The organism is Streptomyces sp. NPDC002018, assembly GCF_042890865.1.
Taxonomy (GTDB): domain Bacteria; phylum Actinomycetota; class Actinomycetes; order Streptomycetales; family Streptomycetaceae; genus Streptomyces.
The window spans coordinates 112,346-170,016 of record NZ_JBIASO010000008.1; the positions used below are offsets into that span (position 1 = coordinate 112,346).

The 57,671-nt window shown below is 71.0% G+C and carries 49 protein-coding genes and 3 pseudogenes (2 of these 52 running past the window's edge); 30 read left to right on the forward strand and 22 right to left on the reverse strand.

The window, feature by feature from the left end; genetic code table 11:
• Positions 1-104, reverse strand: partial view of a glycoside hydrolase family 71/99-like protein gene (locus ACFYYH_RS15360; RefSeq protein WP_388550726.1) — the 5' end (the start) only. 1,171 nt of this gene lie to the left of the window's left edge; only the first 104 of its 1,275 coding nucleotides appear in the window; its start codon is at positions 102-104; its stop codon lies off the left edge, out of view.
• 368 nt (positions 105-472) lie between these two features.
• Here ACFYYH_RS15360 and ACFYYH_RS15365 point away from each other — a divergent pair, with 368 nt between their 5' ends.
• The 5 genes from ACFYYH_RS15365 to ACFYYH_RS15385 all read left to right on the forward strand — a co-directional run bounded on the left by ACFYYH_RS15365 (position 473) and on the right by ACFYYH_RS15385 (position 4,644).
• Positions 473-1,129 carry a DUF5134 domain-containing protein gene (locus ACFYYH_RS15365; protein WP_388550728.1) on the forward strand — a complete coding sequence of 219 codons (657 nt, stop codon included), beginning with the start codon at positions 473-475 and terminating at the stop codon, positions 1,127-1,129.
• Between the two features lie 80 nt (positions 1,130-1,209).
• On the forward strand, positions 1,210-2,145 hold the full coding sequence (locus ACFYYH_RS15370) for a M56 family metallopeptidase (protein ID WP_388550729.1): 936 nt from the start codon (positions 1,210-1,212) through the stop codon (positions 2,143-2,145).
• A 58-nt stretch (positions 2,146-2,203) separates the two neighbouring features.
• Positions 2,204-2,917, forward strand: coding sequence for a phosphatase PAP2 family protein (locus ACFYYH_RS15375; RefSeq protein WP_388550732.1), 714 nt, complete (start codon positions 2,204-2,206; stop codon positions 2,915-2,917).
• 69 nt (positions 2,918-2,986) lie between these two features.
• Positions 2,987-3,697 (forward strand): HAD family hydrolase, encoded by a 711-nt coding sequence (locus ACFYYH_RS15380; protein ID WP_388550734.1) that lies wholly within the window; start codon positions 2,987-2,989, stop codon positions 3,695-3,697.
• Positions 3,698-3,990: 293 nt separating this feature from the next.
• Entirely contained in the window at positions 3,991-4,644 is a 654-nt protein-coding gene (locus ACFYYH_RS15385; protein ID WP_388550736.1) for a TetR/AcrR family transcriptional regulator, read from the forward strand.
• Here the strand turns inward: ACFYYH_RS15385 and ACFYYH_RS15390 are convergent.
• Entirely contained in the window at positions 4,620-6,116 is a 1,497-nt protein-coding gene (locus ACFYYH_RS15390; protein ID WP_388550739.1) for an LVIVD repeat-containing protein, read from the reverse strand. The genes ACFYYH_RS15385 and ACFYYH_RS15390 overlap by 25 nt on opposite strands.
• Positions 6,117-6,273: 157 nt before the next feature.
• Here ACFYYH_RS15390 and ACFYYH_RS15395 point away from each other — a divergent pair, with 157 nt between their 5' ends.
• The gene (locus ACFYYH_RS15395) at positions 6,274-6,951 is read left to right on the forward strand and encodes a DUF305 domain-containing protein (protein WP_388550741.1); all 678 of its coding nucleotides are present in this window, start codon (positions 6,274-6,276) and stop codon (positions 6,949-6,951) included.
• A 374-nt stretch (positions 6,952-7,325) separates the two neighbouring features.
• Here ACFYYH_RS15395 and ACFYYH_RS15400 read toward each other — a convergent pair whose 3' ends face one another.
• Both ACFYYH_RS15400 and ACFYYH_RS15405 read right to left on the reverse strand, forming a co-directional pair.
• Entirely contained in the window at positions 7,326-8,348 is a 1,023-nt protein-coding gene (locus tag ACFYYH_RS15400; protein WP_388550743.1) for a DUF6214 family protein, read from the reverse strand.
• Positions 8,349-8,466: 118 nt separating this feature from the next.
• The gene (locus ACFYYH_RS15405) at positions 8,467-8,817 is read right to left on the reverse strand and encodes an ArsR/SmtB family transcription factor (protein ID WP_388550746.1); all 351 of its coding nucleotides are present in this window, start codon (positions 8,815-8,817) and stop codon (positions 8,467-8,469) included.
• Positions 8,818-8,960: 143 nt separating this feature from the next.
• Here ACFYYH_RS15405 and ACFYYH_RS15410 point away from each other — a divergent pair, with 143 nt between their 5' ends.
• The 5 genes from ACFYYH_RS15410 to ACFYYH_RS15430 all read left to right on the forward strand — a co-directional run bounded on the left by ACFYYH_RS15410 (position 8,961) and on the right by ACFYYH_RS15430 (position 14,059).
• Complete coding sequence (locus tag ACFYYH_RS15410) at positions 8,961-10,040, forward strand: NADH:flavin oxidoreductase/NADH oxidase (protein ID WP_388550747.1); 1,080 nt, start codon at positions 8,961-8,963, stop codon at positions 10,038-10,040.
• Between the two features lie 91 nt (positions 10,041-10,131).
• Entirely contained in the window at positions 10,132-11,220 is a 1,089-nt protein-coding gene (locus ACFYYH_RS15415) for a WD40/YVTN/BNR-like repeat-containing protein (protein WP_388550750.1), read from the forward strand.
• Positions 11,221-11,331: 111 nt separating this feature from the next.
• Complete coding sequence (locus ACFYYH_RS15420) at positions 11,332-12,009, forward strand: uracil-DNA glycosylase (protein ID WP_388550752.1); 678 nt, start codon at positions 11,332-11,334, stop codon at positions 12,007-12,009.
• A 47-nt stretch (positions 12,010-12,056) separates the two neighbouring features.
• Complete coding sequence (locus tag ACFYYH_RS15425; RefSeq protein WP_388550755.1) at positions 12,057-13,043, forward strand: N-acetylglucosamine kinase; 987 nt, start codon at positions 12,057-12,059, stop codon at positions 13,041-13,043.
• Between the two features lie 95 nt (positions 13,044-13,138).
• Complete coding sequence (locus tag ACFYYH_RS15430) at positions 13,139-14,059, forward strand: sirohydrochlorin chelatase (protein ID WP_388550758.1); 921 nt, start codon at positions 13,139-13,141, stop codon at positions 14,057-14,059.
• Positions 14,060-14,298: 239 nt separating this feature from the next.
• Here the strand turns inward: ACFYYH_RS15430 and ACFYYH_RS15435 are convergent, their stop codons facing one another.
• On the reverse strand, positions 14,299-15,360 hold the full coding sequence (locus ACFYYH_RS15435; RefSeq protein WP_388550761.1) for a lactonase family protein: 1,062 nt from the start codon (positions 15,358-15,360) through the stop codon (positions 14,299-14,301).
• 194 nt (positions 15,361-15,554) lie between these two features.
• On the opposite strand from ACFYYH_RS15435, the gene ACFYYH_RS15440 reads away from it, so the two are divergent.
• Positions 15,555-16,277 carry an HAD family hydrolase gene (locus ACFYYH_RS15440; protein ID WP_388550763.1) on the forward strand — a complete coding sequence of 241 codons (723 nt, stop codon included), beginning with the start codon at positions 15,555-15,557 and terminating at the stop codon, positions 16,275-16,277.
• A gap of 39 nt (positions 16,278-16,316) precedes the next feature.
• On the opposite strand, the gene ACFYYH_RS15445 is transcribed toward ACFYYH_RS15440, so the two are convergent.
• The 3 genes from ACFYYH_RS15445 to ACFYYH_RS15455 are packed head-to-tail and all read right to left on the reverse strand — an operon-like array spanning position 16,317 to position 19,652.
• On the reverse strand, positions 16,317-17,792 hold the full coding sequence (locus tag ACFYYH_RS15445) for a hypothetical protein (protein ID WP_388550765.1): 1,476 nt from the start codon (positions 17,790-17,792) through the stop codon (positions 16,317-16,319).
• The gene (locus ACFYYH_RS15450; RefSeq protein WP_388550767.1) at positions 17,789-18,778 is read right to left on the reverse strand and encodes a hypothetical protein; all 990 of its coding nucleotides are present in this window, start codon (positions 18,776-18,778) and stop codon (positions 17,789-17,791) included. Before ACFYYH_RS15450 ends, ACFYYH_RS15445 begins: the two co-directional genes overlap by 4 nt.
• Entirely contained in the window at positions 18,762-19,652 is an 891-nt protein-coding gene (locus ACFYYH_RS15455) for a hypothetical protein (RefSeq protein WP_388550769.1), read from the reverse strand. The genes ACFYYH_RS15450 and ACFYYH_RS15455 overlap by 17 nt, the downstream gene beginning before the upstream one ends.
• A gap of 361 nt (positions 19,653-20,013) precedes the next feature.
• Here ACFYYH_RS15455 and ACFYYH_RS15460 point away from each other — a divergent pair, with 361 nt between their 5' ends.
• The 3 genes from ACFYYH_RS15460 (at position 20,014) to ACFYYH_RS15470 (ending at position 24,712) form a co-directional block, all read left to right on the forward strand.
• The gene (locus ACFYYH_RS15460) at positions 20,014-21,252 is read left to right on the forward strand and encodes a helix-turn-helix transcriptional regulator (RefSeq protein ID WP_388550771.1); all 1,239 of its coding nucleotides are present in this window, start codon (positions 20,014-20,016) and stop codon (positions 21,250-21,252) included.
• A gap of 189 nt (positions 21,253-21,441) precedes the next feature.
• The gene (locus ACFYYH_RS15465) at positions 21,442-22,365 is read left to right on the forward strand and encodes a helix-turn-helix domain-containing protein (protein ID WP_388550773.1); all 924 of its coding nucleotides are present in this window, start codon (positions 21,442-21,444) and stop codon (positions 22,363-22,365) included.
• Positions 22,366-22,492: 127 nt separating this feature from the next.
• Entirely contained in the window at positions 22,493-24,712 is a 2,220-nt protein-coding gene (locus ACFYYH_RS15470) for an NADP-dependent isocitrate dehydrogenase (RefSeq protein WP_388550776.1), read from the forward strand.
• A gap of 179 nt (positions 24,713-24,891) precedes the next feature.
• Here the strand turns inward: ACFYYH_RS15470 and ACFYYH_RS15475 are convergent, their stop codons facing one another.
• Complete coding sequence (locus ACFYYH_RS15475) at positions 24,892-27,987, reverse strand: discoidin domain-containing protein (protein ID WP_388550779.1); 3,096 nt, start codon at positions 27,985-27,987, stop codon at positions 24,892-24,894.
• A gap of 360 nt (positions 27,988-28,347) precedes the next feature.
• Positions 28,348-29,784: an aldehyde dehydrogenase gene (locus ACFYYH_RS15480; RefSeq protein ID WP_388550782.1), complete on the reverse strand. Its 1,437-nt coding sequence runs from the start codon at positions 29,782-29,784 to the stop codon at positions 28,348-28,350.
• 182 nt (positions 29,785-29,966) lie between these two features.
• Between ACFYYH_RS15480 and ACFYYH_RS15485 the strand changes: the two genes are divergently transcribed.
• Both ACFYYH_RS15485 and ACFYYH_RS15490 read left to right on the forward strand, forming a co-directional pair.
• A complete protein-coding gene (locus ACFYYH_RS15485) occupies positions 29,967-30,521 on the forward strand; it encodes a TetR family transcriptional regulator (protein ID WP_388550785.1) in 555 nt (184 codons plus the stop codon).
• Between the two features lie 306 nt (positions 30,522-30,827).
• Positions 30,828-31,520, forward strand: a complete 693-nt coding sequence (locus ACFYYH_RS15490) for an NAD-dependent epimerase/dehydratase family protein (RefSeq protein ID WP_388550788.1) — start codon at positions 30,828-30,830, stop codon at positions 31,518-31,520.
• 35 nt (positions 31,521-31,555) lie between these two features.
• On the opposite strand, the gene ACFYYH_RS15495 is transcribed toward ACFYYH_RS15490, so the two are convergent.
• Together ACFYYH_RS15495 and ACFYYH_RS15500 are read right to left on the reverse strand one after the other, a co-directional pair.
• Positions 31,556-33,358, reverse strand: a complete 1,803-nt coding sequence (locus ACFYYH_RS15495) for a protein kinase (RefSeq protein WP_388550791.1) — start codon at positions 33,356-33,358, stop codon at positions 31,556-31,558.
• 273 nt (positions 33,359-33,631) lie between these two features.
• Positions 33,632-34,603 carry an acetylxylan esterase gene (locus tag ACFYYH_RS15500; protein ID WP_388551186.1) on the reverse strand — a complete coding sequence of 324 codons (972 nt, stop codon included), beginning with the start codon at positions 34,601-34,603 and terminating at the stop codon, positions 33,632-33,634.
• A 204-nt stretch (positions 34,604-34,807) separates the two neighbouring features.
• Here ACFYYH_RS15500 and ACFYYH_RS15505 point away from each other — a divergent pair, with 204 nt between their 5' ends.
• The 6 genes from ACFYYH_RS15505 to ACFYYH_RS15530 all read left to right on the forward strand — a co-directional run bounded on the left by ACFYYH_RS15505 (position 34,808) and on the right by ACFYYH_RS15530 (position 43,235).
• Entirely contained in the window at positions 34,808-35,917 is a 1,110-nt protein-coding gene (locus tag ACFYYH_RS15505) for a LacI family DNA-binding transcriptional regulator (protein ID WP_388550794.1), read from the forward strand.
• A 261-nt stretch (positions 35,918-36,178) separates the two neighbouring features.
• Positions 36,179-37,789 (forward strand): FAD-dependent oxidoreductase, encoded by a 1,611-nt coding sequence (locus tag ACFYYH_RS15510; protein ID WP_388550797.1) that lies wholly within the window; start codon positions 36,179-36,181, stop codon positions 37,787-37,789.
• Between the two features lie 111 nt (positions 37,790-37,900).
• A complete protein-coding gene (locus tag ACFYYH_RS15515; protein ID WP_388550800.1) occupies positions 37,901-40,030 on the forward strand; it encodes a hydantoinase/oxoprolinase family protein in 2,130 nt (709 codons plus the stop codon).
• A 122-nt stretch (positions 40,031-40,152) separates the two neighbouring features.
• Positions 40,153-40,791 (forward strand): hypothetical protein, encoded by a 639-nt coding sequence (locus tag ACFYYH_RS15520; protein WP_388551188.1) that lies wholly within the window; start codon positions 40,153-40,155, stop codon positions 40,789-40,791.
• A gap of 4 nt (positions 40,792-40,795) precedes the next feature.
• Entirely contained in the window at positions 40,796-42,082 is a 1,287-nt protein-coding gene (locus tag ACFYYH_RS15525) for a transporter (RefSeq protein ID WP_388550803.1), read from the forward strand.
• A 97-nt stretch (positions 42,083-42,179) separates the two neighbouring features.
• A complete protein-coding gene (locus ACFYYH_RS15530) occupies positions 42,180-43,235 on the forward strand; it encodes a hypothetical protein (RefSeq protein WP_388550806.1) in 1,056 nt (351 codons plus the stop codon).
• Positions 43,236-43,357: 122 nt separating this feature from the next.
• On the opposite strand, the gene ACFYYH_RS15535 is transcribed toward ACFYYH_RS15530, so the two are convergent.
• The gene (locus ACFYYH_RS15535; RefSeq protein ID WP_388550809.1) at positions 43,358-44,335 is read right to left on the reverse strand and encodes an aldo/keto reductase; all 978 of its coding nucleotides are present in this window, start codon (positions 44,333-44,335) and stop codon (positions 43,358-43,360) included.
• A gap of 315 nt (positions 44,336-44,650) precedes the next feature.
• Between ACFYYH_RS15535 and ACFYYH_RS15540 the strand changes: the two genes are divergently transcribed.
• The gene (locus ACFYYH_RS15540) at positions 44,651-45,073 is read left to right on the forward strand and encodes a MerR family transcriptional regulator (RefSeq protein WP_388550811.1); all 423 of its coding nucleotides are present in this window, start codon (positions 44,651-44,653) and stop codon (positions 45,071-45,073) included.
• A gap of 95 nt (positions 45,074-45,168) precedes the next feature.
• On the forward strand, positions 45,169-45,924 hold the full coding sequence (locus ACFYYH_RS15545) for an SDR family oxidoreductase (protein ID WP_388550814.1): 756 nt from the start codon (positions 45,169-45,171) through the stop codon (positions 45,922-45,924).
• A gap of 90 nt (positions 45,925-46,014) precedes the next feature.
• Here the strand turns inward: ACFYYH_RS15545 and ACFYYH_RS15550 are convergent, their stop codons facing one another.
• Positions 46,015-46,401: a MerR family transcriptional regulator gene (locus ACFYYH_RS15550; protein WP_388550817.1), complete on the reverse strand. Its 387-nt coding sequence runs from the start codon at positions 46,399-46,401 to the stop codon at positions 46,015-46,017.
• Between the two features lie 224 nt (positions 46,402-46,625).
• On the opposite strand from ACFYYH_RS15550, the gene ACFYYH_RS15555 reads away from it, so the two are divergent.
• Positions 46,626-47,780, forward strand: coding sequence for a serine hydrolase domain-containing protein (locus ACFYYH_RS15555; RefSeq protein ID WP_388550820.1), 1,155 nt, complete (start codon positions 46,626-46,628; stop codon positions 47,778-47,780).
• Positions 47,781-47,832: 52 nt separating this feature from the next.
• Positions 47,833-48,480, forward strand: a pseudogene (locus tag ACFYYH_RS15560) (IS5/IS1182 family transposase).
• Positions 48,481-48,752: 272 nt separating this feature from the next.
• Here ACFYYH_RS15560 and ACFYYH_RS15565 read toward each other — a convergent pair.
• From ACFYYH_RS15565 to ACFYYH_RS15585, 5 genes and pseudogenes are all read right to left on the reverse strand, one after another.
• Complete coding sequence (locus tag ACFYYH_RS15565; protein WP_388550822.1) at positions 48,753-49,199, reverse strand: SgcJ/EcaC family oxidoreductase; 447 nt, start codon at positions 49,197-49,199, stop codon at positions 48,753-48,755.
• Positions 49,200-49,570: 371 nt separating this feature from the next.
• Entirely contained in the window at positions 49,571-50,329 is a 759-nt protein-coding gene (locus ACFYYH_RS15570; RefSeq protein ID WP_388550825.1) for an SDR family NAD(P)-dependent oxidoreductase, read from the reverse strand.
• 430 nt (positions 50,330-50,759) lie between these two features.
• A complete protein-coding gene (locus ACFYYH_RS15575) occupies positions 50,760-51,203 on the reverse strand; it encodes an SgcJ/EcaC family oxidoreductase (protein WP_388550827.1) in 444 nt (147 codons plus the stop codon).
• A 110-nt stretch (positions 51,204-51,313) separates the two neighbouring features.
• Entirely contained in the window at positions 51,314-52,216 is a 903-nt protein-coding gene (locus tag ACFYYH_RS15580) for a helix-turn-helix domain-containing protein (RefSeq protein ID WP_388550830.1), read from the reverse strand.
• A 436-nt stretch (positions 52,217-52,652) separates the two neighbouring features.
• Positions 52,653-53,910: pseudogene (locus ACFYYH_RS15585) on the reverse strand (IS701 family transposase).
• A gap of 284 nt (positions 53,911-54,194) precedes the next feature.
• On the opposite strand from ACFYYH_RS15585, the gene ACFYYH_RS15590 reads away from it, so the two are divergent.
• Positions 54,195-54,599: a type II toxin-antitoxin system PemK/MazF family toxin gene (locus tag ACFYYH_RS15590; protein ID WP_388550833.1), complete on the forward strand. Its 405-nt coding sequence runs from the start codon at positions 54,195-54,197 to the stop codon at positions 54,597-54,599.
• Between the two features lie 158 nt (positions 54,600-54,757).
• On the forward strand, positions 54,758-55,171 hold the full coding sequence (locus ACFYYH_RS15595) for a transposase (RefSeq protein WP_388550836.1): 414 nt from the start codon (positions 54,758-54,760) through the stop codon (positions 55,169-55,171).
• A 25-nt stretch (positions 55,172-55,196) separates the two neighbouring features.
• On the opposite strand, the gene ACFYYH_RS15600 is transcribed toward ACFYYH_RS15595, so the two are convergent.
• Positions 55,197-55,421 (reverse strand): hypothetical protein, encoded by a 225-nt coding sequence (locus ACFYYH_RS15600; protein WP_388550839.1) that lies wholly within the window; start codon positions 55,419-55,421, stop codon positions 55,197-55,199.
• A gap of 224 nt (positions 55,422-55,645) precedes the next feature.
• Between ACFYYH_RS15600 and ACFYYH_RS15605 the strand changes: the two genes are divergently transcribed.
• On the forward strand, positions 55,646-55,921 hold the full coding sequence (locus ACFYYH_RS15605) for a hypothetical protein (protein ID WP_388550842.1): 276 nt from the start codon (positions 55,646-55,648) through the stop codon (positions 55,919-55,921).
• Here ACFYYH_RS15605 and ACFYYH_RS15610 read toward each other — a convergent pair.
• Positions 55,920-56,454 (reverse strand): annotated as a pseudogene (locus ACFYYH_RS15610) (transposase); the annotation flags it as partial. The gene ACFYYH_RS15605 and the pseudogene ACFYYH_RS15610 overlap by 2 nt on opposite strands.
• 145 nt (positions 56,455-56,599) lie before the next feature.
• Positions 56,600-57,671, reverse strand: partial view of a phosphodiester glycosidase family protein gene (locus ACFYYH_RS15615; RefSeq protein ID WP_388550845.1) — the 3' portion only. Its footprint extends 671 nt past the window's final position; 1,072 of the gene's 1,743 nt are visible here — the last part of the coding sequence; the start codon falls outside the window, past its right edge; the stop codon is at positions 56,600-56,602.

A 57,671-nucleotide genomic window follows, 5' to 3' on the forward strand; every position in this document is an offset into this window, starting at 1 on the left:
CTCGGTTCGGATGCCGCGGCACCCTGCTGGGCAGCGCCGACACCACCGATCGCGGCGGAGGCGGCCAGCGCGGACGCGAGGACCGACCGTCGTGACACATGCATGGAGGATTTCCTCCCACTAGATATCTGCCAGAAATGCGTAAAGTCCCCGGGGGTGGGGGGATTTACAGGCGGCGGCAGTCCGCCCGGCCCCCAGGGGCACGCATGTGCAAAGTAGCCGGGGAGCCACGGCGGCCACAAGGCCGTGGAGCCTGTGAATTCTGTTGAGAATTCCGTCCCCGTGTCAGCCGATTTTCTTTACGCTTTCCGTTTCCAGCGAAATGCGAATGACGGAGCCGCAGCCCGAACCGCGGCCCGTACCAGGGCTCGTGTACCCCCGATGCGCTCCCCCAGTGTCCCTCTGCGCTCGTATGCGCCTCGGCGGCGCCGGGCATCACCACCCCGACACCGTTCAACGGGGGAGGTGCGCGGTGCACGGACCGGCGGCGGCCGGCTGGCTGCTCGTCGCGCTCTGCGTGGCGACCGGGAGTTACTGCTTGCTCAGGATGCGCAGCGGCGTGGACGAACAGCGCAGGGGGGCGGGGAGCGAAGCGCTGATGGGGTTCGGGATGGCCGTCATGGCCGTGCCCGCGGCCGTGCTGCCGCCGCCCCGGTGGGTGTGGACGGTGTACGTGGCGGTGTTCGGCGCGGCGGCGCTGTACGCGGTCGTACGGTCCCGCGGCCCGGCGTACCGCTCGCACGGGACACACCATCTGCTGGGGACGCTGGCGATGGTCTATATGGCCGGGGCCATGGCCGCCGCGCCCGTCGGGGCGCACGGCCCGCACACGGCGGGCGGGGCGCCGCTGGTCACGGGAGCGCTGCTGATCTACTACGCCGCGTACGTCCTGTGGACGGGCGGGCGCCTGCTGCCGCTGCCCGCCGGAGCGGGCTCCGAGACCGGCGGGCCGGTCATGGCCGGGGCGGCGGGCCCGAGCGGCACCGCCACGGGTGCTGCCGGGACCGGGGTGGTCACGGCCGGGACCGGCACGGGAGCCGGGGTCCCCTGGGGCGACAGGACGGAGCTGGCGCTGGCCTGCCGGCTGTCCATGGGCATCGCCATGCTGGCGATGCTGCTCACGGTCTGACCGGCGGCCGAAACGTGTCCTAGGTCACTTGACCGGCGAGGACATGTCGCGGAGTAGTGCCGCCTCCTACTCTGGTGGCCATGATGGTCTCCCTGGCGCTGCTGCTGCTCGGCGCACTGGCCGCCGTCGCCGCACCGCGCCTGCTCGCGCGTGCCGACTGGCCGGAGCGCGAGCCCGTGGTGGCGCTGTGGGTGTGGCAGTGCGTCGTGGCGGCCGTCCTGCTGAGCTTCGCGCTCTCCATGACCTTCAGCGCGGCGGCGGCCTGGCTGGCCGTACGGGGGCATGTCTTCGCCCCCGCCCCGAGGAGCGTGGTGGAGGCCTACGCCCTCGGCTCGCACCGGCCGTGGTCGGCCCTGCTCGCGGTGACCCTCGCGGGCGGCGGGGTCTGGACGGCGGCCATGCTCACCCGGGAGATCCACCGGGCCCGGCGCCGACGCCGTCAGCGCCGTACGGAACTGCTCGTACGCGCCCCCGTGCTGCCGGGCGAGGAGCCCGGCGGTGAGCCGCTGGTCGTCCTGGAGGGCGAGCGGCCGGACGCCTGGTGGCTGTCGGGCGCCGAGCCCCAACTGGTCATCACCACGGCGGCGCTGCGCCGGCTGAAGGGCAGCCAGCTCGATGCCGTGCTCGCGCACGAGCAGGGCCACGCACGGGCCAGGCACCACTGGTTGCTGCACTGCTCGGGGGCGCTCGCGAACGGCTTTCCGCAGGTGCCGGTGTTCGCGGCGTTCCGCGACGAGATGCACCGGCTGATCGAGCTGGCCGCCGACGATGTGGCCTCGCGCCGTTTCGGCCGGCTGGCCATCGCGCTCGCCCTGGTCGAACTGAACGAGGACCGCGGGGTGTTCGGGCCCGGCACGGCGCCGGACGCCCAGCTCCCGCAGCGGGTGAACCGGCTCCTGTCCCCCGTTCCGCGGCTCACCGCGGGCCGCAGACTGCGGCTGACCGCCGCCGCTGCCGCCGTGCCCGTGGTGCCGCTCCTGGTCGCCTTCGTACCGGCGCTGCGCGCGCTGGGCTGACCCGGACGCCGAAGTCGTCCCCTGGCCCCTCGTACCCGTCGTCGGGGAGGATCTTCCCATGCGCTCGTCCTCGATCCCCGAAGCCGACCCGACACCCCCGCCGGCCGGTCCCCGGCCCCCGGCCACTCCCCCGCTGGTCACACCGGCCCGTACGGGCGGCCTGCTGGCCCTCCTCGCGGGCCTGCTCGTGACGCTCGTCGTGGCGGAGTGGGGGCCACTGCTCTCCTTCGACCGCATGACCGCGGAGGCGCTGCACCGCCGGGCGGTGGCCGAGCCGGAGCTCACCTGGCTCAACCGGGTGCTCACGGACTGGGCCTGGGACCCCTGGACCATGCGGCTGCTGATCGCCGCGGCCGTGATCACGCTGTGGCTGCGGGGCACACGGCTGCTCGCCTGCTGGGTCGCGGCGACGAGCGTGGTGGGCGCGGCCCTCTCGCAGGGGCTGAAGTACGCCGTGGGCCGCGAACGCCCGCGGTGGCCCGACCCGGTCGACTCCGCCCACTTCGCCGCGTTCCCCTCCGGCCACGCGATGACGGCCGCGGTGAGCTGCGGACTTCTGCTGTGGGTGGCGCACCGCCACGGGGTGGGCCGGCTGGCGTGGCGCACGGCACTGGCCGTCGCCGTCGTCTCGGTGGCCGGAGCGGGCCTCACCCGCCTCTGGCTCGGCGTCCACTGGAGCGCGGACGTCCTCGCGGGCTGGCTGCTCGGCGGCTGTCTGGTGGCCTTCTCCATCGCGTCCTACACCCGCCTGGACTCCCCCCGCGAATCCTGACCCCGCCGGGTCGAGGCGCCCCGCGGTCGGCCTTGTCCCGGGAGCGGTGCCCCCGCGAGGATCGGACACATGACCTTCAAGGGCGTGCTCTTCGATTTCTCCGGAACCCTTTTTCGTATCGAATCCGCGGGATCCTGGCTGCGAGCCGTGCTCAACGAGGCGGATGTGGCCGTGCCGCCCGACGAGGTGCGGCGGTACGCGATGAAGCTGGCCGTGGCGGGCGCGCTGCCCGGCGGGTCCTCGCCGGAGCGGGTGCCCCGTGAGCTGGCCGCGGTGTGGGCCACCCGGGACGAGAGCGCCGAGCGGCACCGCGCCGCGTACACCGGGCTCGCGCGCCAGGTGGAGCTGCCCACCCCCGCCCTGTACGACGCGCTCTACGAGCGCCATATGACTCCGGACGCCTGGCGTCCGTACGCCGACGCGGCCGAGGTGCTCGGCACCCTGCGGCGCTGGGGCATCGGGATCGGGGTCGTGAGCAATATCGGCTGGGATCTGCGGCCGGTCTTCCGCGCGCACGGCCTGGACGCCTTCGTCGACGCCTATGTGCTCTCGTACGAGCACGGTGTCCAGAAGCCCGACACCCGGCTCTTCCGGGCGGCCTGTGAGGAGCTGGGACAGGATCCGCACGATGTGCTGATGGTCGGCGACGACCGCAACGCCGACGGCGGAGCGACGGAGCTGGGCTGCTCGGTCCACTTCGTCGACCATCTGCCGGTGGAGGAGCGCCCGGCGGGGCTGCGTCCCGTCCTCACCCTGGCCGGCCGGGGGCCGCTCCCGTAGGCCCCGGGAACCCGGTCACGGAGGCGCCCGGGCCCCCGGGAGGCCGGGCACCTCCGTGCTCCCGAAACGGGCACGCGCAGGCCGGGAAACGGGCACCCGTGGACGGTGAAACGGGTCCACGAGAGGCCCGGAACGGGCGTTCCGGCGGCTCCGGGCATGCCGAAGCCGTCTGCCTTGGACGATCCCCCGCGTCGCCCAAGGCAGACGGCAGCCCCGCTGACCAGGCCCGATGGGACCCGGTACGGGACGCACTGAGTATATTGGCTGAGAGCCAGTCAACGCAGGAGTCAAGCATGTCCCCGCGGAGCCCATCGGTCAATGAAGAGTTGCGTCGGCGTTCCCGGGAACGGCTGCTGCAAGCCACGGTGGAGCTGGTCGCCGAGCGCGGTTACGAGGCCACGACGCTGGCCGACATCGCCGACCGGGCCGGTTCGGCACGCGGTCTCGTCTCGTACTACTTTCCGGGAAAGCGGCAGCTTCTCCAGTCCGCCGTGCACCGGCTGATGCATCAGACCCTGGCGGCGGCCCTGCGGCGGGAGCCGGTCACCGACGACGGGCGGGAGCTGCTGGCACGGGCGATCGACGCCATCCTCGGGCTCGCGGCCGACAGTCCCGTACTGATGCGGACGCACATGGCCGGCATCCTCCAGGCCGAGGGATTCGTGCAGTGCCCGGAGCAGCAGCGGCTGGCGGCACTGCTGCGCGAGGCCGTGACCCGGTACGGGTCGGCCGATCCCGACAGCGAGTATCCGATGCTGCGTGCCCTGCTGATGGGAGCGGTCTTCGCGGTTCTCCTGCCGGGCGCTCCGATGCCGCTGCCCCGGCTGCGCGCCGAACTGTTCAGCCGCTACGGACTGGAGTGGGAACTCGGCGTTCCGCCGGGCGGGGAGCCGCCCGGCGGAACGGATCAGGGCACAGCCGCTCAGTGGCGGGAGTCCTCGAAGTAGTCAGGCTGGGTCTGGACGTTCAGCTCGTCCAGCCGCACCTTCTTCGCGGCGTCCGTCCTGCGGTCGTTGAGCTGCAGTACGTCGAAGCCCTTGGCGATGTCGTTCGAGTAGATGTAGCCGTTGTAGTAGTAGGCCGACCAGGGGCCGGCGGTGGTGACCCGGTCCGTGGTGACCGGACCGCGCTCGAAGTACGCGATCTCCTTCGGCCGGGACGAGTTGGTGAAGTCCCAGACGGAGATGCCGCCCTGGTACCAGGCCTGGACCATGATGTCGCGGCCCTTGACCGGGATCAGCGAGCCGTTGTGCGCGACACAGACCTCGGTCTCGGCCTGGGGACGGTCGATCTTGAAGTAGCTCCTGAAGACCAGCTTGCGCCGGTCGCCCTTGCCGACGATGTCGTAGATGCCGTCGGCGCCCTTGTCGGGGCCGATGGTGTCGTTGCAGGTGGCGGCGCCACCGCCGCCCAGCTCATCGGTGAAGACGACCTTGTTCGCCTTCTGGTTGAACGTGGCCGAGTGCCAGAAGGCGAAGTTGACATTGTCCTGGACCCGGTCGATCACCCTGGGGCGCTCCGGGTTCTTGATGTCGAAGATGATGCCGTCACCCATGCACGCACCGGCGGCCAGGTCCTTGGAGGGCAGCACCGTGATGTCGTGGCAGCCGGTGGTCGCCGAGACGCCCGGGTTGGTGGGCGCTCCCGGGTTTCCGCCGTCCGGGAAGAGGTTGGGGAATTCCACCAGCGCGGCACGCTCCGGAGCCTTGCGGGGCACCTTGATGATCGAGATGCCGTCGTGCGGCGGCTGGCAGTCCGGGAACGTCGTGCTCGGCGAGTACGACGACACGTAGACGTAGACGTCCTTGCGCTCCGGCACCAGGGTGTTGGTGTGCGAGCCGCACGCGGTCTCGACAGCGGCGACGTACTTCGGGTTCCGGATGTCGCTGATGTCGAAGACCTTGATGCCCTCCCACGACTCCTTGATCGTCGCCGGCTGGGCGGCGCTCGTGCAGGAGTTGTCGCTCCGCGAGGAGTCGGTGGAGAGGAAGAGCAGGTCCCCGGAGACCGAGATGTCGTTCTGCGAGCCGGGGCAGAGGACCTGGGCGACGGTCTTCGGGGACTTCGGCTTGCTGATGTCGAAGATCCGGAATCCGTCGTAGTTGCCCGAGAAGGCGTACTTGCCCTGGAACGCGAGGTCCGAGTTGGTCCCCGTGATGAGGTCCTTGGGGACGTTGGCGAGGTGCTTGATGTTGTCGCTGTGGACGATTTCGTCCACACCGGGTATCTCGCCCTGCTGAATGGCCGCCTTCACCTCGGCGGCCCGGCCCGAGGAGATCTTCTCCGAGGCGGGGCTGTCACCGGGGTCGGGTGTCGCGACCGCCGGTCCAGCGGTCAACAGCGTCGCGAAGAGTCCGGCCGCGGCTGCCGCCACGCCCAGACGTCTCCGCCGCACGCGGGTGGTGTGCAACGAGATCACTGCGGTCCTCCCTTGTATCCGTTCAGAGTTGAACGGGTCACGGACCTGGGCAGTATCGTCCCTCGCATGTACATCTCAACAGATGGCAACAGAGACGTAATGAAAGTTTTTGATCACTCGCCTGTTGAAGCGTGCTAGGAAAGTTTCACCACATCATGTGCCGCAGGAGGTCGTCGTGTTGATCCACCACAGGAGTCCGCGTGTCCGCAGGACCGCGCTCGCGGCGGTGGCCGCTCTCGCCGTAGTCGCCCTGGGAGCCTGCGACTCGGGGAACGACGGCGAGACCGGGGCCAAGGGCGGCGGTGGATCGGTCGTGGTGGCGCCCGGCAAGCCCGGAGAGCCCGCGAAGACGCTCTCCGCGGAGGAGGCGGTGAAGGCCGCCCCGGACAACACCCCCAACTCGGCGGACTACATGTACGCGCAGATGATGATCGTGCATCACGGCCAGGCGCTGAAGATGACCGAACTCGCGGGCGCCCGCGCCGGATCGAGGCCGGTGAAGCTGCTCGCGGAGCGGATCGCCGCCGCGCAGAAGCCGGAGATCGCGGCGATGGAGGGCTGGCTGAAGAACAACGGCGGGGAGAGGCACCTCAACGGCCATGACCACGGCACGATGCCCGGGATGGCCACGGAGGCCCAGCTGACCCAGTTGCGGGCGGCGAAGGGCGCGGCCTTCGACGAACTCTTCCTGAAGCTGATGACGACCCACCATCAGGGCGCGATCACCATGGCCACCGAGGTGCTCACGGACGGCAAGAACGTCCAGGTCGAGGAGATGGCGAACGAGGTCATCGCCCAGCAGACCGTCGAGATGAGCCGTATGCGCTCGATGTGAGCGCGGCGCGGCAGGGGCGTCCGTACGCGGCCCGGCGTCGGGCGCGGGGTCCGGAGGCGCCCACTCCGGTACGGGGCCCGGAGAAGGGCCCTACGGGGCGCCCTGAGCGTCCGACAGAAGGCCGGAGACTCCGGGGGCCCGGTGGACGGCCTGAGAGGCCGTACGGGGCCCAGGGCGCCCGCACGGACCGGAAGCACGCACTCCGGTGCGCGGGCCGGGGACGGTGCGCGGGCCGGGGACGGTGCGCGGCCGGGAAGAGTGCGCGGCCGGAGACGGTGCCGGGCCGCCGCCGGAGACGGGTGCGCCGCGGTCCCGTACCGGCCCCGTGGCGGACGATGCCCGGATCTGCTCGCGATGGCGTCAGCGGCGTGGCGTCAGCGGCGGTGGTGGCGCGGCGTCAGATGCCCCTCGTCCCGGGCCCCGGCGATCAGCTTCAGCGACTTGCGGCGGCTGAACCCCGTCGCCGACATCACCGCGAGCACCGGGTCCAGGCCGGCCTGCTGGGCCGCGCGGTAGATCTCCGCGACGCTGCGCCGGGCGGCGCTCCCGCGCGGCGGGGACGGACGGGCACGGTGCCGGCCCGATGTCTCGCGGCCGTGCTCGGGCCCGGACTCCGCCGCCGGCTCCCGCTCGGGCCCGGACGCCGGCTCTTCGCGGGACTCGTCGGAGGACGCGTCGGCCGGGGGCGCCTCATGGCCGGCGGCGCCCTGGGCCGGGTCGAGGTCGGACACGGGAGTGCCGGAAGCCGGGGTGTCGTGCGCGGGAACGCCGGAGGCGGGAGCCGTGCACAGGGGAGCGCCGGAGGCGGGGGTGGCGTGGGCCGAGGTGTCGTAACCGGGAGTGTCGTACGCAGGGGTGTCGTAACCGGGAATGTCGTACGCGGTCGTGGCGGCGGGCGTCCCGTGCGCGGCCGGCTCACCCGTAGCGGCTCCGCCGGTGGTCTGCTCGGCGTCCGCGGGGACCTCGCCGGCGACGGGGACCTGGCCGAGCACCTCACCGGCCACGGACCCGGAGCCCGCGGCGGGCGGCTCGGCGACGGCGGTCCCGGGCACCGGCGGCCGGTGCCGGCCCGATACCACCTGACAGGCGTTCTGGAGGGGAGCCTCGATCGCGCCGGCGAGCGCGGCGAAGCCCTCGAGGGCCAGCGGCGGGTCGGCCTGCGCGTCCTCGATGGCGATACGGCCGTCCTGGACGACCGCGAGCACATCGATCCGGGCGCCGTCCGCGAAGGTCAGCCGGATATCGACCCAGGGCGGCAGGATCTCGCGCCGTGTGGCGCCGTCCCGGGGGTCGCCGGCGCCGGTGACGGTGCCATGCCCCTGCACCTCCCACACGGGCCACTCGTACGTATCGCGCTCATGGGGTTCCTGGGCGGAAATCCATTTATGTTCCGACACATTCACAACTTAATCAGGCAATCCACCCCTATTGTCAGGCGCGCACGGACCGGTCGCGTACGGCACCCTGTCGGCTCATCGCACCGATCGGCGTGCCAGGGGCGCGCGCGGGCCGGGATCAGGGCTCGCCGAGCCGCTTCGCCTGCGCGTCGGCGGCCCTCAGGACGCTGTCGAGCAGGCCCGGGAAGAGGGCGTCCAGATCCTCCCCGCGCAGCCCGCTCATCTTGGCCGTGCCCCGGTAGGCCTGCCGGATGACCCCGCTCTCGCGCAGCACCCGGAAGTGGTGGGTGGTGGTCGACTTGGTGACCGGCAGAGCGAAGTGCGAACAGGCCAGCTCATGGTCCGCGCCGGCCAGCTCACGCACGATACGCAGCCGCAGGGGGTCGGAGAGCGCGTGGAGCACGCCCTCCAGACGGATCTCCGTGCGCTCGGGGTGAGCGAGTTCGCGGGTACGGGTCGCGGCGGTCACAGCGGCTCCACTCCTTCAGGGAGTCTCATTGTACGAGAAGCTTCGTAGTTTGACATTCGCCTTACTACGATGGGTACCGTAGTAGGCGTCGGCGGGTCCGTCCCCCGCCCTCCGTATGCGGCAGTCCTGTGATTGGAGCCCACGTGAGCACCCTGTTCGAGCCCTACACCCTGCGGTCGCTGACCATCCCCAACCGGGTCTGGATGGCACCCATGTGCCAGTACTCGGCGGACGAGACGGGCCCGGACGCGGGTGTCCCCAACGACTGGCACTTCGCCCATCTCGCGGCGCGCGCCGTGGGCGGCACCGGGCTGATCCTCACCGAGGCCACCGCTGTCAGCCCGGAGGGCAGGATCAGCCCCGCGGACCTCGGACTCTGGAACGACACCCAGGTCGAGGCGTTCCGCCGCATCACGCGGTTCCTCGGTTCGCAGGGCACGGTCGCCGGAGTCCAGCTCGCCCACGCCGGGCGGAAGGCCTCCACGGACCGGCCCTGGCAGGGCGGCGGCCCGGTCGGCCCCGAGGCAGGCGGGTGGCAGCCGCTGGCGCCGAGCGCGGTGCCCTACGCGGAGGGCCATCTCCTGCCCGCCGAGCTGACCGTGGAGCAGATCCAGGAGATCGTCGGGCAGTTCGCCGCGGCCACCCGCCGGGCCAGGGAGGCGGGCTTCCAGGTGGTCGAGGTGCACGGCGCGCACGGCTATCTGATCGGCGAGTTCCTCTCCCCGTACAGCAACCGGCGCACGGACGCCTACGGCGGCTCCTTCGAGAACCGCGCGCGCTTCGCCCTGGAGGTCGTCGACGCCGTGCGCGCCGAGTGGCCCGAGGAGCTGCCGGTCTTCTTCCGGATCTCCGCCACCGACTGGCTGGACGAGGGCGGCTGGACCGCCGACGACACGGTGCGCCTCGCGGACGATCTGGTCGCGCACGGCGTGGACCTGCTCGACGTCTCCAGCGGGGGCAACGCGCCGGGGGTACACATTCCCGTCGGCCCTGGTTACCAGGTGCCGTTCGCGGCCCGGGTCAGGGCGGAGACCCGGCTGCCCGTGGCGGCCGTCGGGCTGATCACCGACCCCGAGCAGGCGGAGAAGATCGTCACCAACGGTGAGGCCGACGCGGTGCTGCTCGGCCGGGAACTGCTGCGCGACCCGTCCTGGGCCCGCCGCGCGGCCGCTGAGCTGGGGGTCTCCGTACCCACCCCGAAGCAGTATCACCGGGCCTTCTGACCTGCGCGGACGCTTGCTTCGGACGCCATTGTCAGTGGTGGGGTGCAGACTGACCCGTATCCGTGACAGCGACGTCCTGGAGGTATCGGCGATGACCGACGTGCTACTCACCGTGGGCACCCGGAAGGGGCTCTTCGTCGGCCGCAGACGCGGCGGCCGATGGGAGTTCGAGGGGCCGCGCTTCAACGCGCAGGCGGTCTATTCGATCGGTATCGACACGCGGGGCCCGGCGCCGCGGCTGCTCGTCGGCGGCGACAGCGCGCACTGGGGCCCGTCCGTGTTCCACTCGGACGACCTGGGGGCGAGCTGGACCGAGCCGAGCCGGCCCGCGGTGAGGTTCCCCAAAGACACGGGGGCGTCCCTGGAGCGGGTGTGGCAGCTCCATCCGGCCGGTCCCCAGGCCCCGGATGTGGTGTACGCGGGCACGGAACCCGCCGCGCTGTTCCGCTCCGACGACCGCGGCGAGACCTTCGAGCTGGTCCGGCCTCTCTGGGAGCACCCCACCCGCGACCGGTGGGTGCCCGGCGGCGGCGGTGAGGCGGTGCACACGGTGGTGACCGACCGCCGGGACCCGGCCGCGGTGACCGTCGCGGTCTCCTCGGCGGGGGTGTTCCGCAGCCAGGACGCCGGCGCGAGCTGGACGCCCTCCAACCAGGGGGTGTCGGCGGTCTTCCTGCCCGATCCGCATCCGGAGTTCGGTCAGTGCGTCCACAAGATCGCACAGGACGCGGGCGACCTGGACCGGCTCTATCTCCAGAACCACTGGGGGGTGTTCCGCAGCGACGACGCGGGCGGGAGGTGGAGCGACATCGGGTCGGGACTGCCCTCCGACTTCGGCTTCACGGTCGCCGCACACCCGCGCCGCGCGGATGTGGCCTATGTCTTCCCGATCAACGCGGACGGGGACCGGGTGCCCGCCGGGCGCAGGTGCCGGGTCTTCCGTACGGAGGACGCCGGAGGGAGCTGGGAGCCGCTGTCGGCGGGACTGCCCGAGGGCGACCATTTCGGCACGGTCCTGCGTGACGCGATGTGCACGGACGACGCCGATCCCGCCGGAGTCTACTTCGGCAATCGCAATGGCGAGGTGTACGCGAGCGCGGACGACGGGGACAGCTGGCAGCAGCTCGCCTCGCATCTGCCGGATGTGCTCTGTGTCCGCGCGATCGCCCTCTCCGGATAGCCGGGCCACCGGATGACCGGGTTGTGGAGCGGTCGGCAAACGCCGCGTGGCGAGGGCCTGTTGACGGGTGCGTGCGAAGGCGGGCCGTTCGCGGCAGTAGAGTGGCGCCCCGTGGCAGCAAGACCGTTGAATGAGATTGTCGAGCCCGGCTGGGCGGACGCACTGGGCCCCGTGGCAGGACGCATCACCGAGATGGGTGATTTCCTGCGTGCGGAGATCGCCGCCGGGCGCACCTATCTGCCGGCCGGACCGAATGTGCTGCGGGCCTTCCAGCAGCCCTTCGACGAGGTACGGGTCCTGATCGTGGGCCAGGATCCGTATCCGACGCCGGGACACGCGGTGGGACTGAGCTTCTCGGTCGCACCCGAGGTCCGGCCCCTGCCGGGCAGTCTGGAGAACATCTTCCGGGAGCTGCACACGGATCTGGCGCTGCCCCGGCCGTCCAACGGCGATCTGACGCCCTGGACGCGTCAGGGGATCCTGCTGCTCAACAGAGCGCTGACCACCGCGCCCCGCAAGCCGGCCGCCCATCGCGGGAAGGGCTGGGAAGAGGTGACGGAGCAGGCCATCCGCGCCCTGGTCGCCCGGGGCAAGCCCCTCGTGTCGATCCTGTGGGGGCGTGACGCGCGCAATCTGCGGCCGCTCCTCGGTGACTTCCCCGCGATCGAATCGGCCCACCCCTCCCCCATGTCGGCGGACCGCGGCTTCTTCGGGTCGCGTCCGTTCAGCCAGGCCAACGACCTGCTGGTCCGCCAGGGCGCGCAACCGGTGGACTGGCGGCTGCCATGAACCGGGTGCCGCGGTGAAGCGGGCGCCCCGATGACCGGGGAGCGGCGATGAGCTGGGTGCTGGGTGTGGACTCGGGCGGCTCGGGGCTGCGGATCGCGCTCGGTTCGACGGCCGGAGGCCGGTCGACCGGAGTCAGGACGGTCGGCACCACCGCCGCCGGGGAGCCGGTGCGTACCGGGCCCACCGGTATCGACCCCGGGCATCTGCTCGCCCAACTGCTGCCCGCCGTGGAGGCACTGCTCACCCGGGCCGGTACGGACACCCTGTCCGCCGTCGCGATCGGCGCGGCCGGGATGGCGACGCTCGGCGACGGGCTCCGGGCCGAACTGCCCGCCGCGCTGGAGCGTTCGCTCGGGGTGCGGCGGCTGGCGCTGGCCGCGGACGCGGTCACCGCCTACGCGGGAGCGCTCGGGCAGAGCCCCGGGGCCACCGTCGCCGCGGGTACGGGCATGATCGCGCTCGGCACGGATCTGACGGGCTGGCACCGCGCGGACGGCTGGGGACATCTCCTCGGCGACAGCGGCGGCGGTGCCTGGATCGGGCGCGCGGGGCTGGAGGCGGGCATGCGCGCGCACGACGGCCGACGGGGCGGTTCACCCGCACTGCTGTCCAGAATGGAAGCGGTTTTCGGGCCCGCGGCCGAGCTGCCGGGGCTGCTCTATCCACGGACGGACCGGCCCGCCGTACTCGCCTCGTTCGCCCCGGAAGTGGCCCGCTGCGCGGCCGGTGATCCCGTCGCCGCGGAGATCCTCGCGCGCGCCGCGCGGCATATCGCGGAGGCGGCCACCGCGGTCTGTCCCGCTTCCGGCACACCCGAAGTCGCCCTCACCGGAGGGCTGTTCAAGCTGGGCGACCCTCTGCTCGTACCCCTCAGGGCGGAGCTGGCCGAGCAGCTTCCGCATGCCACCACGGTCTCCGCCGCGGCCGATCCCCTGACGGGGGCGCTGCTCATCGCGGCGGAACTCGCCACGGACTCACTGCGGCTGCCGCACGATCCACGGCTGCTCTACGTCCCGACACATCAGGACAGATGAGCGGAAAAATACCTAACGGATAAACAGGGACAGATGGTTCACGAGCGACCCCTCCCCGAACAGCCGCGCCCACAAAACCAGTAGCATTCGACGGCATGAGCACCCCCACTGGGCCCGCATCCGGCCTGCCTGTACGAATGCCGCGACCCCGTCAGTCGGGGCGCCACCGCCGTCCCGAGCCGGTGGCGGCCCCTGAAGGTGCGCCCGCGCTTGTTCTCGCCGTACCCGGCACCCCCTCGGCCGCCGTGCGCGGTCTGGCCGAGGAGATCATCAGCATCGCCCGTTCCGAGCTGCCCGGCCTCGATGCCGTGATCGGTTTCCTGGACGGTGACGACAGCGAGTACGCGACGCTGACGAGCGCCCTGTCGGGGACCGTCGCGCTGCGCACCGACCGCTATGAACTGGCGAAGGCCGCGGGCCGCGAGGTCGCCGAGCCCGAAGGACCCGCCGCCGTCGTCGTGCCGCTGCTCGCCGGTCCCGACAGCGGACTGGTCACGCGGATACGTGAGGCCGTCGCGGAGAGCGGCGCCGTCGCGGAGCTGACGGATGTCCTCGGTCCGCATCCGCTGCTCGCCGAGGCGCTGCATGTGCGTCTGTCGGAGGCCGGTCTCGCCCGCGCCGACCGCGCCCGGCTGTTCACGGTCGCGACGGCGGCCGACGGCATCATCCTGGCCACGGTGGGCGGCCAGGAAGCGGTCCAGACGGCCGGAATCACCGGAATGCTGCTGGCCGCGCGCCTCGCCGTACCGGTGATGGCCGCCGCGCTGGACGAGGAGGGTTCGGTCACCGCGATCGCGGCGCAACTGCGCGAATCCGGTTCGACGCAGCTCGCGCTCGCGCCGTATCTGGTCGGCCCCGAGCTGCCCGAGGGGCTGCTCGACACGGCCCTCAAGGAGGCCGACTGCGCCGCCGCGGAGCCGCTGGGCGCCTACCCGGCGATCGGCAAGCTGGTGCTGTCGAAGTACACGACGGTGCTGGGTATCCCCACGCAGCCGCAGGGGACACCGGCACACTGACGCCAGGCCGACGGATGCCCCTGCGTACGGGACGACGATGTCCCCCGTACGCATGGAAAGGGCCCGCACCGGATCTTCCGGGGCGGGCCCTTCCGTACGCGGTCCGACGGCACGACGATCCGACGGCACGAGGGTCCGACGGTCCGCCCGGCCGGAGCGACGCAGTGGCCCGTAGGGCGGTCGGAGCGGCTGCCCGCGGCTCGGTCAGCGGTCAGCGGTCAGCGGTCAGCGGTCAGCGGTCAGCCGAAGATCACGCAGGAGGCGGCGGGGGCCTCGATGGAGCCCGCGCGGGCCGGGATGCCGGTCGTCGGGTCGAGGTCGAACCAGGTCACGTCGCCGGAGTGCTCGTTCGCCGCGTACAGTCGACGGCCCGTCGGGTCGAGCACCAGATCCCGAGGCCAGGTGCCCCCGCACGGCACGGTGGTGACCAGTTCCGCCTTCTCGTGGGTGGCGTCGAGCGCCAGGACGGCGATGCTGTCGTGTCCGCGGTTGGCCGCCCAGACGAAGCGTCCGTCCTGGGAGACGACCACCTCGGAGGCATAGCTCGCGACGTCGGCGCTGTCGGGCAGAACGGGGGCCTCACCGACCGGTTCGAGCACACCGCCCGCCGCGTCCCAGCGGCAGAGGGTGAGGGTGGGTTCCAGCTCGTTCAGCACATAGGCATGGCCGCCGGCCGGGTGGAACGCGAGATGGCGGGGTCCCGTGCCGGGGCGCAGCGCCGTCTCGCCGTGCGCCGTCAGCTCCCCGGAGGCGGGGTCCAGGGAGGAGATCCGTACGGAGTCGGTTCCGAGGTCGGTGACCAGGATCCAGCGCCCGCTCGGATCGGCCAGCACCTGGTGCGCGTGCGGACCTCGCTGCCGCTCCGGGTGCGGTCCCCCGCCTTCGTGCCGGAGCACCCCGGTGGCACTCAGCAGCCCGCCGTCACCGCCGACCGACAGGGCCGTGACACTGCCGGAGCCGTAGTTGGCGGTCAGCAGATGGCCGGCCGTCAGCGTGAGGTGGGTGGGGCTGGACCCGCGTACGGGTACGGGATCGCCGATCAGCCTCGGCACTCCGTCCCCGGCACCGGTTCCTGCGGGGGCCGTGAAGGCCGCCGCCGCGCCCTCGTCCGTCTCGGAGACCGCGTAGAGCACGGACCCGTCCGGCGCGAGGGTGAGGAAGGAGGGATCGGCGACCGCGTCGGTCGCTCCCCGCTCCGTCAGGGCCCCGGTGTCCGGGTCCACGGCCACGTGGATGATGCCCCGGCCGCCCGCCGAGGTGAACGATCCGATGAAGGCCCGCCCGTCGTTCCTGCCGCTCACGTGTGTGTCCCCTCTTCGGCTGAACCTCAACGACCGATCCGCTGATGTCCGGCCGACGGTAGCAGGCGGTCTGGACCAATCCCCGGGGCCGGAACGGGATCGGCCGGAACGGGATCGCGGCGGGGGCGGGCGGGGCCGGGGGCGGCCGGGGCTTCCTCGCTTGGCGCGCCGGACGCCTTGGCATGCTGGACCGCATGAGCACTTCGCGTATTCCGGCGGTCATCTTCGATCTTGACGGAACACTCGTGGACAGCGAGCCGAACTATTACGAAGCCGGGCGGCAACTCCTGGCCCAGCACGGCGTCACGGACTTCACCTGGGAGCACCACACCCGCTTCATCGGGATCAGCACCCGGGAGACCCTGGAGGTCCTGCGCCGGGAGTACGCCATCGACGCGCCGGTCGACGAACTGCTCGCCGAGAAGAACCGGCTCTATCTGGAGCGGGTGCGCACCTCGACGGAGGTGTTCCCGCAGATGCGGACGTTCGTGGAGCGGCTGCACACCGAGGGCGTGCCGCTGGCCGTGGCGTCCGGCTCGTCCCGCGCCGCCATCGATCTGGCCCTGCGCGTCACCGGTCTGGACGGGTACTTCACCGCGACGGTCTCCGCCGAGGAGGTCGCCCACGGCAAACCGAGGCCGGACGTCTTCCTCGAAGCGGCGCGTCGGCTGGGCACGGCGCCCGCCGGATGTGTGGTGGTGGAGGACGCCGGCCCCGGTGTGGTCGCGGCACACGCCGCTGGAATGCGCTGTATTGCGATCCCCTACGTTCTGACCACCGTGCCCGACCCGGAGTTCGCCACGGCCGGGCTGTTCTTCCCCGGCGGACGGAGCGAGTTCACGGCGGGGGCCGCGTACACCTGGCTCGTCGGAGCCGACGGCACCGGGCCGGACGGCGCCGTGAACGGTGCCCGGTAGGGGCCGGGCCCCAGGCCGGGACCGTCGCGCCCGCGCGGCTCAGTCCTCCGCCCCTGTCGTGGTCGCGGCGGGCCGCAACACGGGATCGCGGTCCACGGCCCCGGTACGCGGCAGGAACGCGACGGCGAGGACGAGCGCCGGCAGCAGAGCGGCGGCCAGATGCGTCCTGCGGCGGTACGGGACGAGGAGGAGCCGGGCCCGGTCCGGGGAGACCGGCCGGCCCGCCGCGCCCGGTTCGATCACCACGCCCCGTTCAGCCGGGCCCCGTTCAGCCGCGCCCCGTCCGGCCGCGCCCCGTCCGGCCGCGCCCGGTTCTGCCGCGCCCCGTTCGGAGCGGCTCTGTACGGGGGCCGGCGCGCCCCACAGCCGGAGCCATGACCCGACCAGCAGCGGCCAGAGAAGGACCACGGCCAGGACCACGGTCCACCGTGGCCAGGAGAGAAGGTGCAGGTGCGCCAGGTCGAGAGCGATGGCGACCGCGGTGCGCGGGGCGAACCCGTTCAGGATCAGACTGGGAACGGCGAAGACCGTCACGACCACCGCGTGCAGCAGCAGGGCGATCGGTCCCGCGAGCAGCAGGAGCACCGGTGCCACCGGCCGGTGCGCGTGCTCGACGAACCACCGGCGCAGCGCCCTCGGCGGGTGGTACAGCTTGCCGGTCATCGGGCGCGGCCCGGACGCCCTGGTCGCGTCGAGCGCCTCCAGCACCGTGCGCCGTCCGGCGCCGGCCACCGCGTACCGGTCCGCGGCCAGCTCGGCGCACCACAGGGCCACGACCGGGACGATCAGGACCTCTGGCAGCCGTGCCACGGTCGTGAGCACCTGCGCGAGGAAGAACGGCGCGCTCGGCGCGTAGATCAGGAACAGCCAGACCAGCGGGCCCACCGCGCACACCAGGAACACCACGGGCCAGGCGCCGACCATGCCGGTGAACGGGCTGCCCAGACCGGTGATGAGGTGTTCGCCGCCGGTGAGATGGCCCGCCTCGTGGAGCAGCAGGGCGCGGGCCCGGTCCCGGTCGCTCTCCCACAGCGCGAGAAAACCGAGGGACACGGCGATCCGCCGGCCGCGCCAGCCCCGTGCGTACACCCGGATCGACGGGCCTCGGGCGCGCATCGAGACCATGAGGACCGTCCCCGGCGCATGCTCGTCCAGCAGGCGCCGCAGGGAATCCATGGCGGGATCCGGGCCGCCGGCCGCGCTGTCACGGGGGTCGACGAGGTGGTGGCGCCACTCCGTGTACCGGCCGCGCAGATGCGGCAGCAGTACGGCGGCCACCCCGGCCGCCACGAAGAGGACGGGGATCGCCTGGCTCACGAGCATGACGCGCAGCGCGGTGAACGCGGCGCCGGAGACGGTGGCGGAGTCGTACGTCCCCTCGCTCCAGACGTCCTTGAGCTGCTCCCGCCACCAGACGAAGGCGGCGGGCGTGTCGTAGAGATAGCTCGCCATGGCGAGCCACAGCCAGGGCGGCGGGGGCAGGGCGAGCCCGCCGGAGGCGGGCGGCCGCTTCACTCCTCGCCCGCGGGAAGACCGGGGCCGCGTCCCGACAGCCGGGTGGCCAGCCGGCGCCTCAGCCCGCGGACCGCGGACATGGGCGAGCGCGCGGGCGCGGGTGGCGGCGCGGGGGCCGACGTGGAGGCCGACGTGGAGGCCGACGCGGGAGTGTCCGGTGGCAGATGGCCCGCCAGGATGCCGAGGAAGGCGGCGGCGCCCGCGTCGCGGCCCTCGTACAGGGCCGCGACCGCTTGCGCGGCGGCCCGGTCGGCCGGTCGGCGTGCCATACCGCCGGCCTGGAGACACCGGGACACATGCACCACCGCACCGGCGAGAACGGCGAGATCCGTGGCCCCGGCCCCACCGGCCACACCGACCCCGCCCGCCTCGCCGACCCCGCCGACCGTCGGCCTCACCGGAGCGTGGTCCGTTTCGCCGCCGCCCGAGCCGACCGCCGGGGCCGCCCCCGAGCCCTCGGTACGCGCCGCGCCCGAGCCCTCCGCAGGGGCCGCCCCCGAGCCCTCCGCAGGGGCCGCCCCCGAGGCCTCCGTACGGGCCGCGTCCGGTCCCCCGTCCGCGCCGGGTGTGCCGCTCGCGTCACGCGCCGGGGCCGGGTCCGCGCCCCGTGTCCGGGACGCCTGCCGTTCCTCCAGAGCGAGCAGCAGCGCCGCTCCCGACACCGCGTTGCTGACGGCGGCCGAGCCCAGGGCCGCCACCACCAGGTCGTACGACACCGCGAGCGCGTGCCAGAGGGTGGGGAGGAGCGTGGCCAGTTCGCCTCCGGCACCGCCCGGTGCCGCAGGCGCGGAACGCAGCAGTCCACGGCGGCCCCGGCCGCCCCCGGCGTAGACCCGTGCCGTGAGCCCGGCGAAGGAGATCTCGTTCGGCGCGACCGCCGTGGCGATCCGCCCGGCCCAGGAGTCCAGCAGTTCGGCCCGGTCCGCGTCCGCGTCCGCGTCCGTGACAGCCGCGGACCGGCGACCGTTCTCACGACCATTCGACACGGAAGCTCCTGGTCCCGTCGAGCGAGGTACCGCTGAGGGTCAGTGAGGCCGATTCGTCGGTCACGGTCCCCTCCAGCGTGGTGCCTGTCGCCATGCCGTACGGGAAGACCATGTACTCGCTGCACGGGAGGATCGGCTTCGGTACGAAGAGCTGGTTGAGCGCGGCTCCCTCGGCGGCGCCGGAATCGGTGAGGCTTCCCGAGATGTCGCCCGAACCGTCGTCGGAGAGGGACCAGTAGCCGATGGTCACCGCCTCGCCGTCCACCGTGTCCGTCCCGTCGAGGGCGGAGGTCACCCCGAACGCCCCCGCCGGTGTCTGGCTGTCACTCGCCCAGGAGAGATGGAAGCCGTTGTCCTCCCCGCCGACCGGATCATCGATGATCAGCGTCGCCGGCAGCTCGTAGGACTGGGACGACTCCGCGCAGCCCGGGTCCGCGAAGTCGACGCTGATGGTCGCGGTGCCCGTCCACTGGCCACGCGGGACTCCCGATGCCGTGTCCTGCTCCTGCGAGGTGTCCGAGAAGGAGTCGTCCGCGTCGTCGTCCTCCCCGGAAGTGGTGTCGTCCGTGACCGTGCCGGTGGTCTCCTCGACCGGTTCGGAGGTCTCCGCCACGGGCGGCGCGACCTCCGCCGTCGCGGTCGCCGTCGGCTCCGCCGTCGTCGTGTAGCCGCTGTCCGACGGTTCGTCGGACGCGCCCCCGCCGCCGCCACCGCAGGCGGTCAGGGCCAGCAGGCCGCCCGCACAGACCGCGGCGAGCAGCGTCCCGCGCGCGTTCCGCCGTCCGTACCGTGTGACCCGCTCCTGTCGTCGGACCGTCCCCTGCCGTGGGGCCTTCGTCCGCTGTCCGGCCGTCGTCCGTCGTCGCGTCGTCATCGGAACCCCCCTGTCACCGCGCATCCCCCGTCTCCTTCGCACTCGTCCCCGCTTGTCGTCGCACGTCCTCGCTCGTCCTCGCTCATCGGTTCGCCGCACCGGCACCCCGCCTCGCGGAGCGCCGGTACGACGGGTCCCCCCGTACCCCGCGCCCTCTCCTCGCCCGGCGGGCCTGCGCGTTCCCCGCTTCCGCTTCCCGCCCGGAGAGGACCCTGTCCGCGCACGCCCCCCGGCGCGCACGCCCGCGCGGAAGGCGCTACGTCAACTGCCCCCGTACGCCGCCCGGTTGGGGGTACCAAACTAGACGGGCTTTTATGCCATTCCCATCCCAGATGTCTGGGGGTCGTCCTAGCCTGCTCGCGTGACGTCCGCTTCCCGCCCAGACCACGAGAACCACGCCGCCGGACCCGGCCGTACGGGCCGCTCCGGCCGTTCCGGTGCCCGAGGAGCCGCGGTCGCCCCCGCTGCCCGCGACGCGCTGGTCAACGCCCTCGCCCGCCGGCTGCGCGGCACCGAACCGCTCGGCGCGCTCGATGTCCTCCAGGCCGCCGCCGACGCCCTGCTCACCGCCGTGCCGTCCGACATCTGGTGTGCCGTGATGCTCGATCCCGCGACGCTCCTGGACACCGGAGGCCTGCACGAATACGGATTTCCGCGCGAGGTGATGCCGCGCCTGTTCGAGATCGAGCACGCCGATCAGGCCGGTGTCGACAACATCCGCGCCCTCGCCCGCCGTACCACGCCCGTCAGTCTGCTCAGCGATTCCATGGCCGGCCGCGTGGGCGAGAGCGTCTACTACCGCGATGTGCTCCGGCCCTCGGGGCTGGCGGACGAGTTACGGATACTCCTGCGCGACGGCTCCCGTACCTGGGGGCTGTTCGTGCTCTGCCGCGCCGAGGGCTCACGGCCCTTCAGCCCCGCCGAGGTCGCCCTCGCCTCCTCGGTCAGCGCCCCGGCGACGACCGCCCTGCGCCGCTCGCTCCTCCTCGGGGGCATCGACCGCGACGACGTGCCGGACGCCGCGGGCCTGCTCATCATCGACGACGACCAGCGGGTGCGGCTGTGCACCTCCACCGCCGAGCGCTGGCTGAGCCTGGTCCAGGAGGCCCACCCCGCTCCCGGGCACCGGTATCCCTTCACCCTCGCCGCGCTCACGCACAAGGTCCGTTCCGTCGGCCTCGGGGTCCAGGTGCAGTCCCGCGCGATCAGCCGCACCGGACACTGGGTCACCCTCAGCGCCTGGCGCGAGAAGGCGGAGGGCGAGGACTCCGAAGCGCTCACCTATGTCTCGCTGGCCCCGAGCCGCCCCGGCGAACTGACCGCCATCGTGCTCGACGCGTACGGCCTCACTCCGCGCGAGCGCCAGGTCGCCCAGCATGTCCTGCTCGGCCGGTCGACGGCCGAGGTCGCCGACTCGCTCCGCATCGGGGAGTACACCGTGCAGGACCATCTGCGGAAGGTCTTCGACAAGGCGGGGGTACGGAGCCGGCGCGAGTTCACCGGCGAGCTGTTCCAGCGCTGCTATCTCCCCCGGCTCGACGACCCGCCGCTCACGAAGGACGGCCGGATGCGCAACGACTCCCCGGACCGGCCCGAATGAACCGACGTCCGGACGAACCGACGTCCGGACGAACCGGCTCCCGCTCCCGGAGGAACCGGCTCCGGGAGGAACCGACGTCGGCGCCCCGGCGCACCCGCGTGCGGGGATCGTCACGGACAGTAAGTCCCCCCGGACGCTGGTACTCGCGGGGACAGGATGCGCCGCTCGGCTGCCCCTACGCTGGTCACCATGGCCACGGGAACGACACGGACGACGGGAAGCGGACTCGGTGAGTATCTGCGGGTCCGCCGCGAGCGGGTGCGCCCCGGAGATGTCGGTCTGCCCGAAGGGGCCCGCCGCCGGGTGCCCGGTCTGCGGCGTGAGGAGGTCGCGCTGCTCGCGGGCATCAGTGTGGAGTACTACCTGCGGCTGGAACAGGGACGCGACCAGCGCCCCTCCGACCAGGTCCTCGACAGCATCGCCCGTGCCCTGCGGCTCGACACCGACGCCGAGAACTATCTGCGGGAGCTGGCCAGGCCGTCACGGGCCGCGCGCGCCGGGCCGTCCGGGCCGGAGCGGGTCGGCGCGGGGGTGCGGAGCCTGATCGACAACTGGACGACCACCCCCGCCCATGTGCACGGCCGCTATATGACCACCCTGGCGGCCAACCCGACGGCCGTCGCGCTCTCCCGGTTCTTCTCGCCCGGTGTGAACACCCTGCACGCGGCGTTCCTGGAACCCGAGATGCGTGCGCTGTACCGGGACTGGGACGGGATGACCGCCAAGGCCGTGGCGTATCTGCGGTCGGCCGTGGGGAGCGCGGTGGACGATCCCCGGCTGGCCGAGCTGATCGGCGAGCTGAGCCTGCGCAGCGAACGCTTCCGCACCCTCTGGGCCCGGCAGGACGTACGCCAGAAGACCAGCGGGGTCACTCTCCTGCTCCATCCGCGGGTCGGCCCCCTCGATCTCCGCTACGAGAAGCTGGCGCTGCCCGGGGCGCCGGGCCAGGTACTGGTCACGTACCACGCCGAGCACGGCTCCCCGTCCTACGAGCGGCTCCGGCTTCTCGCCCATCTGGCCACCCGCCCCTCCCCCGGTACGACAGTCCCCGGTACGACAGCTCCCGGTACGGCCGCCGCGCGGGGGACGCGGGACGCGCCCGGCCGGGCCTGACGCCACCGGTCGCCGCCTGACGTGTTCGCGTCCCTGTGGGGCAGGGCCCCGTCGAGCGGGGGTGGGTCACGAGATATCTTGATGTCGAGCAATGTTGCAGACGTGCAGACGTGGAGCGGAGCGACCGGTGACTGACTCGACCATCATCTATACGCACACCGACGAGGCCCCGGCCCTGGCGACGTATTCGTTCTTGCCTGTGATCGAGGCGTACGCCTCGACGGCCGGGGTCACCGTGGAGAGCCGTGACATCTCGCTGGCGGGGCGGATCATCGCCAGTTTCCCCGAGCGTCTCGATGAGGACCGGCGCATCGATGACGCCCTCGCCGAGCTGGGCGAGCTGGCCAGGACGCCCGGGGCCAACATCATCAAGCTGCCGAACATCTCGGCCTCGATCCCCCAGCTGAAGGCCGCGATCGCGGAGCTTCAGGAGCAGGGCTACGCGCTGCCGGACTACCCGGACGACCCGAAGACCGACGAGGAGAAGGACGTCCGCGCGCGGTACGACAAGGTCAAGGGCAGCGCCGTCAACCCGGTGCTGCGCGAGGGCAACTCCGACCGCCGCGCCCCCGCGTCCGTCAAGAACTACGCCAAGGCGCACCCGCACCGGATGGGCGCGTGGACGGCCGACTCGAAGACGAACGTCGCGCACATGGACGCCGACGACTTCCGCTCCACCGAGAAGTCCGCGGTCGTCGCCGAGGCCGGCTCGCTCCGCATCGAGCTGGCGGGGGACGACGGGACCACCACCGTTCTGCGCGAGTCGGTGCCCGTGCTGGCGGGCGAGGTCGTGGACGCGTCGGTGCTGCGGGTGGCGGTGCTGCGGGAGTTCCTCGCGGCGCAGCTCGCGCGTGCCAAGGCCGAGGGCGTGCTGTTCTCCGTGCACCTGAAGGCCACCATGATGAAGGTCTCCGACCCGATCATCTTCGGCCATGTGGTCCGGGCCTTCTTCCCCAGGACGTTCGCCGCGTACGGCGAGAAGCTGGCCGCGGCGGGACTGAGCCCGAACGACGGACTCGGCGGCATCCTGAAGGGCCTGGAGTCGCTGCCCGAGGGCGCGGAGATCAAGGCGTCCTTCGAGGCCGAGCTGGCCGAGGGCCCCGCGCTGGCGATGGTCGACTCCGACCGGGGCATCACCAATCTGCACGTGCCGAGCGATGTCATCGTCGACGCCTCCATGCCGGCCATGATCCGCACCTCCGGTCATATGTGGGGTCCGGACGGCAAGGAGGCCGACACCCTCGCCGTCATCCCGGACAGCAGCTACGCGGGCATCTACCAGGTCGTCATCGACGACTGCCGCGCCAACGGCGCCTTCGACCCGGCGACCATGGGCTCGGTGCCGAACGTCGGTCTGATGGCGCAGAAGGCCGAGGAGTACGGCAGCCACGACAAGACCTTCGAGATCCCCGCGACGGGCACGGTGCGGGTCGTCGACGACCGGGGCGAGGTCGTACTGGAGCACGTGGTGAGCGCGGGTGACATCTGGCGCATGTGCCAGACCAAGGACCTGCCCATCAGGGACTGGGTCAAGCTGGCCGTCACCCGCGCCCGTGCCACCGGTGACCCGGCGGTGTTCTGGCTGGACGAGGAGCGCGCGCACGACGCGAGCCTGATCGCGAAGGTCAGGACCTACCTCGCCGAGCACGACACCGAGGGCCTGCGGATCGAGATCAAGGCGCCGGTCGACGCGATCGCGTTCTCCCTGGAGCGCATCCGCCGGGGCGAGGACACGATCTCGGTCACCGGCAATGTGCTGCGCGACTACCTGACCGACCTGTTCCCCATCCTCGAACTCGGCACGAGCGCGAAGATGCTGTCGGTCGTCCCGCTGATGAACGGCGGCGGACTGTTCGAGACCGGGGCCGGCGGCTCCGCGCCCAAGCATGTCCAGCAGCTCGTCAAGGAGAACTACCTGCGGTGGGACAGCCTGGGTGAGTTCCTCGCCCTCGCGGTCAGCTTCGAGCACCTCGCCCAGACCACGGGCAACGCGCGGGCCCAGATCCTCGCCGACACGCTCGACCGCGCGACCGCCACCTTCCTCAACGAGGACAAGTCCCCGAGCCGCCGCCTCGGCGGTATCGACAACCGTGGCAGCCACTTCTACCTGGCGCTGTACTGGGCCCAGGAGCTGGCGAGGCAGACGGACGACACGCGGCTCGCGGAGGCGTTCTCGGCTCTCGCGAAGACGCTGGCCGAGCAGGAGGGAAGCATCGTCGACGAGCTGATCGCGGTGCAGGGCTCGCCGGCCGACATCGGCGGCTACTACCGTCCCGACGCGGTGAAGGCCGCGGCCGTCATGCGCCCGTCGGCCACCTTCAACCAGGCGCTCGCGACCCTCGCCTGAGCCGCCTCCCCTCGGGCAGGCGACCGCCCCGGCTGACCTCCGTCAGCCGGGGCGGTCCCGTTTCCCGGGTGGTCCCGTTTCTCGGGCGGGCGCGCGCGTCACGGGCGGGCCCTGGCGGAACACGCGCCGGCCGGATGCTGTCCGGCCGGACAGCATCCGGGGCGTGTTTCGAGAACTGCTCAGTTCCAGCCGGTGAGTCCCGCGCCGTAGGGATAGAGCGGGTTGCCGTAGGTGGTGGGTACCGGCTGGCCCGCGTCGATCTTCGCCCTGATGTCCGCGCGTTCGGCGTCGGTGGCCCCGAGGTCGTAGGGAAGGTCCCACTTCTCGTTGGCGTCCGCCAGTACGTCACCGCCGCCCGGCTTCAGGATCTGGTCGAGGGAGCGTGGCATCTGCCAGGGCAGCTTCCCCTTCGGTGTGTAGTCACCGAAGAGCAGCGAGGCCGTGGCCGGTCCCACCTCCTCACCGCCCCGGTAGGTGACCACGACGGCGTCGGCCAGACCGTTCCACTCACTGATCACGATCGGCCGGGGCAGTGTGAGGACCACGACCACCGGAATCCCCTGGTTCTTGAAGTTCCGGATCAGCGCGAGCTGGTCGGCGGGGAGGTACGGCTCGGTGTTCACCCAGGAGGTGGCGTGGGTGTACGACGGCTCCCCCACGGCCACGACCGCGAGTTTCGGCGCGGGTCCGGTGTCCTGGTAGACATTGACACCAGCGGTGGAGGCCCTGGCCCTGATGGCCTCCAGGGTGGTCAGCGACCCGTAGTTGGGGTGGAAGTAGCTGGACCAGATGCAGCACGCCGCGCCGTCGGTGGCCCGGGGTCCCGCGACCACGATGTTGTCGCCGCGGTTGAGCCTGACCGGGAGTACACCGTTGTTCTTGAGGAGCGTGTGGGTTTCGCGCGCGGCCTGGTTGGCGAGCGCGGCGTAGCTGGGCTGGTGGAAGCGGTAGGGGCCGTTCACCGGGTCGCCGTACGGTCGCTCGAAGACGCCGAGCTGGAACTTCAGCCGGAGGATCCGGGTCACCGCGTCATTGATCCGGGCGAGCGGTACCTGGGCCTGGAAGCCCGCCATGGTGAAGCCCGCTGCGCCGGGGTCGGCGCCGCCCATCACATCGGAACCGGCGTTGGCCGCGTTCACCCAGGCGCCGGAGGGCAGCCAGTCCGTGGTGATCAGTCCGGTGTAGCCGAGGTTCTGCCGCAGATACGCGAGGATCTTGGCACTGTCACCGGCTCCCGGCCCGCCCGGGTCGAGATAGGAACTGCCCGCGTAGCCCGGCATGATGTTGACGGCCCCGGCCTCCATGGCCGCCCGGAACGGGATCATGTGGTACTTGATGGTCACCCCGTCGTAGACGATGCCGGCCTCGCCTCCGGCGCCTTCGCCCGGCCAGTGCTTGACGGTCGCCAGCACGGAGGCGGGATTGAGTTCGGGACCTCCCTGAAGACCGGACACCAGGGCCCTGAGCTGGGCCGCCACGGCGTCGGCGTTCTCCCCGCCGCCTTCCTGGATACGGGGGTAGAGGACCTTGGTGCCGACCTCCGCGAGCGGTGAGAGCGTGCCGCGCGCGCCGACCTCCAGTTGCTCCTTGCGCTGCATGTCGCCGAGCTGGTGCTCCAGCGTGTGGTTCCTGCTCGCGGCCAGCGTGCTCTGCAACGGATAGGTGGTCTGGTAGCCGGCGGTGGTGTCGCCCGCGGAGACCGGCGGGATTCCCAGCCTGGTGGCCGCCGTGGAGAGCAGGATGTCGTGCAGATCGGCCGGCTGGGCCGGTCCGAAGTGCCAGCCGGACCGGGGGTACGACTGGACGTTGTAGAACATCTGGAAGGCCTTCTCCTCCAGGGTCATCCTGCCGAGGAGATCGCTGACCCTGGTCTCGACCGGCTGACGCCAGTCCTCGTACGGTTCGACGGTCCCGTTCCTGTTCAGGTCCCGGGCGCCGTTGACGATGCCGACGCCGTCGTTCACGGTCTCGACGGCGGGCAGATAGACGCTGAACGTACGGATGTTGGAGGTGGTCTTCGCGCCGGAGCCGCTCACCGCGACGACGAACCACTTGTAGGTCCACCGGTCGGTGATGTCCCACGTCGGTGTGTAGCCGGTGCCGGTGGGTTCGGCGACCTTGGTGTAGAGATCGAGCAGATTGCCCTGGGCGGTGAAGTCGTAGTCGCTACGGGTGACGTTGAGCCACAGCTCGTACCGGACCGCGCCCTGGACGGCGGCCCAGGAGAACGCGGGCCTGCGGGTGTTGGTGATCATGGCCCGGTCCGCCGGTGCGGAGAGCGCGAACTGGTTCACCGCCGCGGGCGCCTTGGTGGGCGGGGAGAGCAGGGGCGCGGTGTCCGAGGTGCTGTCGACGGATCCGAAGACCTGGAACTCCCAGAGCGAGAAGCCGTAGCCGGTGGCCCGGACCGTGCCGTACATCCGTACGTAGCGGGCCTCACCGGTGACGGCGAGCTTCTCGACACCGCCCGCGCCGGTGGTGGTGGAGTAGAGGGTGGACCAGGACGAGCCGTTGTCGGAGACCTCGATGCGATAGCCCGATGCGTAGGCGGACTCCCAGCGCAGCTCGACACCGCTGATCGTGGCCGCGCCGCCGAGATCCACCTGGAGCCACTGGTTGTCGGCGAACTGGCTCGACCAGCGGGTGTCCGCGCGCCCGTCCAGCGCCGCCGCGGGAGCGTTGGCGCCTTCCCACGACGAGGCCGACACCTGCTTGTAGGAGGAGATGGGCGCTCCCGAGGGTCCCCCGCCGGTGCCGCCGGCCGAACCGTAGACCTTGAACTCCCACAGGGAGTAGCCGTAACCGGTGGCCCTGGCCGTGCCGTACATCCGCACATAGCGCCCGGAACCGCTGACGGTGAGCGTCTGGCTGCCGCCGGGCCCGGTCGTCGTGGCGTAGACGTCGGTCCAGTTCTGGGCGTCACCCGACACCTGGATCCTGAACGAGGTGGCGTACGCCGCCTCCCAGTCGAGGACCACCGAACTGATGGCCGCCGTCGCGCCGAGGTCGATCTGAAGCCATTGCGGATCGGCGGCGGCGCTGGACCAGCGGGTGCCGGCGTCCCCGTCGACGGCCGCCGAGGCGGGGGTGCCGGCGTTCTCGGTCGACGAGGTCGTGACGGTCCTGCCCTGCGAGAGCAGGGTGTCGGCCGCCTCCGCGGTACCGGCGGAGGTCCCGACGACGGCACCGCCTGTCGCGAGGCTCAGCGCGACGGCGAGAGCGACCAGGGGTCTGCGGCGCCGGGCGGTCCTGCGTAAGAGGGACAGGAGGCTCATATACATCTCCACGGGGTGTGGTACCTGCCCACCACAACGCCGTGGCACGGTCGGCGACGGCACGCGAAGGGTGGCTGTCGGTGGCTCCGGACTCATCGCTCCAGGACGGGGCGCTCCCTGACGGAACACGTCGGAGAGCGCTCTCCCAGGAGAGTGCGATAATGACTGACCACTGTCAACCCTTGCGGCGAAAGGCGACCACGGCGCCGCCGGGGCCCGTGAGCTGCCCCGGCAGCCTCCTGACGGACGAGCGGGGGCGCCGGGGCGCCGGAGGCGTACAGCATTCCCCGCGCCGCCCGCGCCCCCGCACCCCAGCACCCCCCGCGCCTCCCCCGTACTCCCCGGCTCCTGCGCCTACGCCTACGCCACGGCGATGGACTTCAGCTCCAGGTACTGCGCGAGTCCCGCGGCGCCGAACTCGCGCCCCACACCGCTGGCCTTGTAGCCCCCGAAGGGCGCGTCGAAGCTGAACATCGCGCTGTTGACGGAGAGGGTGCCGGTCCGCACCCGGCGGGCGACCTCCATGGCACGCTCCTGGTCGGCGCCCCACACGGCGCCTCCGAGTCCGTATGGCGAGTCGTTCGCGATACGTACGGCGTCGTCGTCATCGTCGAAGGGGATGACACAGACGACGGGGCCGAAGATCTCCTCCTGGGCGATGCGCATGGAGTTGTCGACGTCCGCGAAGACGGTGGTCCGCACGTAGTTGCCGCCCTCCAGGCCCGCCGGGGTCTCCGGACCGCCGGTGACCAGCCGCGCGCCCTCCTCGATCCCGGTCCTGATGTATCCCTGGACGCGTTCGCGCTGGCCGGGCCGGACCATCGGGCCGATATGGGTGTCCGGCGAGGAGGGGTCGCCCACGGTCAGGCTCTCCGCCATGGCGGCGAGGGCGGAGACCACCTCCTCGTATCTGCCGCGCGGAGCCAGCACCCGGGTCAGACCGCCGCACGACTCACCGTTGTTGCCGAACGTGGCGAACTTGAGGGTCTCGACGACCAGGTCCAGATCCGCGTCGTCGAGGATGATCGCGGCGGACTTGCCGCCCAGTTCGAGGCTGACACGCTTGAGCCGCTCGCCCGCGACGGCGGCGATACGGCGCCCGGCCGCCGTGGAGCCCGTGAACGCGATCTTGTCGACCCCGGGGTGCGAGACCAGGTACTCACTGGTCTCCCGGTCCGCGGGCAGGATGCTGACGACCCCCTCGGGGAGCCCGGCCGCGTCGAAGATCTCCGCCAGGAGAAGCGCGTCGAGGGCCGTTTCCGGCGAGGCCTTGAGGATCACCGCGCAGCCGGCGAGCAGTGCGGGGACCATCTTGACCAGGGCCGACTGATGGGGCGCGTTCCACGGGATCACAGCGGCCACGACACCGACCGCCTCGCGGCGGACGATCGCGCCCGGCCCGTCGGAGTTCCCCACGCGCTCCTCCCACGGCAGCTCGCGGGCGGCCCGCAGATAGGCGGCGGTCTGCTCGGCGAGAGACGGTTGCAGCATCCGCGTGAACCACCGCGCGGAGCCGTTCTCCGCGGTGATCAGGTCCGCGATCTCGTCCGCGCGCGCGGCGTGCAGCTCGCTGAACCGGGCCACGACCGCCTGGCGCTCCTCGGGGCGCAGACGCGGCCAGGGACCGTGGTCGAACGCCTCGCGCGCCTTCGCCACGGCGGCGTCGACATCCGCCGGTCCGGCCTGGGCCGCCCGGCCCACGAGGGACTGGTCGTGCGGGGAGCGGACCTCGATCGGCTTGTCCTCGGAGGGGTCGGCCCACGCGCCGCCCACATAGAGCCTGTCGTAAATGATCATGATGTTCCTCGGGTTCGGTTCGGCACGCGCGGCCGGGGGGGCGGACCGGGGCCACTGGGGGGGGGAATCGCGGGGTCGGGGCCGTTGGAGACGCCGTACGCAAGTAGGTGGTTACCTACATACGACGATAGGACCGCCCGGGAAACTTGGCAAGTAAGCACCTACCTACATATGCTGGGACCATGGTCCGCAACGCAGACGAGACACGGCGCAAGATCCTGGCGGCCGCCACGGAGGAATTCGCCCGCCACGGCATCGCCGGGGCCCGTGTCGACCGCATCACCACGACCGCGGGTGTGAACAACGCGCTGCTCTACCGCTACTTCGGGAGCAAGACGGACCTGTTCGACACGGTGTACAGCCGTCTGGTGGTCGAGATCGTCACGGCCGTTCCCATGGACCCCACCGACCTGCCGGGGTACGCGGGACGCCTGCACGACTACTACGAGAAGCACCCCGAGGTCGTACGGTTCGCCGCCTGGCGCGAGCTGGAACGACCGGGCCACGAGGTCCCCGACGCCGTGGTGCGGGCCCAGGAGGAGAAAGCCGCGATCATCGCAAAGGCGCAGGAGGACGGTCTCGTCACCTCCCGGCTGCCCGCCCACGAACTGCGCGATCTTCTGGTGCTGCTGTCCCTCGGCAGTCTGCCGCTGAACCCCGCCATGGACGCGGCCGTGGACCGGGAGCGCCGGCGCGCCACCATCGTGGCCGCCGCCGCAGCGGTCCTGAACACATGACCCGGGGCCACGGCGCCGTGGGACACACCGCGTACGGGCAGTGTGTGCCCGGCGGCCCCGCCCGGCGGCCCCCGCCCGCGCGGTTCCGGGCCGCGCGGTTCCGGGCCGCGCGGTTCCGGGCCGCGCGGTTCCGGGCCGCGCGGTTCCGGGCCGCACGGTCCGGGCCTCGCGGTTCCGGGGTCTCTCCCGTTCCCTCACCGGTACCGGTCTCACCGGTTCCGTCATCAGTTCCGCCCTCACCGGTTCCGCCGTACGGATTCCGGTGAGCGGTCTCATGCCATCCACGGCCGACAGGGAGTTCAACACGTGAATGTGGTCATCTTCGGGGCGTCCGGCATGGTGGGGCAGGGGGTGCTCCAGGCCTGTCTGCGGGACGAGCGGGTGAGCGGGGTCCTGGCGGTCGTACGCGGCCCGCTGGGGGTGAGTCATCCGAAGCTCCGTGAGGTCGTCCACACGGACTTCACCGATCTCACCGCGATCCGCGACGAGTTCGCGGGCCTCGACGCCTGTTTCTTCTGCCTCGGTGTCTCCTCCGCCGGCCGGAAGGAGGCAGAGTATGTGCGTATCACCCACGACTACACCCTGGCGGCCGCACGGGCGGTGGGCGCGGACAACCCCTCCCTCACCTTCACCTATGTGTCGGGAGAGGGCACCGACACCACGGAGAAGGGCCGTTCCATGTGGGCCCGGGTCAAGGGCCGCACCGAGAACGAGCTGCTCGCCATGCCCTTCCACGCCTATATGTTCCGGCCCGGCTATATTCAGCCCCGTTACGGCGCCGTCTCCAGGACGGCTCTGTACCGCCGTCTCTACCGGCTGACCTCATGGCTCTACCCGGTCCTGCGCCGAGTGATTCCCCGTCATGTGACGACGACCGACCATCTGGGCCGCGCGATGATCGCGGTCACGGAGCTCGGGGGTACGGGTCCCACCGTGCTGTACAGCCCCGACATCAATCGCCTCGGCGACCCGGACCGGTCCCGGGAGAGGGAAGCCTGACACCGCCTCAGGTCCCAGGTCTCAGGTCCCAGGTCTCAGGCGCGGAAGCCGTTGCACAGAACGGAGGTGTACTTCGTCGGGCCGCCCTCGACGTGGTAGAGCACCACCGTCCAGTCGCCCCTGTCGTCCCCCACCGGGATCGCGTCGACGGCCCGTCCCTCGAAGTGGGCCCGGAAGTCGTCGGGATAGGTGAGTTCGATGCTTTCTCCGGAGGACCACCGGGAGAAGAGGTCGACGGGTGCGCTGGTGAAGCCGATACCCCGGGCGACGGACCGGAGGGGCCGGCCGGTGGCGCGGTCCGTCTCGTGCGGGGGCCGCACACCGACCGACACGTAGTACGGGGCGGGCCGCTTGCCCTTTCCTGCGTTCTTGGGGCGCAGCGTCACCGAGGCGGTGTCCGAGCCCGTGGTGTGCAGCACGGAGAACTGAAGGTCCGTCGGCGGTGCGTACTCGGCGAGCCGGGCCAGGTCGCAGTGGCCGATGCCCTGGGCGGCCTGTTCCTGATCCTTCGACAGGGCCCAACGGTCCTGGGAGACACGGTCGTTCAGGATGTGGTCCGGCGGCCGACCGGCCGGACCGGTGGTGGCGGGACCCGTGGTGGCGGGACCGGACGCCTCCGCCGACCAGGAGGCGCCGTCCCCGCCCGTGGGTGCCGCGCCGCGTTCCTGACCGTCCCGCTCCGTGAGCAGCCAGACCGTCGCCGGTACGGCGAGTGCCACCGCGCACACCGCGAGCCAGGCCCTGCCGTGTGCGGTACGGCGCGGGCGGGGGCGGGGATGGTGGTCCTGCAAGCCGTACGGTGTGGTGCCGGGCGGCTCCGGAGACGCGGGCACGCCCGCCCGCTCCGCGGTGTGTTCCCCCGGTCCTGCACCGTCCGACCCGGTGGCTCCCTGCCGTGGCCGGGACCCGCTCTCCGGTGCCGGCTCCGACGGTGGGTGGGCGCGGTCCGGCGAGGCCGGCGCCTTCACCTGCCCGGACACCGGTATGGGCTCGGTGCTCAAGGCCAGCGAGCGGTAGTGGGCATCCGTCGCCAGTGCCGAGTCCACCGCGCAGCCGGCGATCACGGCGGACAACTCCGGCCGCTCCGCCGGGTCCTTGGCGACACACCGCCGGATCAGCGCGGCCAACGGGGGCCGCACCCCCCGCAGATCGATCTCCTCGTGCACGGCCCGGTAGCTCACCACCGCCGGGTCGCCCGTTCCGTACGGGGGCCGGCCGGTCGCCGCGTACGCGAGGGTCGCCCCCAGTGCGAAGACATCGGCCGCGGGCCCGACGTCGTTGCGCACGACGACCTCGGGCGCCGCGTACCCCGGTGTCCCCGGCGCCATCCCCTCCCGGGTGAGGACCGTCTGCTCAAGACCTCGGGCGATTCCGAAGTCGATGAGCTGCGGCCCCTGCGGCGCGAGGATGATGTTCCGCGGTTTCAGGTCCCGGTGCGTGACCCCGTGGGCGTGGACCGCGATCAGCCCCTCGGCGAGCGCGGCGAGCAGCCGCAGCGCGCTGTCCGTCGGGAACGGGCCGCTCCCGGCCACGGCCGCGCCCAGAGTGGGCCCGGACACGTACTCGGTGGCCAGCCAGTAGGGAGGGGTGTCGAGCGACGCCTCGATCAACTGGGCGAGGTAGGCGCTGCGTACGGCCTCCACGGTCGCGGCCTCCCGCCGGAACCGGGCCAACGCCTCGGGCTGGTCGCTCAGCTCGTCGCGGATCACCTTCACGGCCACCAGCCGTCCGCCGGGCGACCGCCCGAGATACACCTGTCCCATGCCGCCCTCGCCGAGCCGGGCGAGAAGCTCGTACGCGCCGATGCGCGCGGGGTCCGACGGTCGCAGCGTGTCCACCGGCACGACTGTGCCATATCCGCCCGCCCACCGGGCACGCGGACCGCGCCCCATGACCGCCGCGCCCGGGGCCCGTTGTCGCCCGGGGCGCCTGTAATCGGACCGGTGTGCCTGCGGTCGCCCGGACCTGTCGGGCCGAGGCCTGTTGTGCCAAGGCCCGTTGTCGCCCGGGGCCCGTCGTCAGGCGCCCGTTGTGCGGGGCCCGTTGTGCGGGGCCCGTTGTGCGGGGCCCGTTGTGCGGGGCCCGTTGTCACGGGGGGCCTGTTGTTCGCGTCAGGATGTCAGCCGGGCCGGCAGCCAGGACAGCCGGACGGCTTCCTGGAAGGGCCCGCCGCCCTCGTGGTCGTTGAAGTCGTAGACCTCGATCGTCCGGTCCCGGCCGGCGTAGGCGTTGTAGGCGCCGAAGACCGTCGACGGCGGGCAGGTACGGTCCTCCAGAGCCGCCGAGAACAGCGCGGGCGCCCGCCCCCGGGACGCGAAGTGCACCCCGTCGAAGTAACTCAGCGTCCTGGCCACCTGGGCCGTCCTGCCCCGGTATGTCTTCAGGTAATTGGCCACTTCACGGTACGGAGTGCGGTCGCTGAGCGTGATGGCCCGCGGGAAGTCGCACAGGAACGGCACATCGGGGGCCACGGCCGCGAGATCGGGGACCAGACCGCCGACCGCGAGGGTGATCCCGCCGCCCTGGCTCGTACCGACGGCGGCCGTGCGGGTGGCGTCGACGAGGGGATGCGAACGGGCGGCCTCGACCGCGCGCACCGCGTCGGTGAACACGCGCCGGTAGTAGAAGTCGTGCGGGTCCTCGATCCCCCGGGTCAGAAAGCCCGGATAGGCCGAGGCGCTGCCCACCGGGTCGGGGGTGTCCCCGCCGCCCCAGCCGCCGCCCTGGCCACGGGTGTCCATCACGAAGTGCGCGAAGCCGGCCGACCCCCAGAGCAGATGCGTGTGCGGCAGGCCGCGCCCGCCGCCGTAACCGAGGTACTCGACCACGACGGGCAGCGGCCGGCTCGTCCCCGCGGGCAGGACGAGCCAGCCCTTGACGGGATGACCGCCGAACCCGGCGAAGGTCACATCGAACACGTCCAGGGTCGTCAGCGGCGTCGTGACGGGCTCGAAACGGGCGTCGAGATCGTGGCGGCGCGTCTCGGCGAGTGTGTCCGCCCAGAAGGTCTCGAAGTCCTCCGGTTCCTCGGACCGGCTCCGGTAGTCGCGGAGCTGGTCGGGGGGCAGATCGAACAGGGCCATACGGACCGCCTCGGTCATCAGGGGCAAAGGATCACACCGTACGACCGGATGGCTGGCCGGCAGAAGGCCGGGTCCCGAAGACCGGCCGGGCGGGGCCAAGCCGGCGAAAAGTTCCTCCCAGCCCCTTGACCGGAGCGTCACGCAGGCTGATAGTGCCTGTTAATGCGCATTACTAATACGCATTAACACCTCGGAGGGGTCAGCGTGGACGAATCCAGAAGGCGGTCCCGGCCCGGCCGGGCCCCCGCACCGGCCGGTCGTACGTCACGGCCGCGCCAGGCGGAGGTCGCCAGGCTGGCCGGTGTCTCGCAGGCCACCGTCTCGTTGGTGCTGGGGGGCAAGAAACAGGGCGCGGCGATCTCCGAGGAGACCCGGCGCAAGGTGCTCGAAGCGGCGAGCAGTCTCGGTTACGTTCCCGATCCGGCCGCACGCAGTCTGGCCGCGGGCTCCAACGACCTGCTGGGTGTGTTCAGCTTCACCGCGACCTTTCCCACCGATGTGCAGCACTCGTACTACCCGTTCCTGGTGGGAGTCGAGCGGGAGGCCGCCGCGCGCGGCTACGATCTGGTGCTCTTCACCGGGTCGAGCACCGGCGGCGCCGGCGCGACGGGACCCGAGGCACTGAGCCGGGTGCGGCTCGCCGACGGCTGTCTGTTCCTCGGCCGCCACGCGCCCACGCGGGAACTGCGGCGGCTGGTCGACGACGGCTTCCCGGTGGTCCATATCGGGCGCAGGGACGAACTGGAAGAGCTGGCCTGGGTCGGCGCCGACTATGTCAGCGCGAGCCGTGAGGTCGTCGCCCATCTCGCCGGCCTCGGCCACCGCCGGATCGTGCTCGTCCGCGAGGACGACGAAGCGCCCGCGTCCACCGACCGTGAACACGGTTTCCTGAAGGGCCTGGAGGCGGCCGGGCTGCCGGGCGGCCCCGAGGCCGTCTTCCGCTTCGCCGACCCCGAGCGCGATCTCACCCCCGGCCTGCTGCGTGACTGGCTCGCCGACGGTGTGACCGCCTTCGTCGCCGAGGAGACCGACACGGGCGGCGCCTGGCGGGCCCTGCGCGACGCCGTCACGGCGGCCGGGGTCGACTGCCCCGGCCAGGCCTCACTGGCTCTGCTCGGCAGTCCGCCGCCCGATCTGGCGGACGGGCCCCCGCCCACCGGTTTCGATGTGCCCCGGCCGCAGTTGGGCGCGGCGGCGGTACGGATGCTCGCCGCTCTGATGGCCGGGGAGGAGGCGGCGGAGCCATTGGTGGCCTGTGTCTTCCGGCCCGGTGTCACCGCGGGTCCGGCGCCCACGGCCCGCGCGCGTCCCTGAATCCCCTCGGCACCTTCGGTCTCAGCTCCTTGACTCCTTGACTCCTCGCCCCTCAGCTCCTCAGCTCCTCGGCCCCGCGGCCTCTCCCCCGGGCCCGGAGCGGTCCCGGAGCCGCCAAGTCCCGTCGGACACCCCGGTGTCCGGCACCGCACCGCGTTTACCGCCGGATCCCCGCCGGATCCCCGCCGGATCCCCACCGGATTTCCGCCGGGTCCCCCGCTCGCCCGCACCACCTGAAACAGCACCGCAAGGAGATCACGCGTGACACCCGAACCGGACATCCTCATCGTCGGCGGCGGCCTCGGCGGCGTGGCCGCCGCGCTCGCCGCCTGCCGGGCCGGGCGCAGTGTCGTCCTGACGGAGGAGACCGACTGGATCGGAGGCCAGCTCACCTCCCAGGCCGTCCCGCCGGACGAGCACCCGTGGGTCGAGCAGTTCGGCACGACCGCCTCGTACCGCGCGCTGCGTGAGTCGATCAGGGAGTACTACCGCCAGTGGTACCCGCTGCGCGCGGAGGCGCTCGCCCTCGACCGTCTCAACCCGGGCGCGGGGCGTGTCAGCAAGCTGTGCGCCGAGCCGCGGGTCGCCCTCGCCGTCCTGGAGGCCATGCTCGCCCCGCACCGCGCCTCGGGCCGGCTCACCGTCCTGACCGAGTGGCGCCCGGTCGCGGCCGAGGCCGAGCACGACACCGTACGGTCCGTCACACTGGAGCACCCGCGCACGGGCGGCAGCCGTACGATCGGCGCCCGGTATGTCATCGACGCGACCGAGACCGGCGAACTGCTGGAACTCGCCGGTGTGGAGCACGCGGTGGGGGCCGAGGCGCGCTCGGAGTTCGACGAGCCGCACGCCCCCGACACCGCGGACCCGCTCAACCAGCAGGGCATCACCGTCTGCTTCGCGCTCTCCCACCACGAGGGCGAGGACCACACGATCGACAGGCCGGCGGACTACGACTTCTGGCGCGCCTACCGCCCCGGCTTCTGGCCGGGACCGCTGCTCGGTTTCCTCGCCCCCGATCCCCGCTCCCTGGAGCCCGTTCCGCGTACGTTCGTCCCCAACCCGGACCTCGATCCGCTCGATGTCACCGCGGACCAGAGCGCGGACGCGGGCGACAAGGAACTGTTCGGCTTCCGCCGGATCCTCGCCCGCAAGCTGCATCTGCCGGGCGCGTTCGACTCCGACATCACCCTCGTCAACTGGCCGCTCAACGACTACTGGCTCAAGCCGCTGATCGGTGCGGGCAGGGAGGGCGCGGCGCAGGCCGTGGCCGGGGCCCGGCAGTTGTCGCTGTCCCTGCTGTACTGGCTCCAGACGGAGGCGCCGCGCGCCGACGGCGGCCAGGGGTTCCCCGGCCTCAGGCTCCGTCCCGACATCACCGGCACCGAGGACGGTCTCGCCAAGGCGCCGTACGTGCGCGAGTCCCGCCGGATCAAGGCCGTCACCACCATCACCGAGCACGACGTGGCGATCGATCTGGTCGGCCCGTACGGCGGCACCCGCTACCGGGACTCGGTCGGCGTCGGCAACTACCGCATCGACCTCCATCCCTCCACCGGCGGCGACAACTACATCGACATCGGTTCCGTGCCGTTCGAGATCCCGCTCGGCGCCCTCGTACCGCGCCGGGTCCGCAATCTGCTCCCCGCGGGCAAGAACATCGGCACCACCCACATCACCAACGGCTGCTACCGGCTCCACCCGGTGGAGTGGAACATCGGTGAGGTCGCCGGTGCCCTGGCCGCCCACTGCCTCGCCGAGGGAGTGGAACCGCATCAGGTCCAGGCCGAGGACAAACGTTTCGGCGAATTCGCCGGAGTACTCGACCGCGCCGGGATCCAGCGTCACTGGCCCGACGTACGGGGCTACTGACACGCCGGACACCCCGGCGACGGCGGACGTCCGGACGGGAGCAGCTCCACCTGCCCCGCCCGGACCACCGCCCGCGTATCCGCCAACCGCGCACAAGGAGGTGCCCAGACCATGACCACCCACCGCATTCGCGTCGGCATCGACGTGGGCGGAACCTTCACCGACGCCGTGGCCGTGGACGCCACGAGCCTCGAACTCCTGGGGCAAGTGAAGGTTCCCACCAGCCACCACCATGAGAACGGAGTCGCCCACGGCATCGTCGAAGCACTCGACCGCCTGCTGGAGCAGACCGGCCACGCCGCCGAGGACGTGGCGTTCCTCGCCCACGGCACGACACAGGCTACCAACGCCCTGCTGGAGGGCGATGTCGCCACCGTCGGTCTGCTCGGTATCGGCACCGGCCCCGGCGCCACGCTGACACGTCGGCTGGCGGCCTTCCGCAAGCTCGAACTCACCCCCGGCAAGCGGCTTCCGCTCGCCTACGCGCATATCGGCGACCCCAACGATCCGGTCGCCGTGGGCCGCGCCGTCGATGACGTCGTACGGCAGGGCGCCGAAGTCCTCGTCGCCACCCAGCCCTTCAGTGTGGACCGGCCGGAGGGTGAGGAGGCCGTGCTCGACACCGCACGCGAGCACGGGCTGCCGATGACCGCCGCGCACCGGATCACCTCGCTGTACGGATTGCGGAAGCGCACCCGTACCGCCGTGGTCAACGCGGCGATCCTGCCCCGGATGCTCGCCACCGCCGATCTCGTCGACGCCTCCATCACCAAGGCGGGCGTCACCGCCCCGCTGATGGTGATGCGCTGCGACGGCGGTGTGATGTCGCTGGACGAGATGCGGCGCAGACCGCTGCTGACCGTGCTGTCCGGGCCCGCCGCCGGGATCGCGGGCGCCCTGATGCGGGAACGGATCAGTGAGGGCCTGTTCCTGGAGACCGGCGGGACCTCCACGGACATCAGTGTCGTACGGCGCGGCAAGGTCGCCGTCCGGCACGCCACGATCCTCGGCAGGACGTCGTACCTGTCCGCGCTGGACGTCCGCACCGTGGGCGTCGGCGGCGGTTCCATGGTCAGGACCGACGGCGCGGGGATCACCGCCGTGGGACCGCGCAGCGCGCATATCGCGGGTCTGCCGTACGCCTGCTTCGCGACCCCGGACCAGCTCAGGGACGCGAGGCTCGCCACGGTACGGCCGATGGCGGACGACCCGGCGGACTACGCGGTGCTCGACGCCGCGGGCGGCCGGTTCGCGATCACCATGACCTGCGCGGCCAACGCGCTCGGCCGGGTCCCCGAGGGCGACTTCGCCCGCTCCGACCAGGAGGTCGCGCGGGCCGCGCTCGCACCGCTCGCCGCCGCGCTGGGGGTCGATGTCGCCACGGCGGCGGCCCGTGTCCTCGACGCGGGTACCGACCGGGTGAAGGCCGTGGTCGACACATTGATCAGCGACTACCGCCTCGACAAGGACACGGTCGTACTGGTCGGCGGGGGCGGGGGCGCCGCCTCCGTCACCCCGCATCTGGCCGCGGTCACCGGACACGAGGGCCGTATCGCCCGGCACAACGAGGTCATCAGCCCCATCGGTGTGGCCCTCGCGCTGGTGCGCGAGCAGATCGAGCGGATCATCCCGGGCGCGGGCCAGGAGCAGATCCTCGCCGTGCGCGCCGAGGCCGAACAGGCCGTCATCGCCCAGGGCGCGGCGGCCGACGGGGTCGAGGTGGAGGTCACCGTCGATCCGCAGACCAGCACCGTACGAGCCGTCGCCACCGGCGCCACCGAACTGCGCACCCAGGACCGCGCCCATCGCGCGGACGACGACGAGCGGCTGCGCGCGGCCGCCGCCAGCCTCAGGAGCGACCCGGCGCGGGTACGGGTCCTCGCGAGCACCCCCGCGCACACCGTGTTCGGCACGGAGGTCCACCGCAGATTCCGTGCCACGCGGCATCCGGTACGGGTCGTCGACGCCGACGGGGTCGTACGTCTGCACGCCCGGGACGCGCAGGTCGAGACCACGACCGTGGGCTCCGCGCCCCAGGTGCTCGCCTCCCTCGTCGAGGAGGCCACGTCCTACGGGGACGGCGGGGTGCGCGCACCGGCGCTGCGACTGCTCATCGGCGCCAGGATCGCCGACCTCTCCGGGGTCCTCGATCCGCAGCCGCTGCTGGCGCTCGCCCGCAGCGAACTGCGGGCCCGCGCGGCCGACGAGCCCGTCGTCGCCGTGGTGGAGGCCCGGACATGACCGTCACACGCCCGGCCGTCACCGGTCCGCCCGCCGCCCGCGCCGGACGCGCCGGCCGGCCCCGGCCCACGGATCCGCCCCAGCCCACGGATCCGCCCCGGCTCACGGATCCGCTCCTGCCGATGGAACCGCTGGACCCGCGTCTGCTCGCGGAGCTGCGCCGGCTCGCGGAATACGACGACACCGAGTTCGGGGTGCGGCTGCTCGCCAACACCCCCACCCACGAGGGCCGCGACCCGGAACTGCTGCGACGGTGGGCCCGTGCCGCCGCGGCGTTCGGGGCGGCGCTGCCCCCCTCTCCCAGCACGGCACGCGTCGTGGAACGGGACGGGGGTCTGGAGCGGGGACTGCTCGCCCGCTACACCTCCAGGCCACCGACCGTCGAGCTGTACACCGACACCCTCGCCGCCGCCGGGGATCTGGCGGACCGTCTCGGCTGGAGCCACTGGTACCCGGCCGGATCCGTACGCGCCGCGGCCCTCGCCCATGAAGCGGTCCACGAGCGGCTCCACCACGGCCCCGCGAAGAGAGCGCTCCGCGAGGCGCTCGGCCACCTCGTGCTGCGCGTCGGCCGGCGCCGGGTGTACGGCCATGTCGCGGGCGCGGACGAGATCGCCGCCCACGCCCATGCCCGCGCGGTCTGCGGTCTGGGCCGCGGCCCCCTGCTGCTGACGGCCGCGCTCGCCTCCTGGGCCGAGTGGCAGGCCCGGCCGGAACCCCGCCCCCAGGGCACCTACGGCCCGTACGGAAGAGAGAAGTAACGCCATGGGCATCGTCATTCTGCTGATCATGGCGGCCGGTGTGGCCGCGATGCTCAGCCGCAAACTCCCCACGGCCTTCGCCCTCGTCCTGCTGGCCGTGATCATCGCGTTCGTCTCGGGCGCCCCGCTGACCGGCGAGAACAGTGTGCTGGACACGGTCCTCCAGGAGGGCGCCCCGACGCTCGCGGCCACCATGATCGCGATCCTGCTGGGCTCCTGGCTCGGCAAGCTCCTCCACGAGACCGGGATCGCGGGCACACTCGTCCGCAAGATCGTCGAGTTCGGCGGTGACCGGCCGGTCGTGGTCGCGCTCGGCGTCCTCGCCGTCTCCACGCTGGTCGGTACGGTCACGGGTTCCGCGCCCGCCGCGATGCTCGCCGGGATCATCGGCATCCCCGCGATGATCGCCGTGGGCATCCCGAAGGTCACCGCCGCGGGCACGATCCTGATGGGCATCGCGGCCGGCATGCCCTTCGAGCTGCCGGTCTGGCAGTTCTTCTCCAGCGCGCTCGAACTGCCCATCCCGACCGTGCGCGGCTTCATGATCAAGCTGTTCCCGTTCGCGCTCCTCGCGGCGGTCCTGTTCGTCCTCGTGGAGACCCGCCGCAAGGGTGTCGAGCACACCTGGGCGCTCCGGTCCGTCGCCGCCGAGCCGCGACGGGTCTCCCGCCGCGAGCGGTTGGGGGACGCGCCCTGGTACGCGCTGCTCACCCCGGTCGTACCGCTCGTGCTCGCCCTCGGCCTGGAGATCGCCATCATCCCCTCGCTGCTGGCGGGTGTGCTGTACGCCCTGGTCACCACCACGCGGCCGGGTGAGATGAACAAGCGGCTGCTGCGCACCCTGTACGCGGGCTTCGAGGTCGCGGCGGCGCCCATCGCGCTCTTCGTCGCCATCGGCGTCCTGCTGGCGGCGGTGAAGCTGCCCGGCGCGGTGGGGGCGCTCGAACCCCTGGTCAGGGCCGTCAGCCCGCAGAACCCCCTGCTGTTCGTGCTGGTGTTCACCCTGCTCGTACCGCTGTGCCTCTACCGCGGCCCGCTGAACGTCTACGGGCTCGGCGCGGGCATCGCGGGCGTCCTGATCGCCGCGGGTGTCTACCCCGCCGTGGCGGTCCTGGGCCTGACCACCTCGTACAACCAGGTCTTCGGCGTCGCCGACCCGACCAGCACCCAGACGGTGTGGGCCGCCCAGTACGCCGGTGTCACACCGCAGCAGGTGATGGCGCGGACGCTGCCGTACGTGTGGTTCGTCGCCCTCGGCGGCTTCGGTGTCACCGCCGCCCTCTATCTCTGAGGCTTCCGAGATCCCCGCGGTCCCCGCGGCGTTTCTCCGTATTCCCCGCGGTCCCCGCACTCCACCCGTGACATCTCACTCCCAGGACGGAGTCCCCATGTCCGAGCCGCACAACCCCAGCCGTCGTGTCTTCCTGCGTGGCGCCGTGGCCACTTCGGCGGTCATCGCCGTCGGCGCCCCGGCGGGAGCTGCCCTGGCCGCCCCGGCGGCCGCCGCGCCCGATGCCGCGGCAGCGGCCGCGCCCGGCGTCGCAGCCGCCCCCGGCGGATTCCCCGACTACCGTTACGTCAAGACACTCCTGACGCCCTCCCAGCTCGCCTACAACCCCACCGGCGAGATCATCTTCCCCTGTATACGCGGCGCTTCGGGACGCCTGGCGAATCCGCTGGGCCGCTACTACCTGTACTACGCCCCGCACGACGCGCCCGGCGGCATCTGCCTCGCCTACGGTGACTCCATCGAGGGCCCGTTCACCGAGTATCCGCACAACCCGATCGTCTCCAACAACTGGCAGCCCCACTACTCCGTCAGTCATGTCTCGTCCCCGCACGTGCTGTGGAACGAGAGCGCCAAGGAGATGTGGCTGTACTTCCACGGCGAGAACACCACCACCCGGCTCGCCCGCTCCAAGGACGGTGTCACCTTCACCTACGACAAGGTGGTGCTGAGCACGTCAATGCTGCCGGCGGGGACGACGGAGACCTCGTACGCCCGGGTCTTCGCACACGAACTGCCCGCGAAGAAGGCCCACTTCGTCATGGTGTACATGCTGAACAACACCACCAACCACCGGGACATCGGGTGGGGCTGGTCCCCGGACGGCCGTCAGTGGACCTTCGACCAGAGGCCCCTGATCAGCCACACGGACGTGGGCGCGGTGAACATCGGGGGCCCGCACCTGCTGACGCGCGGAGGCAGCGCCTACGTCGTCTACAACAAGGACAAGGAGAGCGGCGGCGATCTCATGATCACCGAAGTCGGCAACGACTTCACACGCCGCGATCACCTCGGTCCGTTCTACAACTCGTCCGCCGGAGCACCCGACAACGGCCGCAGCGCCGCGCCGAGCTTCGGCACCCAGGACGGTGTGCCGTACATGGTCTACGAGTCGGGGGAACGGCTGAAGGGCTCCATCGCCGTCGCCCGGGGGTGACGACGACCGGACGACGACCGTGCGGGACCCGGCTCGGCGCCGGGCCCCGCTCGGACCCGCGACGGCCACCCGCCACGCGGCGACGGCTACCGGTCACGCGGCGACGGCTACCCGCCACGCGGTCAGCGGTTGGTGAGCGCGAGCCCCGCGTCCGTGTCCCGGGCACCGGTCACGGCGTCGGCCGGTACGGCGCCGCTCAGGGCGGTGAGCTCCTCGTCCGTCAGGGTGATCTCGGCCGCGCGGGCGTTCTCCTCCAGGTAGCGGCGCCGCTTGGTGCCGGGAATGGGGACGGCGCCCTGGGCGGCCACCCATGCCAGGGCGATCTGACCGGGGGTCGCGCCCCGGGCCTCGGCGATGACACGGACGCGCTCCACCAGTTCGAGGTTGGCGGCGATGCTCCCGGGCGAGAAACGGGGCAGACCGCGGCGCGCGTCGTCGGCGTCGAGGTCGTCGACGCTGCGGATGGCGCCGGAGAGGAACCCCCGGCCGAGGGGGGAGAAGGCCACCAGACCGATCCCCAGCTCGTCCAGCGCGGCCTTGATCCCGTTGTCCAGCAGGTCCGGGCTGAAGAGCGACAGTTCGGACTGGAGGGCGGCGATCGGGTGCACGGCGTGAGCGCGCCGGACGGTGGCGGCGGCGGCCTCGGAGAGCCCGAGGTACCGGACCCACCCGGAGTCGACCAGCTCGCCCATGGCACCGACGGTCTCCTCGATCGGGACGGCCGGGTCGACACGGTGGAGGTAGTACAGATCGATGGTGTCGGTTCCCAGATGGCGCAGTGAGCGTTCCACCGCCCGGCGCACATGCTCGGGGCGACCGTCCGGCGGAGCGCCTTCGGCGTCGAAGTCCCTGGCGAACTTCGTGGCGAGAGTGATCTCGGAACGGCGGTGGCCCAGGGCGCGGGCGATGAGCTTCTCGTTCTCGAACGGTCCGTACGCCTCGGCCGTGTCGATGAAGGTGACGCCCAGGTCCACGGCCCGGTTGAGGGTGGCCACGGCCTCCTTCTCGTCGCGCGCCCCGTAGAACGCGCTCATGCCCATGGCACCGAAGCCCTGCACCGGTACCCGCAGGCCCTCAGTGCCCAGTTCGATCGTCTTCACGGTTGCTCTCTCTTTCCTGGTTTCCCCGGCCTGGTTTCCCTGGCCTGGTTCCCCTGGTTCCTGGTTTCCCTGGTTCCTGTGTGTCCGCCGCGGTGACGCGCCGCGCCGGACGCGCCGCGCCGGACGCCCGGCCCGGGAGTCCGTGTACGAGTCCGTGCACGGCGGTCCGGGGCGCGGCCACGGACACAACGGACCCAGCCTGCGACCGGGAGTGCGCTCCAGGTCAAGTCCGGAGCGGCGGGGACCCGCCACCCCGGTCCCGGCCGCATCCCGTCGCCTTGCCCTGGAGTGCGCTCCAGGTCTCATAGTGGAGAGATGGACGAGTTGCTCCTCCCCGAGGTGACGGCCGAGGTTCCCGCCGAAGGGCTGGGGATCGGTGACGCGGCGGTCGCGTGCGGTCTGAGCGTGGACACCCTGCGCTATTACGAACGGGCGGGGCTGACACTCCAGCCCACGCCCCGCTCCGCCTCCGGACGCCGTCGTTACGGTCCGCACGATCTGGCGTGGCTGGCGGGTCTGGTGATGCTGCGGGAGACGGGGATGCCGATCTCCGGCATCCGGCGGTACGCGGAACTGGCCCGGCGTGAGGGAACCAACGCCGAACGGCTGCGCCTGCTGGAACAGCACCGCGACGAGGTGGTCGCGCGGATGGAGCAGACACGCAAGCACCTGGCCGCGATCGACAGGAAGATCGCCTCCTACCGCGCGACCGCGGCCCCCGGCCCGCGAGAACGCTGAGCCCACGCGCGCGTCGGCCGTACGGATCCGCGTGGCCGCGCGTCTACGGGGTCCATGTGGCCCTAGGTCTCCTGCACACGCAGGGAGGATTCACCATGACGAAGATCGTTGTTGTCGGCGGCACCGGGCTCATCGGCTCCAAGGTCGTCGCGGACCTCGCCGAGCAGGGCCTGGAGGCCGTCCCCGCGTCCCCGCACTCGGGGGTGAACGCCCTCACCGGTGAAGGCCTCGCGGACGCGCTGAAGGACGCGCAGGTCGTCGTGGACGTGTCGAACTCGCCGTCCTTCGAGAAGAAGGCGGTGATGGACTTCTTCACCACCTCCACCACCCGCCTTCTCGCCGAGGCGAAGGCCGCCGGGGTGGGCCACTATGTGGCACTGTCCGTCGTGGGTACGGACCGGCTGCCGGAAAGCCCGTACTTCCAGGCGAAGACCGCGCAGGAACGGCTGATCGCGGCGTCCGGTCTGGCGTACTCGATCGTGCGGGCCACCCAGTTCTTCGAGTTCGTGGACGGCATCGCCGACTCCGCCACCGTGGACGGGACGGTTCGCCTCCCGCCCGCGCTCATCCAGCCGATCGCGAGCGACGATGTCGCCAGGGCCGTGAGCCGCGCCGCTGTCGGGGATCCCGTCAACGGCATCACCGAGGTCGCCGGCCCCGAGCCGTTCGGAATGGACGAACTCATTCGTACGGACCTGACCCTCAAGGGCGACCCCCGCGAGGTGGTCACCACCCCCGAGGCCGGCTACTTCGGCACCCCGCTCAAGGAGCGCAGCCTTCTCCCGGGTGACGGCGCGCTGCTGTCCGAGACCCGTTTCGAGGACTGGCTCCGGGCGTCGGAACGCGCCTGACCGCACGGATCAGCACCACAGGCATAGCGCGGATCAGCACGACAGCACGGTGGTCCTCGCCGTGATGTCCTCGCCGTGATGTCCTCGGCGTTACCCGGGCGACGCGTCCGTGTGCTCGGCCGCGCGCAGTGCGTCGAGGTAGCCGGCGATCGCGTCCCTGTTGTGGGTCAGGCACTGGATGCGCTCGGACATCCGGTCGCGTTCGCGTTCCAGGACGGCGATCGTCCCGGGCGTCACTCCCGAGAAGCGGATGCTGCTGCGAGGCGTGTCCAGGCAGGGCAGGACCTGCTGGATGACCCGGGTGGGCAGGCCGGCGTCGAGCAGTCCCCTCACCTGGAGCACCCGCCCCACGGCCGACTCGTCGTACTGACGGTAGCCGTTCGGTGAGCGGCCCGACCCGATCAGCCCCTGTTGCTCGTAGTAGCGCAGCAGGCGCCGGGACGTACCGGTGCGCTCCGCCAGTTCTCCGATCCGCACCCGGCCGAGCGTACGGCATCGAGGTTGGTGGCCCTCCTGGCCCGGGGCGCTGACCTTGAGCTTGACCTTGACACCTGTGTGACGGTTCCAGACTGGTGAACGCGCCCGGAGGGCTCCCCCGATGGGGAGCCGGGAAGCCCTGTCCGCGCGCACCCAGTCCTCCGGCACCGGGCCCCTGGCGGATCCGAACCGTGCCTCGGAGGCCATAGAGAAAGACACCCGTCATGACCGATCTCCACGGCGCGTCCGCGCCCCGTTTCGACGCCGTGCGCGCCGCCCTTCAGCGAAATCTCGACTCCGGTGAGGAACTGGGAGCCTCGCTCGTCGTCGACATCGACGGCGAGCGCGCCGTCGACCTCTGGGGCGGCTTCCGGGACCCGGAGCACACCGTCCCGTGGGACGAGCACACCATCACCAATGTCTGGTCGGTCACCAAGACGGTCACCAGCCTCGCCGCTCTCATGCTCGTGGACCGCGGTGACCTCGACGTCTTCGCGCCGGTGGCACGGTACTGGCCCGAGTTCGCGGCCAACGGCAAGCAGGACGTCCTCGTCCGGCATCTGCTCTCCCACGCCTCCGGTGTCTCCGGACTCGATCAGCCGGCCACCGTCGAGGACCTCTACGACACGCGGAGGACCACCGCCCGGCTGGCGGCCCAGGCCCCGTGGTGGACGCCGGGAACGGCCTCCGGCTACCACCTCTTCACCTTCGGCCATCTCGTCGGCGAACTCGTCCGCCGCGTCAGCGGCCGCTCCCTGAAGCGGTTCGTCGCCGAGGAGATCGCCACGCCCCTGGGCGCGGACTTCCAGATCGGGGCGGCGGAACAGGACTGGAGCCGGATCGCCGATGTCGTTCCGCCGCCCCCGCTTCTGTTCGACCTGGAGGCCATGGGCGCGGACAGCCCCGCCGTCAGAACGCTGACCGGACCGGCCGTCAGCGCCGAGACGGCCAACACCCCCGGCTGGCGCGCCGCGGAGATCGGCGCGGCCAACGGCCACGGGAACGCGCGCTCGGTGGCCCGCATCCTGTCCGTGCTGTCCCGGGGCGGCGAGGTCGACGGGGTACGGCTCCTCGGCGGGAAGACGATCGACCTCGCCCTCGCCCCGCAGACGGACGGCACCGACCTGGTCAACGGTCTGCCCCTGCGCTGGGGCATCGGGTACGCGCTGCCGCAACGGGACGCCGTCCCCTGGATCCCGCAGGGGCGCATCTGCTTCTGGGGCGGCTGGGGCGGATCGATGATCATTATGGATCTCGAACGGCGTATGACGATCGCCTACATCATGAACAGGATGGCACCCGGCATCCTCGGATCCGACCGCAGTGCCGCCTATGTCCGAGCCGTCTACGACCACCTTCCCCAAAAAGTTGGTGGGTGATAGCGGGTAGGGGGTTCTTGCTGGTGGGTGGCATGATCCATGTGTGGCGGTCATGGTCGATCGGGCGGTCCTGGCGTATCGGCTGGTCACGGGGATCTCTCGGCGTCATCTGGCCTTTCTGATCGAGGAGTTGCCCGTGCCGTGGCAGGCCGGCGTGGAAAGCCGCCGCCATGCCGCGCGAGGCGGGACGAGGAAGCGGGCCGCGGGGAGCCGGCGCCCGCCACCAGCTGGTCTTCGTCGACCGACCGGTGGCCACGCTCATTCACCCGAGGCACGACCTCCCACACGCCGTCTCGCGCTGCTGTCCGGCGTCGACCGCTCCACCATCACCAGGGCCGTCGGGGAGATACGTGCGTTCCTGGCTGAGCGGGCGGGGCGCGGTCCCTGACCGCCCTGCTTCCAGCACTCCCCCGACGTGGAAGTGCTCCTGGACGACGGCTACCCCGGCCTCAGACGTGATCACCCCGGCCAGGCCATCACACCACCGGGGAAGCCGCGGCCCGGAGCACTGCCCGGCAGAGTCGACCAACGGGAACGAGACCGTCACCGGCACTCCTGCGACCGCATCACCGTCGAACGCGTCCTCGCCGACCACAAACGCTGGAAACAGCTCATTCGCCGAACCCACCGCCAAGACCGCCTGCCCGACACCTACCGCGCCATCGCCAGCCTCGTCCCCGACCGCACCAAAACCATGTGACGCCTCGCCCCCCCGCCGCCGGTGGTGGCAGCCAGCACGTAGCTCTCGTGGGTGTGCTTCCCGAAGGTATGACTGACGTAGCGCGCCCGCAGCAGGTCCACGCCGGGCGGCGCGGTCGGCCGCCAAAAGCGTGCAGTCTCGGTCTCCTCGCTCATCACATCAACCTCCACCGCAAGGCTGCCATGCAGGCGGGAAAGCATCCCGGACAGGCCGGCCTCAAGCAACGGCGTGACATCGCCAGCCGCTCCGACACGACCTCACCAGGAGCCGCGCTACGCCTTCGCCGCAGATTCGAGGGCGTCCAGCTGCAACTGCCGTTCCAAGGTGATGACACGCGAGTTCTGAAACGTCACGACTCGCCAACGCTCGTCAATCCAGCGGACGACAAGTATCTGCATGGAGTCACGGCTCGGCACCGGGGCGTCCTGGCCCGGCATGACAACCTGGGACCGATTGTGTACCACTCCCCAGTCATCACCGATGATCCGGGCGAAAACCACTCGCCCGTTCACCACACGGGAGCCCTTCAACGAGGTGTCGAAGAGCGGCTGGTGGAAATTCACCATCTCGTCGATTCCCTTGAGGACAGTCCCCTCGAACGCGACAAACTCAGCGTCGGCGACGAAATCGGCGACGAAGGCGGTAGCATCGCCGCGAGCCCAAGCCTCACTCATCCGTGCCGAAATTGAACCCATCGCGTCGACCGACTTATTCACCATGGACCACCGTCCCAAAATTTCTCGGCCCGCCGAGTGGCGGCTGTCATTAGATACGTTCTCAGAGTCGACCAGGAACCGTCTTGTCATTCCGCGCGTACTTCCTGGGTCTGAGTACAGTTTGCCGTACGTCAGCTATGTGGCGGTACGTGGAACCGCGGAGTACAGGCGAGCCGATCTGCCACCTCACGCCCCATCATGTGAAATTCCTGCGGCGGCCGTTTCCCCGCCGATCGCACACTCGGGCACAATCCGGCATCACCTGGAAAATGGGAAGCACCTCGACGCATTTTCGGTACCTTCCAAACGAGAAACATATCTGTCACTGACACTCACCGGATTGCAAGTAGCGCTGACGCGAGCAAGGAGCCGCGTCAGAATTCGCCGCCGGCAACGGTGATGCTCTGGCCCGTGACCCAGCGGGCCGCATCAGAGGCCAGGAAGCCCACGACATCAGCGATGTCCTCCGGCTTCCCCAGCCGCCCCATAGGGGCCTGGGCAGCGCGCTGCTCGAAGAAGTCGGGCGCGTTGGCATTCTCTGCGCGCAACCCCTCCGTGTCCGTCGTGCCAGGCAGCACGCTGTTCACGGTGATACGACGAGGCGCGACCTCGTGGGCGAACGCACGCACCAGCTGCTCGCCGGCCGCCTTGCTCGCCGCGTACAACGAGATACCCGCACCATGGATAAGGGTGGCGACCGAGGAAATGTAGACGAACCGCCCCCCGTCTCGCAGCCGGGTTGCGGCCTCACGCAACGCCTCGAACGTCGCCCGGGTATTGGACCCGAACGTGTGGTCGTAGTCCTCGTCGGTGGCGTCGGAGAGCGCGCCGAGCCGGAATCCGTAGGCGTTGTGAACGAACACGTCGAGCCCGCCGAAGCGCTGCTCGGCGGCATCGAACAGCGAGCGGAGCTGCTCCGCGTCGCTCACGTTCGCCCGCACGAAGATGGCCTCACCGCCGGCCTCCTCAACCGCGGCGGCCACCCGCTTCGCCGCTTCCGCATCGCTGTTGTAGTTGACGACGACGCGTGCCCCGTCAGCAGCCAGCCGCAACGCGATGGCCCGGCCGATGCCTCGCGAACTGCCGGTGACAATGGCGACCTTCCGTCCCTGCTCGTACTGCGTTTCAGACACGATACTCCAGTGTTAATCGGTGGCACAGATTAGATGACTTCTTGCGATACGGGTTCTGGCTGACAGATACGCCGGGGAGAACGCATATTCGTTACGCTCGGTTGCATCCCATACCCCGGCCGGGATTTCGCGCCGATTCTGGCAACCGCTTCGTCAAATCCGTGTCGGGGACGCTCGGAAGCGTCATACGTCCGAAGCGGGGCTAGCATTCACATGCGTATCAAACTCGATCCGCGCCGGTTCAATGGGGAGTGAGCCGCGAACAGTTCCAACCTTGAAGCCGTCACGCCCGGATCCCACAACGAGTGGTGCAAGCGGCAGTTCACGGTCATACGAGGAAGCGATATCGGCTCCATCTGGTGCATCCATCAGCGCCGGCCCGTTGCATAGGATATTGCCCTGAGAGGCGTAGGCCATGGAGGAGGTATCGCTATCCCTTTGCCGCAGATTCGAGGGCGTCCAGCTGCAGCTGCCGGTCCAGGGTAACGATGCGCGAGTTCTGAAGTGTCACGACCTGCCAACGCTCGTCAATCCAGCGGACGACAAGTATCTGCATGGAATCGCGGCTCGACACGGGCGTGTCCTCGCCCGGCGCGATGAACTGGCAGCGGTGGTGCACTACCCCCCAGTCGTCACCGACGATCCGGGCGAAAACCACTCGCCCGTTCACCAGACGGGAGCCTTTCAACGAGGTGTCGAAGAGCGATCGGTGGAAATTCACCATCTCGTCGATCCCCTTGAGGACAGTCCCCTCGAACGCGACAAACTCGGCGTCGACGGCGAAGTCGGCGAGGAAGGCAGCGGCATCGCCGCGCCCCCACGCTTCGTTCATCCGTGCCGAAATGGAGCTCATCGCGTCGACTGACTTTTCCACCGTGCGCCACTCTCCAAAGCGTTTCAGCCCACCGGGTGCAGGCTGCTGCCAGACAGGCTGTCAAGGTCAGCAGTGGATAGTCTTGTCATCCCGCGCATATCCCTTGGATCTCAGTGCAGCTTCCGGTGCTCGGCGGCCGTGTAGCCGTACGCGGCCTTGAAGAGCCGGCTGAAGTGTGACGGATCGGAGAATCCCCAGCGGGCACCTATGGCCGCGACGGTCAGCTCACGGAACGCAGGGTCAGCAAGGTCACGTCGGCACCTCTCCAGGCGGCGCCAACGGATCAGCGCTGCCACTGTCAGCGACTCCGTCTCGAAGAGCTGATGAAGTCGGCGAACTGAGATGTGGTGTGCCGCCGCAACCGCAGCCGGGGAGAGTTCCGGGTCGGGCAGCCATGCCTCGATGAAAGAGAGAACCCTAGCCCGCAGCGCCCTGTCAGTTGCAGGATGCCGCCCGCCCAACTGAGCGCGTAGCGCCACCGCGATCAGGTCGACGACGGCGTTCCCCGATGTGATCGCCTCCTCGCCCTGAATCCCGCCCAGCGAGCGTGTCAGGCCACGTGCCAACGAAGAGACCAGCGCACCGGGGCCACGATCGCCGGGGATACGTACCGCGGACAACTGGGAGAGATCGTCCGCCCCGATGCCCAGCAGAGACCCTTGTACCAATATCGTCACGCTGGTAGTCGCTGAGCTGGAAAACCGTACCGGCTGAGCCGGATCAATGACGACCAAATCGTTGAGGCCGACTTCTGCCTGACGGCCACCCTGCTCGGCGAGCGCCCACCCTTCGAGGATCACCTCGATCTGACACAGGCCCCGGTGGTTAGCCCGCACCAATCTCGTATCCCGATAGCAATCACCCGGCGGGGTGACAAGCTTGGCCAATCGGAGTGGCCCCAGCTCCCCACTCACGAGACTCGGATGAAAATCCTCATTGGTGATCCGCCGACTGTGCAAAGGCGGCATGCCGACGGCCGCGACAGCCCGCTCCCAATCCTCGATGGTCCTCACAGACCAAAGGTAGTAGTCGGCCGACGACGTCAGAACGACACACGGCTGTGAAGCCCAATACAGCTCAGGTGTCGAGCAAGGCGACTAGGACGTGTCCGGTCGATCATGTGACTGCTTCGTGTGTGGCTCGTTGGTGTGGGCATGGGGCGGGGTGGTCTGAGCGATGCGGAGTGGGAGCGGCTGCTGCGGCAGGTCCAGGCCGCTGCCGACGCCCCGGTGAGATCGACGGGGACATCTCGGTGGAGTCCACCATCGTGCGGGCCCACCAGCACGCGGACCGGGCTCGCACCGATCCGCCGCCGGCGCCGACGCCCGTGTCAAAGGGGAGGGAATGCCGGTACACCAGGACGACATGCCGTGGCAGAGCCTCGTCGCCCGCCTGGTGGAGGTGGTGCTGGAGATGAGGGCCTAGTACTCCAGCCGTAGATCGTGATCTTCATGGCCCGGCGGCTTGGCGGCGGTAGTGGCTGTGGCGGGCGCGAGCTTGGTGGCGTCGGCGCCAGGTGGACCAGCGAAGTCGTTGGGCCAGGTCGCGGGCGGGTCGGGCGATCAGGGTAGTGAACAGGCGCTGGATCTCGTTGCAGGTGAGCGGGACCAGTCCGTCGGGGCTGGTCCCGTCGTCGGACTGGGGCCTGGTTGCGGCATTCGAGGGCGGTGGTGACGGCGAGGAAGGCGTGGGCGAGCAGGGCCAGGGTGACCCACCGGTGCCAGGAGTCCCAGCGGCGCACTTGGTGCTCGTCCAGCCCCGCCAGTCCCTTCGAGCTCTGGAACGTCTCCTCCACCGTCCAGCGGCTTCCCGCGACCTTGACCAGCGTGGACAGCGGCACCGGACGGGGCGAGTAGCAGCGGTAGTAGGCCAGTTCGCCGGTGCTGCGTTTGCGGCGGATCATAAGGTGTCGATGGCCCGTCGGTTCGCCCGTGGTGATGGCGACCAGCGCCCAGTCGTACCAGCGGTGCCCCTTCGCGCCGCGTCCGGCGGACAGTTTCTGCCAGGCCCGGCGCGGGATGCGCTTGGCCAAGTGGTTGGCACGCTGAGGGCCGGCCGGGGTGGGGACGCGGTAGGTGCGGGAGACCGCGAGCACGTAGCCCAACTGTCCTGCCTCCAGGGCGGTGCGCAGGTTCGGGTTGTCGCCGTAGACCTCGTCGCCAGCCGCCCACGCAGCTGACACTCCGGCGTCCAGGGCGCGTTCGATCATCTGCTGACCCAGGTGCGGCTTGGTCGCGAAGCCGACCGTATCCGGGACGGCGGCCTGCTCGCAGCGGTCCGGGTCACTGGTCCAGGACTTGGGCAGGTACAGAGCGCGGTCGATGGCGGCGTGCCCGTGCCGGGAGGTGTAGGTGAGGTACACCGCGACTTGCGCGTTTTCGATCCTGCCCGCGGTGCCGGTGTACTGGCGTTGCACTCCCACAGTGTGGGTGCCCTTCTTCAGGTCGCCGGTCTCGTCGACCACCAGCACCGCCTGGTCGTCCGCCAGGTGATCCAGCACGAAGCCGCGCAGGTCGTCACGGACCAGGTCGGCGTCCCACTTCGCCCGCCCCAGCAGGTGCTGCAACCCGTCCGGCGTGGCGTCCCCGACATGCTCTGCGATCGTCCAGCAGTTCTTGCGCGGCAGGTCCGCCAGGAGCCCGAGTATCAACTGCCGCACCCGACGCCGAGGTTCGACCCGCGCGAACCGGCTCGCGATCCGACCCATCAGGCCCTCGAACACTTCCTGCCAACCGGCAGGGTCTACGCTGTGACCTGCGGCCACCGCATGATCATCTGTCTTCACACGCCGATGATCAGCGGTGGCCGCACGCGTTCCCACGGCAGCCCCCACCAAAGATCAGGATCGTTGGCCAGGTAGTGGCGGCCGACCTGGCGACACAGATTAGAGTCCTTCGAACAGTCAAGGCGTCCGGAGACGGGGCTGCACTACTTCCGTGCTTCGGTCGCGAGCGTGCGGGGTCCGCCCGCAGTCCCGGGCCAGGAGGACATGTGCAACGCGGCGAAGTCTGGTGGGTCGAGTTCGACGAGCGACGGCCGGTCGTACTCCTGTCGGGAGACGAGGCGCGCGGGTTCCGGGCGATGCAGGTCGTCGCTCCGGCTGACGTCGACATCAGCGGTCTGGGAGTCGAAGTGGCAGTAGGAGCTACGGAAGGACTGCCCTTCGAAGGCGTGCTGCGGTTCGGCTTCCCGCATCCGGGCTTCACCCCTTGCACCTGGCTGACCACACTGTCCCGGGACGACCTGATCGGGCAGGCGGGCGTCCTGTCCTCCGCGAAGCTCAGTGCGATTGAGGACGCGCTCCGTCTCAGTGAACAGGAGAAGGAGTGGACCCCAGCTACGGCTGCGAAGCTCAGCGACATCAGGGACGCCCGCCGTCTCGGCGAGCTCAAGTAGGCGGAGAAAGAATGGCCTCCCTGACAGTCCGGCCGATCTCGTCGAGATGATCAACGGTGGCCCCATCTACCCCTCCGGGGCGCCAACCGCAAGATCACGATCTACGGCTGGAGTACTAGGCAGATCGCGTGGCGGGTTCACCAGCGAACTCCACCTGAGTGTGGCCGGCCGCTGCCGCCCGCTGCCGCCCGCTGTCCCTGATCGTCACCGGAGGACAACGGGCGGACTGCACTCAGTTCAGGGCGGTGCTGGAGAGGATCCGTGTCCCACGGACCGGCCAGGGACGGCCTCGCAGCAGACCCGACAGTTTCACAGCCGACAAGGCATACAGCAACGGGCCTTGCCGCGAGTACGTGAGACGTCGGGGCATCCGGCACGTCATCCCGGAGAAGACCCACAGCAAGGCCGCCCGCCTGCGCAAAGGCGCACGCGGCGGACGGCCGCCGGGCTTCGACGAAGAGCGGTACAAGAAACGTAACACCGTCGAACGGGCCATCAACAGGCTGAAACAGCACCGGGCCGTGACCACCCGATACGACAAGTCCGAACACGATCGGCCGGACAAGTCCTAGCTACAGGAAGGTCGGGAAAGGCTCATTAATTGTTTGCGTGCCACGGGGACCACTCCCCGATGGACGTGCACGCCACGATCCGCCACCGCACCTTGCTGCCCCGGCCTTCGTAGTGGTTGATGCTGGTGTTCTCGTATAGGTCCTTATTGCAGACCCCCCACTGCCCGGTGTTCAGCTGGGACGCACTGCAACTGCCGGAACGGTAGGCCAGCCAGTACTGACCGTCCCAGAGTTCGTTCTGCCAATCCACCCAAAGGCCGACGGTGGGGGAATCCCAGTTCCGGATCCAGAACTGGTCACCGTACTTCCTGAAGCATCCGTTGCCACTCGTGACGGCCCTGCATATGGCGTCGGAAGGAAGGAACCCTGGTACGGCGAGGTCGTAGGCTGGGCGTGATCTCGTGGAGGCGGTAAGGGCTGCGTAGCTGGCCGGGACCGGGCGGAGGAAGAATGAAGTAGCTGTGGCGGGTCGTCGTGAGGTACCGGCGGATCCAGGAGCCGGCCCGGTACAGCGGTTCGCGTTCGAATTGCGGAAGCTGCGGGTGGAGGCACAGTGCAGAGTGGGAAGCCCGATGGCCCCAGGCATCCACGGAAGCGGCCGCGCTGGCGGCCGAGGACGGCACGGGGGACCCGGACCCGCCATACCGGGGGCTGGCCCGGTATGAAACAGGGGACAGCGGACGGTTCTTCGGCCGCCAGCAACTGACGGGCGATCTGTTGGGGCCGCTGCGCCGTGAACGGTTCGCGTAATCGTGCGCCAGCGGGCCTGGGCGGATTCCACGAGCTTGAAGACCCTCGCGAGGGCCGCGGCAGGGCTGCCGGCGCCGCAGGTGACCTTGGTCCGAAGCTTCACGGTGCTGAAGGTCGACTCGATCGGATTCGTGGTCCTCAGACGCACCCAGTGCGCGGCGGAGAAGTCATAGAACGCCAGCAGCTCGTCGACCTCGCCGGTGATCTTCGCGGTGGCCTTGGGCCACTTCGCTCCGTAAGCCTTCACAAACGCGGTGACCGCCTTCTCGGCGTGCGCACGGTCCTCGGCATGGGAGATCTCCTGTAGAGCCTTCTTCGCGCCGGGCTGCGCGGACTTCGGCAAGACGTTCGAGACGTTTCGAGTTTTGTGAACCCAGCACATCTGGTGGCGGGCGGCGGGGAACACCTCCGCCAGTGCCTTCCACAGGCCCATCGCGCCCGTCGCCGACCGTGAGCATCGGGTCGCGCATCCCGCGCCGACGGCAGTCCCGCAACAGATCCGCCCAGGACTCCGTCGACTCGTAAGGGCTGTCCAGCCGCCGTTCGCCCGGCCCGGCGGCTCAGGTCTTCGCCCGCCTCGGCGCTGCCCCACCGGCTCGCCGCTTCGGCCGTGGCGCGGCGCCCCGGCCGGGGAAGGAGCCCCCGGCCGGGGCGTTCCGCGGGGGTGTCGCGGGTCCGTCAGCCTCGGCGGGCCAGCAGGACCTGGACGGTGTCGCCCACGGCGCGCTCGCCGGTCGCGTCCGACGTGATGTTGACGAGCTTGCCGCCGACCACCATCGCGCTGGAGCCGCCGCCGTCCAGGTTGAGGGCCTGCTTCGCGCCCAGGGAACGCATGAAGCGCGCGGCCTCGCCCAGTGTGAAGCCCTCACTGACGCCCGGCTGACGTCCGTCGACGGTGACCAGGAGCAGCCGCCCGTGCCCGTCGATACCGGCCATGGTGCGGGGCTGGCGCACGTTCGACCAGGCGAAGCCGAACGACAGGTCCAGGGGGTCGAGTGTGCCCTCGGTGGCGGCGTCGACGGCGATCCGGCCGTTCTTCACCAGGGTCGGCGCGGCGCTGACGATGCTGTCGTGGGCACCCAGCTCGACCTGCCGTCCCGCCGAGTCACGGATGACCTCCCGCACCGAGATCCGCTCGCCCTCGTGGCCCTGGGCCGACAGCCAGTCGGCCGCGCCCCCGATGCCCTGGAGGACGGAGCCGCCGGCCGGGACCGTACCGCCGCGCGGGCCCGTGGAGACCACGCGGTCCCTGGAGTCGAGCACCACCTGGACACCGGCGCCCTCGGGCAGGGCGGCCCGGAATCTCGGGGTGAACTTCACCAGGTCGTCGGGCAGGGAACAGGTGGTGTCATGGCGGGCCAGCTCGGTGGGGGCACCGCCCGGACGGCCGCAGTTGCGCACCTTGCCGGGGAGCCGGTTGATGCCCTGCACCGCGTACGCGGACGACTTCGCGCGGGCGGTGACCGTGGTGGACAGATCGGTGATACGGGGATGCCGCCCGCCGTCCGCCAGGATCAGCGCGGCGCGGGAGCCGGCGGCCATCGACTCCAGCTCGCCGTCGTAGGCGGCGATACCGGCCACCGTGCCCTGCACACCGTCCGCGTCGGAGGTGATGAAGAAGCCGCCGTTGACGGCGAGCAGGGAACCGTTCTTCACGGCGACGGAGGACGTCGTCCCTCGGTCCGCGACGTTGCCGTCGTGGGTGCTCGCCACCGTGCCCCGGAACCGGGCCGGGTCGATGACCGCGACA

Bases quoted from the DNA above. Each gene is read 5' to 3' on its own strand.
- ACFYYH_RS15370 (WP_388550729.1), top strand. From the start codon at position 1,210: ATGATGGTCTCCCTGGCGCTGCTGCTGCTCGGCGCACTGGCCGCCGTC.
- ACFYYH_RS15375 (WP_388550732.1), top strand. From the start codon at position 2,204: ATGCGCTCGTCCTCGATCCCCGAAGCCGACCCGACACCCCCGCCGGCC.
- ACFYYH_RS15380 (WP_388550734.1), top strand. From the start codon at position 2,987: ATGACCTTCAAGGGCGTGCTCTTCGATTTCTCCGGAACCCTTTTTCGT.
- ACFYYH_RS15385 (WP_388550736.1), top strand. From the start codon at position 3,991: ATGTCCCCGCGGAGCCCATCGGTCAATGAAGAGTTGCGTCGGCGTTCC.
- ACFYYH_RS15415 (WP_388550750.1), top strand. From the start codon at position 10,132: ATGACCGACGTGCTACTCACCGTGGGCACCCGGAAGGGGCTCTTCGTC.
- ACFYYH_RS15425 (WP_388550755.1), top strand. From the start codon at position 12,057: ATGAGCTGGGTGCTGGGTGTGGACTCGGGCGGCTCGGGGCTGCGGATC.
- ACFYYH_RS15430 (WP_388550758.1), top strand. From the start codon at position 13,139: ATGAGCACCCCCACTGGGCCCGCATCCGGCCTGCCTGTACGAATGCCG.
- ACFYYH_RS15440 (WP_388550763.1), top strand. From the start codon at position 15,555: ATGAGCACTTCGCGTATTCCGGCGGTCATCTTCGATCTTGACGGAACA.
- ACFYYH_RS15455 (WP_388550769.1), bottom strand. From the start codon at position 19,652: ATGACGACGCGACGACGGACGACGGCCGGACAGCGGACGAAGGCCCCA.
- ACFYYH_RS15465 (WP_388550773.1), top strand. From the start codon at position 21,442: ATGGCCACGGGAACGACACGGACGACGGGAAGCGGACTCGGTGAGTAT.
- ACFYYH_RS15475 (WP_388550779.1), bottom strand. From the start codon at position 27,987: ATGAGCCTCCTGTCCCTCTTACGCAGGACCGCCCGGCGCCGCAGACCC.
- ACFYYH_RS15480 (WP_388550782.1), bottom strand. From the start codon at position 29,784: ATGATCATTTACGACAGGCTCTATGTGGGCGGCGCGTGGGCCGACCCC.
- ACFYYH_RS15485 (WP_388550785.1), top strand. From the start codon at position 29,967: ATGGTCCGCAACGCAGACGAGACACGGCGCAAGATCCTGGCGGCCGCC.
- ACFYYH_RS15500 (WP_388551186.1), bottom strand. From the start codon at position 34,603: ATGGCCCTGTTCGATCTGCCCCCCGACCAGCTCCGCGACTACCGGAGC.
- ACFYYH_RS15515 (WP_388550800.1), top strand. From the start codon at position 37,901: ATGACCACCCACCGCATTCGCGTCGGCATCGACGTGGGCGGAACCTTC.
- ACFYYH_RS15520 (WP_388551188.1), top strand. From the start codon at position 40,153: ATGGAACCGCTGGACCCGCGTCTGCTCGCGGAGCTGCGCCGGCTCGCG.
- ACFYYH_RS15525 (WP_388550803.1), top strand. From the start codon at position 40,796: ATGGGCATCGTCATTCTGCTGATCATGGCGGCCGGTGTGGCCGCGATG.
- ACFYYH_RS15530 (WP_388550806.1), top strand. From the start codon at position 42,180: ATGTCCGAGCCGCACAACCCCAGCCGTCGTGTCTTCCTGCGTGGCGCC.
- ACFYYH_RS15540 (WP_388550811.1), top strand. From the start codon at position 44,651: ATGGACGAGTTGCTCCTCCCCGAGGTGACGGCCGAGGTTCCCGCCGAA.
- ACFYYH_RS15545 (WP_388550814.1), top strand. From the start codon at position 45,169: ATGACGAAGATCGTTGTTGTCGGCGGCACCGGGCTCATCGGCTCCAAG.
- ACFYYH_RS15555 (WP_388550820.1), top strand. From the start codon at position 46,626: ATGACCGATCTCCACGGCGCGTCCGCGCCCCGTTTCGACGCCGTGCGC.
- ACFYYH_RS15565 (WP_388550822.1), bottom strand. From the start codon at position 49,199: ATGGTGAATAAGTCGGTCGACGCGATGGGTTCAATTTCGGCACGGATG.